Genomic DNA, 55,886 nt, shown 5'->3' with positions numbered 1-55,886 from the left:
GACGCATCTAACCTGCAACATGTTTTCCCCATGAGGTTTGCGACCAAAACGCTGTGGTCTTTCGCGTTCCGGACAAAAGATACGATCAGGGTTCAGGCACAACTATCATTGCTTATCCAGGCGAAAGTAGCCAAACCCCGCCAAGACCTTGGTAAAAGAGGCGTGCAGCATCCCTTGCAACAAAGCATGTAAATCACGGGATTATGATGGCGGAATTTGTATAATTCCGCTGGTAAGCAGGCAGCCAGCATGAAGCAGCCTACGGAGCAGAATTTGCCGATGGAGAACGAAAAGATGCGCATCTTTTCCATTATATTGCTTTGTTATGCGACCAGGGTAATTATACAGATTCCACCATCATAATGGCTGATGCCCACTTTCGGGGCTTACTGCCTGCTTCCTGAGCTGAAGGAGATCTGCAGTGTGCAAAAAATCCAGCTTGTGATGAGTAGCAAGCGAACACTAAGCCCCCGAAGTGGGCATCAGCCTCATAATCCCGTGATTTATACCCAAGGATACCTAAATCGCTAGAAGATCCTAATGGTCCTTTGCTACTTGACCCTCTCACTGAGGCACTCATCACCAACCACCGCCTGCGGATGCCCCTCTTTTCAAAGATGGGGAGGAAGCAGGCGTTCCTTGTTAGGGTTTGGGGCAGGGGGCTTGCCCGTAGGCATAGCCATCGGCCCGTTGCAGCACAACACAATACTTGGCATTGATGCCATCGCACTTTCCCACACGGAAGGAGCCTGAGGCTCGCACGGCGACCCGCCCCACGTGCGTGCCTTCGGTTTTGAGCGGCTTGGGCAACTGCGGCACCTCTGCCCGCACCAGATCTCCTGTCGCAAAACCTCGCATGCGCTTGGCTCGTGTAAAATAACCCACAGGAAAGCCAGAGCCATCTACATTGGTGCGCTGGTAACTGCCCCTCCCCTGCGCCTGGATAAGCAGCATCTGGCTGCGCCCTCGCGTGATTCCCACCACATCGCCAACACACAGCGCATCCAGACAGTGCTCCTTCTCAACGCCAAAGCGATCTCGGTTCCATCTCGTGCGTCCACCGCTCCAGGTCCCAACAGGCAACCCCAATGCTCGTAAGGCTTCCACCAGAGCAAAACGCGTTGCATTGACCGCCGCGGCGTCTTTCAGAGGGACCCTGGCTTGCTTCTGCACCTCCGCATGCCCAAACTCGGCGGCTGTTAGATCTCCTTTGGCTTGATTGCAGGCATGGCAACTGAGCACCAGATTGGACACGCGATGCGATCCCCCACGAGAGCGAGGCCGCACATGATCGATCTCAAAGGGCACGTTTTGCTTGCCGCAGTACACACAACGCCGGACAAACTTTTCGAGCAGATAGGCCCGGATTTCCCAGCCAACCAGCTCGCCTCGTTGATAGGCGATCCCACTGACTTCGGGATGCTGCATCAGGTGCATGTCAAACTTGACACGCTCGACCTCGATACGTGTCAGAGGCGCCCACGACTGCAAACGGGTGGCCCAAGTGAGGACATTACCAATGCGCGAGCGCAGACTGGGTGGCAACCACCCGGCTTTTCGCCTGCGGTTGGCAAAGCGTGCGGCACGATACCGCAGGTTGACCGTTCGCCGTCGTCTGCGGTAGCCTCGCCGCTGCAAGAGCGCCTGATGCACTTGCTCTCCTCGATGCGACAGGTGGGCAAGATGAAGCGCGTGATGGACCTCTCCCTCCCCTCGTTGCTCGACGCGCACCAGCGCCATCCCGCTGGTTTTAGACCCAGGGTCCAGTTTGAGCGCGACGGGCTGAACCTCGCTCTGCTCGCGCTTTCGATCAGTGAGACGAATGACAAAGGGAACGTGTCGATGCACCACGGCTCGCTTGCGGGCCAGTAAGAGCCGTGCCCGTTTCTCCGAGCATGGCATCAGCGGCTGATGGTGCCGATCCACGACAAACACCGACATACGAATGGATCCTTTCTGCCTCCGAAGAGGCCCCCGTAAGGGGCTGGTGACGCACCTGAGGCAGGCGTGCCCAGATGACCCCTCTCGCCACAGTTGCAGAAGACTTGTCTGTTGGCGCACCGCCCGACACCCCGACGGGCTTTTAACCACCAACGGCAGAGCCAGGGACTGAGGTGGCATCCCTGAGTGCCATGATCTTCCGAACGTAGATGCTTCTTCTCCCGGCCTGCGGGATCAGCATCTCAGGCTGGACAACGGGACCAACGTCAACCACGGGAGCAAGCCCCCGCGTTCTACGCGTGGGGTCGTTGACCTTGGTTTTTTTTGCATATCCCCCCGAAACGGTGTACTCGTTTCGGGGGGATATGCAAAAACCCCCAAAAACGAACCAGTTCTCAACCACCCCATTAGGGCACAAACCGTTTCCAATGGCCTTCGGAGACAACTTCGACGACGCCATCAACCACTTGTATAGCGGTTTGATCGTCAATCAAGTACGCCGGCACCGACATGCCGGCGGCCCATTTTTCAGCGTGGGCCAGGGTATTGTACGGCAGATCGGGGTTATCCAGGTGCGGGAATATCGAGAAATCAACTATGCCCAGCGTTCTATCGCCGCCGGTGGGCGGCTTCCAGTGGACGAAGTCCTCCCCGATGCTGGGGGTCATCACCATGCTCCCGGCGCTCAGTCCCACATAGACCGTCTCGCGCCCAAGCTCCGGCAAGAGGTCGGCCAGTCCGGATTGCCGCATCCAGTAGCAGAGATACAGGGGGTCACCACCGTTCACCAGCAGAACGTCAGTCTCCCGGACCATGGGGACCCAGAGCTCTTCATCGATGCTGGGCAGCGCGGTGAGCTCCAGCACTCCCAAGGACTTCCATCCCAATTCGCACATGGGGGTTTCGGGTTCTCGTCCGCTGATGAACCGCCATGCGTTGCCGACACCGCCGCGTTGGGCGTAGTTCGCAGTGGGGATGCAGAGGGCGCTGGACTCGGCAATCGGTTTGCCCAGTAGGTCAAGCAGCGCGTTGTGGATGCTTGTGTTTTTGATGCCAGCCGAGGTGAGAAGAAATTTCATGATGCCTCTCCTTGACGATTTCATGGGAGCCGAAAGGCTTCTCCAGTCCCTCTCGCGAGAGACTGAAGCAGAACGACCCCAGAACGTCACGACTGCGTTTCTCCCAACGTGAGTCGTATGCTCTCGCTGTCAGTCTTGTGCACAAAGATCTTCCGCTCCCTCATTGCATGCAAGACATTCTACCGTCTTACAAAGCAAAAAAACTTCTCCTATCTTGCTCTTTTGGCCATGCAGAATTACCGCCGCGCATTCCAAAACAGGCTCTGAGTACTACAGTACCACTTAAAACGTGAGGTGGCTCCTCAGGCTCACTGCCACATTACAAGTCTTCTACAAAGAAGGAGCCTAAGAAGTCACTTCGTAACATATATACCTCGCTAAGTGGTGCTGTAGTACTGAGATAGTGTTTGAAAGTGGTCATCTCGCCGATAGGAAGAAGAAAGGGGTTGATGTAACGAGTCGAAGAACCAGAGAGAAAGTGTAGAAGGCATATGAAGATGACACTGGGGAGGAAAGCCTATCCCTCCGATCTGACGGATGAGCAGTGGGAACTGTTGGAACCCCTGATCCCTCAACCATCCCTGCAAAGCCGCAGGCCGTTTGTCTCGCGACGCGAGGGTGTCAATGCAATGGTAGACGTCTTGCGAAGTGGGTGCCCCTGGCGCATGCTGCCCCATGAGTTTCCCCGCGTGGCAGACCGTCTCTGACAACGTTCGTCGCTGGGAGCGGGAAGGAGTCTGGGATCGTATTCTGCAAGCCCTGCGCATGCGCATGCGTACCAGGCAAGGTCGAGATCCTGAGCCAAGCGCGGCGAGTATCGACAGTCAGTCCATCAAAACAAGCGCGGTGCGTGGACCTGAGAAGGGCTATGATATGGGGAAAAATAACGTGGGGTCGCAAGCGCCACGCGCTGGTCGATACGCAAGGGAATCTGCTGGCAGTCTCAGTGACGGGAGCCCAGACCTCTGATCACCAAGGCGGCATTGCCCTGCTCGAGCCACTCACGAAAGCGCTTCCCCGTCTGCAACTCATCTGGGGCGAGAGTCATGACGGCGGAACCTTTCTGACCTGGGTGCGCAGAAACGCTGGGCTGGACGATTGAGACCATCCATGCACTCACGCTCCCCAAACGAGGCTTGCTCGTGCCCGAAAGGGAGGAGGTGGACTGGGACGCATTGTTTCCCACAGGCTTCCGACCTCAACCTAGAAGATGGGTCATTGAGCGCAGTTTCTCCTGGATCGTGCGCTGGAGGCGGCTCTGCCGCGATCACGAGGGGCTCCCACAGAGCAGTGAGGCGTTTATCAAGCTCTCAGCCAGCTACCGCATGCTCACCACGCTTGTGCCAGCTTTCCCATTGTGACCGCTTTCAAACACTATCTTAGTCTGGACCACTTATGAAATTGACCCATATCATGTCTAAGTTTTTTTTGAACCATATTGTGTCCGAGGCGGCTAAAACGTTTAGCAAATCACACATGCAGATAGCGGCGTTGCAAGAAGGTTCTGCTTCTTTGGCAAATCACACATGCAGATAGCGGCGTTGCAAGAAGGTTCTGCTTCTTTGGCAAATCACACATGCAGATAGCGGCGTTGCAAGAAGGTTCTGCTTCTGATGAATTTGCCATCTATTCCTGGCCCGAGCGACAACTTCTCCAACGTTATCCTGTTATGCCTGCATTGGATGGCTGGCCAGTTGATATGGTTCTGTCTCCTCAGGACAATCTCGCGCTTTGTATGTTCGCGAACGAGGATGATGTAAGTTTTGAGTTTATTGATATTACCTCGCAAGGGGTCTCCCAGGATTTACACCTATACAAAGGAGCAATTTGAGCGTCTGGCAGCAGCCAGCGCTTTTAGTGAATACGAAATTGTGGCGAGTGGGATTGGTATAGAAGTACGCTTGAAAAAACAATAAAATTTTTTGAGACTCAGGACACCTTCTAATATCCCAGACATTAGAAGGTGTCCTTTCAGCCACATATCTGGTGTTCACGACTCTTCTGGTCTGAACACATTTCATATTCACCTTACAGGCCTACTGCTTCTCCAACCATTGCCGAATCAGTCCACCATGCTCTTCATAATGTCCCGAAGTGTTGCCCAGGGTATAGGCTCCCGCAGGCACGTCATTGTTGTACCAGGGGAAGGGAGCATTTAGGGCCTCCCAACTGAGAGACTCTGTAGCAGCCATAACACGTTGATAGGATGTGCGAAAACTTGCGAGCACCTCTGCCAGAGGTCGGTCTTTGAATTGTTGATAGTAATATTCGTTTTGGGCATCTTCATCTTCAAGGCCAGATGTAGGATCGGGTGGCTCTACTCCATTCAGTACTCCCTGGAGTCGGGTTGTCTGGTAATCTTGCCAGACAGTGAGATGAGCTAGATTATCCTTGACAGACCAGGTTCCATTAACTCCTGGGGTTGTCATCTGTTCTTCGCTTAAAGAAGCCAGCAGAGCCTCGAAGCGATCGTACTCAGCCTGGATGTGGGTCAATAATTCAGCTTTATTGGCGGGTTGAAATGGTTCTGACATGATCAATCTCCTCTGTTGCTGGTAACTATTTTTCCTCATTATCTGACAAAAAGCGGTGAGGAACCGTCCTGATTTGTAAATTGCTCGTAAATATGCAAAATATCACCATACATCATAATTATCTGGTATACTGTACTGTAAATCACGGGATTATGATGGCGGAATCTGTATAATTACGCTGGTAAGCAGGCAGCCAGCATGAAGCAGCCTACGGAGCAGAATTTGCCGATGGAGAACGAAAAGATGCGCATCTTTTCCATTATATTGCTTTGTTATGCGACCAGAGTAATTATACAGATTCCACCATCATAATCCCGTGATTTACACTCTGGGTACAGTCTCACAAGAGCACAGTACACGGAGAAATTGGCAGATGCTTTTCAATGCCGCGCTTTTTTTGAGCGAATATTCTACAAATAATAGAATACAAAATTTTGGTAAATTCAGGTCCTCAAAGAGCTGGGGAACAAAGTATTGCCTTCGTTCATGCACACGTTCACCAGTTCAAACCTTGAAGTGTATGGTAACTGGTGCCCTTTCTTCATGGATAAGAGATATGGCAACTATCTCTCTTGAGGCTTTCTTGCCATTCTGCTTTATCTTTGCCTGAACTTATCCAGACAAACGGTACCACTATAGCGATCCAGTGGAGTCTTTTTTTCCACTGCTTGGTGCAACCATAAACCGATCGCCAACATGACGTATTTCTATTCGAAAGGCTGGTTCCAGCGGCCGCGATGAACAACCTCGCCCAGCGGTTTGCGCTTCTTCAGTCCTTTCCCAAGCGAGGTCGCAGGATAGCCGAAGGGGACAATCGCCAGGATCTCGATGTTTTCGGGGATGCCCAGGAGAGGCCGCACGTCCTGGAGGTTGTTGAAGCCAACCCAGTTCGATCCAATGCCCCGCGCCCACGCCGTCAGGATCATAGATTGAACTGCTCGGCTGGCATCGGAGACGGCAAATGGGCTTTGCTCCATCCCTACCACAATCGCGAGAGGCGCCTGAGCGATATAGGGGCCAGAACGTGCGAGGGTGGCAAGCTGACCCAATGTCTCCCGGTCCTCAATCACAATAAAGTGCCAGGGCTGCCCGTTCATACTACTGGCAGTCAGGTGTCCCGCTTCAACAATTTGCCGAACCGCGTCCTCAGGAACGAGCTTCTCCTGGTAGTGTCGCACGGCAAGCACAGTGCGAATAGCTTCAAATACGTCCATCGGTTTTTCTCTCTTTCTCGCCCCAGTAAGGCAATGATGGGGTTCATTCACTACTGTCCAATAACACATAGTGACGCCCAAATATGCCGTTTATCAGGGGAGTAACTGGGGGCTGGTTTTGGCTTCACTCTTCACTCCTGCCTGGTTCTTGGAGCAATCAAGAGGGTATTTATATGGCATCCTCCAGCAACTGAGAATCAACTTCCAGCGCATCTAAATTGAAATCGCGGCTCTCACGTTCAACCATTTTGCCCATAGCTCGCTCGACAATTTGAATGAGCTTTTCTCTGCGCCGTTCTATAAACAACATGTAATCATCAGAACGCAGAGCATCGGGGGCAATACAGTGACTTTTAAGCGTATCATCCATTTTTTCATCACTTAAGCCTACCTGCTTATGATTTTGAATATCGGCTAGATAGGTTGAAGGCGCCTTTCCACCAATCATTCTGTTTGCCGGTATTGTCAACTTAAATTTTTTTGTTGATGAGCTTTCACCACTTCGATGCCATATCAGCCAGAATTCTCGAATAAACAAGGGCAAGAAACAGGGCACAATCCCCACTTTGAGGTCTGTTTCTCTTCTATAAGCTCTACAATTGTAATTAAGTTGACAATACCCTCTACGTGCAAGGCAAACGCCACTGGGTTCATGTGGTCTCGACGCCTCAGCTCACCCATTACGCCCATCACCCCAAGCGGGGGCGAGAAGCCCTGGAGGCGATTGGCATCGCTTCGCGCTTGCAAGGGGTGAGCGTACATGATGGATGGAGCAGCTACTGGGCGTACGGCAAGGGCCATGCCCTTTGCAATGTGCATCATCTGCGAGAACTGACCTTCTTCGCCGAAGAAGAGCATCAGCTCTGGGCGAGTGAGATGAAGGTGCTGCTGCTGTTGATGCGTGAGCTGGTCTCTCAAGCCAAAACCCGAGGATGGAACGCCTTTCCTGAGCCCATGCAAGCGGTCCTGCTTGACCACTATCAGCAGATTCTTGAGCAGGGCTATCAGTCGGTTCCGGCCCCACCTCTCTCTCGATCAGGCAAACGAGGCAAACCCAAGCAACACCCAGCACGCAATCTCTTAGATCGGCTTCGCATCCATGCCGATGCCGTGCTGGCCTTCGTGCGTGATTTTCGTGTGCCTTTTGATAACAATCTGGCCGAGCGGGACCTGCGGATGCTCAAGGTCCAACAAAAAATCTCTGGCTGTTTTCGTTCCGTCCAGGGGGCTGATGCCTTTTGCCGCCTGCGCAGCTATGCCTCGACCATGCGCAAACAAGGCCACCACCTGCTCTCTGCTCTTGAAACGGTTCTCGTCGGTTCTCCTCTCTTTCCCTCCTTCTCGCTAACCTGAATAGTTACCCAAATTTACACTCAAGAGGACAAGAATCGTCCGGAAAGTGAGGATCTCTCGTATGGCCCTGTTCGCTCGCTGGCTCGCTGGCTCTGAGCCAGCATCACACCTCATTGCGCCTCTGCCGATTGTTCGCAGACTCCGTGAGGCCCACATCAGCACGCTGCTGTTTGCGGGCCTCTGGCTGCTCCTCGGCCTGATTGTGCTGCCGATCGACTGGCCGAGAGTGCCTTGGCCTTTTTTTCTCGGTGCATCTCTGCTGCTGAGTTTTTCTGCTTGCTACCTCGTGCTGGAACGCTCCTGGAAACAGTTCGAGCAGCGCCGTGGGACAGCCGCGCAAGGAGCACACCAGTGGCAAGCTGAGAGGCAACCACTGCCTGATGCTCAAGCGTTGGTCTTGCCCGTGACGATCCGTTTGCGCCCCTCAAGGTGGTGGACCGTGTGGACAGGACTTCTCATCCTCTTGCTTCCTGATGGGTTGCTCATCGTTTCTACCGGGCCCGCGAGTGCTACCTTCTGGTGGGGCGTGTTTGGGGTCACGGTCTTCACGGGTGGGGTGTTGGCACTGCTGGCTGCAATATGCTGGCGCGCCCGCCGCGTAATCGAGGTCACAGAGGAAGGAATCAGTTCGTCCTGGCCGAAAACTTTTTTGAGGAGCGAGGTATCAGCCCATTGGGTACGCTGGCAGGAAGCACGGTTTTTTGCCTGCTATCCGGCACGAGGATCACGCAAAGGGGGGCAGGTGATGATCTATGAGCTGGCGAGCGAGCGCGATGTGGTTTCTTGGGTCTGGGTCCAGAGCAAGAAGACCAGGCGTCCTCTGGAGGAACCGCTCCTGCCCTTCGAGGAGCATCGTGCATAGATGCAGGCGCTGACTCAGGTCGTGGTGGCAAAGACGGGGCTGGCGCTCTACGATCTGGGAAAGCACTTCCCCAAGAGCTGAATCCCACTTGCATCCAGAGAGTGAGTCTGCCCACCTGACGGCCAGAGCAGGTGGCAAGCCACTACTCACGTGAGCTAGTGTCGGAGGGTTCGGGAATCGTGTGGCGCGACTCCGTTGGAACTGGAAGCATCTTTCACTCGGCAGTGACTTGTCAAGAGTGAGCCCAGTGGCCCACTTTGTTAGTAACTGGTTGCCAGATTCTTACGTTAACATACAGATGCGTCAGAGGAACTTGTGGACGGGTTTTGGTGTAACAGTTAGCTGGTTATTATATTGGGGGTTTTTGCATATCCCACCGAAACGGTGTACTCGTTTCGGTGGGATATGCAAAAACCCCCAATTGTGTAAGAACCACTTTTCGGCTCTTACACAATTCAGGTGATAAGCACACATCTCGCTCCAACCCATCTTCATCGCATCCTATAGCAACATCACAGCTGCAAGTAAGGCCCATTTAACACTGATGAGTAAGATTTCGATACAGCCTATGGTGAGGTCTCATTATGACGGAGCCAGGCTCTCGTTCTCTGGAAAGAAGCTGTTACAATGATTGGAGAGTTTTTATCAGGAAAGGTAACATACGTTTTTATGGAGAAACTGGAATCTCAAGCATTCCTGCACAATGCCATTGAACATTCTCAACCCATCTTCCCTGCCACCCATTCGATCCTCTCATCTGAGGCACTCCTTGCAGAAGTCTCAACACAGTACCCATTTGAACCTTTTGTGGCCTGCTCACTTTTAAAATCAAAACTGAACGATACCTACTTGCTACGTACAGAGCACGAGCGATATATCCTGCGCGTCTATCGTGCGCACTGGCGATCTCTTTCAGAAATTCATTACGAGTTAGATTTGTTGCTGCATCTTGCAAACAAAGGGATCGGCGTCTCCTTTCCCCTGGCGAGGAAAGATGGAGCGTTGCTGGGCAGCGTATGTGCTCCTGAAGGGATCAGATACCTGGTGATCTTTACCTATGCCCCAGGCAAGCCGTTTTATGGCGAGGCCATGTTCACACATAGTCAGTTGCTTGGCCAGGTGATTGCGAATATTCATCTAGGAGCTGCCGACTTTGCCAGTTCATATGAGCGCATCTGCCTGGATCTGGATTATCTGCTAGATCATCAGTTTGAGGCTCTCTCTTCTCTTCTGGCACATCGCCCTCAGGATTGGGAATATCTGGTGTCTCTTGCGAAGACGCTTCGCGAATACCTGATGCCTCTCATTGAGCAGGGGCTGAGCAGGGGGTCTGTCATGGAGATATCATCAGCGCCAATGCACATATCACTGATAAGCATGCGATCCCGTTCTTTGATTTTGATTGCTGTAGACCCGGTTGGCTGGCCTATGATCTCTCACACATTCATGCATTAGCAACTGCCTTAAACAAGAAACCCAAGATATGGAACGCTTTTCTACAGGGATATAGAAGCAAATACACCGTGAGCCAGGCTGATCTTGCCGCTATTCCCCTCTTTGAGCCAATCTCAGACATCTGGAGTATGGGATTACATGCCGCCAACGGAGCAGATTGGGGCATTGGTTGGATGAATGACGAATACTTTGATCAACAATTCCAGGGGCTGCGCGAATGGGAAAGCACATATCGAGCAAACAGAGGAGCTTAGGCGAGTATCATGTTCGATGAACGGCATACAATCGCATTATTTTGCCTTTATTGTATAAAATCTTTCTCGTAATGATTTTTGGCAAGCGGCGGCATTGTTTCACCTAAAGTGGGGAAGAGCCACTTTTCACGTCTTTTACCAGTTTCCGTTAAAGAGTTACCCCCTTTGAGCCCTGGACCTCCAGGGCCTTTCTTTTATTCTTCGCGCTGTTGGTATTTAATTATCTCTTCTAGTTGTTGAACGTCGAAGTTTGGGTGATCTTCCATCCTCTGCAAGTTACCTTCGTAGCGCCACGATGTCACCAGGATGTCGTTGTAGGTGGTAAGCAGCTTTTGAATGTGGTTTAGCCCGTAGCCTTTCGATTGTAGAAAGGTTACGAGCGTATTCGCGTGCCTAAATCCTTGCTGCCACCCCCGTCGATAGGCTGTCTCGATTGCGCTAAAATCTTCGTTGTTCTCTTGTTCCATTGCACACCTCCTACCATTACCATGCGCTCTTGCACAAACACAACACTACCAGGGCTTTTTCAAACAGGCGATTGCACCCTTAGTTAAGGAAGAACCCATGTAGCCGCAAAGTAGATACGTGCGGCACAGTTTTCGGAAAAGGTGCGATAGGTCTAAGCGATTTTGGGAAGCGACACCAACGCTCCCTGCGGCGATAATCTTCGCCTTGTACATTCCACTGACGGGCCTAAAGGGCCATCTAGCCTCTCTGCAAAAAAATGACGGACACCCCGCTGGTCCCATCTGCCTGCGAATTACTGCCTCGTTGTGCTATACTCCTTCACAAAAGCATAGATACCCCTCTCTCTCTCTCTCATGCTCTTCTTTTCTAAAAAAATACGCGTAGGAGATCTAGGATGGATCGAATTGGGCAACACCTGGGGAATTATCGTCTCACCCGTTTGCTTGGTGAGGGTGGATTCGCGGAGGTGTATTTGGGAGAACATACCCTCCTGGGGACGACTGTTGCGATCAAAGTGTTGCACACCCAAGTGGGGCAGGAAGACGTGATGCAATTCCAGCAGGAGGCTCGCCTGCTGGCAAGCCTCAAGCACCCCCATATTATCCGTGTCCTCGATTTTGGTATCGAGGGACGGACTCCTTATCTGGTAATGGATTATGCCCACCATGGCATGCTGCGCACTCGTCATCCCCGAGGAACCCTGTTGCCCGTGAAGACGGTGGTCAGCTATGTGAAGCAGGTGACAGAGGCATTGCAGTAGTGCGCCTTTGTGCCACAAATGTCTCTCTTACCCGTCGGGGTAAGCTCACTAGAGCAAGGTGAGTAACACAGCGACTTATTCGCCCACGTAAGTGGACGGAGATACCTTCAACCGAAAGGACTGAAGGGAAAGTAGCATGTCGTGTAAAATGCTGGTGAAGCTCCAGTCCCAGGAGCCAGAGGGAAGTCAAGCGAAGCTGTATAAGGTGAAGTCTTGATTGGCTGAATCCAAGTCATGGCGGAAAAATGCCAGCCCACAGGAGAAGGGACTATCGCCTGTGTTCAACGTGCAGGGGAACGGTACTACTTCCCCTGCAAGCTCTCGTTGGAGCCAGCCTGCAAGGAGCAGGAAGTGACGAAATGGGCACCTACGTACAGACTGAGACATTTGGAGGAACTGAGGGATCGCCTAAACGCTGTAAAGCGCAAGGTGACGGAGCGACCATACGAGTCGGATTTTATCTGACAAAGGGTCGCAGGAGGCCAGACTCAAAAGTGGCGGTTGACATGGATGTGTCAAAAGACCGCTGTGGGAGTCGTGTTGAAAAGACACTGGCCTCTGGAGAGCGTAGTGCATCGAAAGGTGCATGCTGCGTTCGGAGGGGAGGGGTTGGTGCTCCTGAACATCAGGACCCGGCCTCTTACCCTACTGCTCATGATCGCAACGTCATTCACCGGGATATCAAGCCGGAAAATATGCTGCTGGATGAGCATGGTACCATTCTCCTGAGTGATTTTGGCATCGCCTTGATTGCGCAGAGTTCGCGCTACCAGAGCACGAAGGAGATGGCGGGAACGATGGCCTATTCGGCCCCGGAACAGATCCAGGGGAAGCCGCGTGCAGCCAGTGACCAGTATGCGTTAGGGATCGTCGTCTATGAGTGGCTGAGTGGAGATCGCCCCTTTCATGGATCATTTCCAGAACTGGTGGGCCAGCATTTGACGGTTCCCCCACCATCCTTACGGGAAAAGGTTCCCCTCCTCTCGCCCGATATCGACCACATGGTCTTGACCGCTCTGGCGAAACAACCAGAGGAGCGTTTTGCCTCGGTCAGCGCTTTCGCCACAGCACTGGAGCAGGCCAGTCAGGATCTGCTGCCAACCGAACGCCCGCGACCGTTCGAGTCCTCCTCACGGTTAGAGACTCCCCCACCGCCCACACGTACAACTCTGCCCCCACCTTTCACAGCGACAGGACCGGTCCCTCGATCACAACAACTGGTGGGATCTTCCTTCCGCCAGCTTTTTACCTACCGAGGACACTCTAACTATGTGGATGCAGTGGCATGGTCGCCAGATGGGAAGTGGATCGCATCTGGCTCTCGGGACAAAACAGTGCAGGTGTGGAACGCGAGCGATGGGAGCCATGTTTTCACCTACCAAGGGCACACTAACTATGTGGCGTCAGTAGCATGGTCGCCGGATGGGAAGTGGATCGCATCCGCATCTGGCTATGGTTACAATACAGTGCAGGTGTGGAATGCGAACGATGGGAGCCATGTCTTCACCTACCGAGGGCACATTAACTATGTGGCGTCAGTAGCATGGTCGCCGGATGGGAAGCGGATCGCATCCGGCTCTGCTGACAATACAGTGCAGGTGTGGAATACGAACGATGGGAGCCATGTCTTCACCTACAAGGGACACTCTGACTGGGTATATACAGTAGCGTGGTCCCCGGATGGGAAGCGGATCGCATCCGGCTCTGCTGACAAAACGGTACAAGTGTGGAACGCGAGCGATGGGAGCCATGTCTTTACCTACAAGGGACACTCTAACAAGGTGAATGCAGTAGCATGGTCGCCGGATGGGAAGCGGACCGCATCCTGCTCTACTGACAAAACAGTACAAGTGTGGAACGCGAGCAATGGGAGCCATGTCTTTACCTACAAGGGACACTCTAGCTGGGTGAATGCAGTAGCGTGGTCGCCAGATGGGAAGTGGATCGCATCTGGCTCTCGGGACAAAACAGTGCAGGTGTGGAACGCGAGCGATGGAAGCCTTGCTTTTACCTACCAAGGGCACTCTAACTGGGTGGCTGCAGTAGCGTGGTCGCCGGATAAGAAGCGGATAGCATCCGGCTCTTTTGACAAGACAGTGCAGGTGTGGCAGATGGTGTAGAGGGTGAGGAAGACCTCCATCCAGGCGAACCCAAGATCGCTGCTCTGGTAAGACGTGTGATTGGTACGCCTCTTCTTGTAGGCTCTGAGTGAGGATAGCAGCTTCGTAGCCGCAAAGTGGATACTGCAGCACAGTTTTGCAGATGAGCCTGAAAAATGGCTCTCTTCTCGGTCCAGTTGGATTATCGGCACAGTTTTTGGCGGGATAACAGTGCCAGATCTGCCGATAACTCGACATGGAAATGGAAAACTACGCCGATAAGAGAGATGATCACTCCAGTTGAGGCGAAAACTGTGCCGCACTTATCCACTTTGCGGCTCCAAGGCGTCTTCCTTAACGCAGGGCCTGGTATGACGAAAAGCAGGCATCGACACGCACTTACCTGAACAACATTGCTGGATATATCCGGGAACACGGCGTTGAGGCGCAAGTGGTGATGCTGGATGGCGACCCGGCAACAAACATTGTTTCCTACGCTTCCCGCCAGCCGAATGTGCTGCTGATTGCCATGGCAAGTCATAGACGCGAACGAGTGCAACGCTGCCCAGAAGCCAGCGTCGCAACGCAGGTGATCCACGAGATGCCGAAACCCGTGGTCCTGATGCATCCGACCTCGAATGAAAATGCGCTCTCGGGCGTTATACCAGCGTACCACAACATCATTATGGCCTCTGGCAAGGATTGCTTCCCAGGACAGCCATATGAGCTTGTAGAACACTAAATGTATTTTTATCTTGAAAGAGAGCGTATCGTTTCATTTTAAAGGTCACCAATTGACTCAAAAACGTTAGCAGAAATCGAATTTCCTAGTTTTGAGGAGCATTAGCAGAAATAAAACGGGCTGAATCAGTGATCCTAGCCCTACCTCTTATTTATCCCCTGGAAGCATCGATTCCATGCTCCAATAGAGCGAGACCAGCCATAACCATAGCTGAGAGACCAGCATGGATCTCCTCGGAAGATTCGCCTTTCAATCGTCGCCTCTGGTATTCCGCAAAGATCCTCGCGTACAGGGTCAGGATCATCTGCGCAACGAGGCGGGGTACGATATCATCTAATTGCGTACCCATATCTTCCGCAAAAGCATGGGCTAGATCCTCTTCAACAGACTCAGTCATTTGTCGGCCCCGAGCTTGCAGGGTAGGGCTTTCCCGAATCACCCGGAAGACCTGCTGCCGCGTAGAATCCTGCTCTGGAGGCGGCATCGCTTTCATAGGTTCGAGACTGCCGAGCAGCAAATGACGCAGAAAGGTGAGCAATGGTTCTCCTTTCTCGCGCTGACGAACGATTCCTGCCAGGGAAGTCTCCATAGGTTGATTGAGTCCAAAAAAGAGGTCCTCTTTAGTCGGAAAATAATTATAGACGGTATTTACCGACACATCAGCCGCTTCAGCCACTTCCGTCACTGTCACCTGCTCAAAGCCACGCTCAATAAAGAGCTCCATCGCTACTCTGGCAATCTTCTCTCGCGTTTGCTGCTTTTTTCGTTCACGTCGTCCTGGTGTCTGTGTCATAGGCGCATTGTAGCTCTTTTTGCAATGGACTGCAAGATTGGGGTTGACTTTCTTTCTGCACTCCGTTTACAATTAGTGTAACTTAAAAATTTAAGTTACCGCAAAAATATATGGAATGCAGAAAGGAAAAACAATAATGGCAGATGTCTCTGTTCCGGTTTTGATTGTTGGTGCCGGACCAACCGGCCTCTCGACCGCGCTCTTTCTGGCGCAGCAGCAGGTTCCGTATATACTCATTGAGCGACATCCAGGTACAGCGATTCATCCCCGCCCGGTTGGCCTGGGAGCGCGGACGATGGAGGTATTGCGTGCGCTGGGGCTTGAAGAGAGCGTCAGGAAGGCCGCCGAGCCGCTCAGCAGGAGCAGGGGTGAGATCTTTGTCGAGACTCTTGCCTCTGCCGACATGGCACAGGTCAAACGTCTGAACCTGGATGGGAAAGATATTGAGACGTTCGACCAGATGAAAGAAGCAGAGCAGGCTATCAGTCCAGCCACAGGCTGTCTGTGTAATCAGGCCGCTCTGGAGCCCGTGTTGTTTGAGGCGGCGTGGGAACGAGGTGGAGATCTGCGCCTTCAGACCGAATTACTGTCTTTTGAGCAAGATGAGACGGGCGTGACGGCTCTCGTTGTGGATCGCAAGACGGGAATGCAGCAGCGTATCCGTGCCGACTACCTGGTTGCCGCGGATGGGGCTAATAGCCTTGCACTGCGCACTCTTGCAATCCCCGCGAAGAGCTTTACGTTGTCAAGGATGCAAACTCTCGCAATCGATTTTCGTGCGGACCTGAGCGAACTGGTACGAAGCCACGAGTTTATACTCTGTACGATAGAGACCCCTGAAGCTCCGGGCCTGCTCATGGCGATCAATAATAGTGATCGCTGGCTTTTTCAGATGCCCGAGTATCTCGAAAATGGAGAGTTGAAGGCCCCATCTGTCGAACGCTGCCAGGAGCTGGTTCGCAAGGCTATCGGGATACCTGACCTCGCGGTAGAAATCATGGGTATTCTCCCCTGGGAGCCGCAGGAGAGGCTGGCTGAGCGCTACCAGGTTGGGCGAGTCTTCCTGGCTGGCGACGCGGCACATATTATCCTGCCCACTGGCGGTGTGGGTGCGAATCTGGGCATCCAGGATGGACAGAACCTTGCCTGGAAGCTGGCCGCCGTTCTCCAGGGTTACGCTGATTCCACCTTGCTCTCGACCTACGAGACGGAAAGGGGTCACGTGGCTGGCTTTGCCGCCGAGCAGGAAGAGATCACCGACCGAGAAAAAACGACGGACAACGAGCTACAGGCCCGCTTCGGTTTCTATGCCTCGTCAGCAGTGCTCTCAGGTGAAGAAGGAAGCACACCGGACTATACAGAGCTGAGAGGGCAGCCCGGCTCACGTGTGCCTCACGTGTGGGTGGAGTATCAGGGCCGACGCATCTCAACTCTTGATATTACTGGTCATCATTTCGTCCTGCTGACAGGCCTGGATGGAGAAGGCTGGCACAAGGCGGCGAAGGAATGCGCTGCTCACTCTGGCATTGAACTGGCTGCCTATAGTATTGGCCCTGAAGGAGAGCTCGTAGCAAGCGCGGAGAGCTGGCAACAGGCGACCGGCTTGCCCGAGCATGGGATGCTCCTGGTCCGGCCTGACGGCTTCGTGGCGGCTCGTGTGAGCGAGCCTTCCGAGGATAGGGGTCGGCAGCTTATGGGGATGCTTTCGGCTTTGCATTTGTGTTTGAGAGTGTAGCTCGGCCTCGCGACAAGGGGTTGTGTGGAGCGGATGCGGGGGCCTTGCGATTGTCGTCGTTGGGAGAGGTACCAGGGCTATCTTGCTTATAAAAGCATTATTTCAGACTCTACAGGCCCATATGGCTATCCCAGGAAGCAATCCTTGCCAGAGCACGCGCAATGGCTGCCCGCTGCTGCTGGCCCCTGAGAGCGCGGCTGGCAATTTCTGGGCCTGTTCCGCAATCCCCATCTGTTTGAGCAGCAACAGAGCACGTTCCTGTCGGTTCCTGGCATAGGTGTTGCACAGATCCATCGGCAACATAACATTTTCAAGAATGGTCAACGTCGGGAGCAGTTGGAAAAACTGGAAGACGATCCCGACGGTGCGCCCACGCCAAAGCGCAAGCTGGTTCTCGCGCAAGCGGTGAATGGGAGTCCCCGCAACAATGATCTCACCTGTTGAGGGTCGGTCGATCCCCGTGATGAGGTTGATCAGTGTCGATTTCCCACTACCGGACTTTCCGACAATGGCAACACACTCCTGCCTCTGAACGCAGAGGCTGATCTCACGCAGAGCTGTGAATGCACCAGATGGCGTCTGATAGACCTTGCTCACCTGGTGCAGTTCAATCAGCGGCCTCTTCGGGTGACTTTGGGCAGGCTCGGTGTATCGCATTTCCTGATGGTGTGGCATTGCATCTCTCCTTGCTTTGATTTATCCCTGGGGGAAAAGGGCTTCTGCATGGCTGCTCACGCTCGCGCGCCCCTCGCCTTTTCGCGCCCTGACAAAACCATAGTCCTTGTGCTCTGCTGCTACACTTCTGATGCGAAACGGGATCTTCCCGCTTGCCAGACCCTCGAACCCGGCCTCTTTCAAGAGTGAGGGAACATCTTGAAGCCCCATCTCTCCCGCGCCAAATCGTTCGGAACGGTGCTCTTTGCCTTCTGTGTGCGCAAAATCGACAATGAGCAGACGCCCTCCGGCTTTGAGGACGCGGAGCATCTCAGCGACGCCCTGACGTTTGATCTCATCAGGGAGATGGTGCAGCATAAAAGTCGAGAGCACCACGTCGAACGTCTCGTCGGGAAAGGGGATCTGCTCGATTCCCCCGAGTTGAAAGTCGATGGGAAGACGAGCACGCTCAGCTTTGCGGCGCGCACCGGCCAGTAACGACGGAGATGGATCGATGCCACAGACACGACCCACCTCCCCGACGCTCTTTTTGGCAACCAGTGCCAGCGTACCAGTCCCACAACCCACATCCAGCACTGTTTCGCCAGGCTGAAGCTGCGCTAAATCAGCGACCATCTGTCGAAACGTGTGCTCTTTCCCGTTCATGACAAACCAGCGCACTACCAGGTCATACCACCAGGCAGGGAACGCAATGACGATCCCAGGCGAGCTGTGGGAAGAGGTCCCGCCCGGTCGGTGCTTCTGTATGGACATCGCACTTGCTCCTTTCAGAAAAACAGACTATCCTGTAATGGACGTTCTCCTGTAATGGAGATCCTCTGTATGCTCTATTAAAAGGGAACATCCACCTCCTGACTAGAAGCAATCAGAGGGAAAAACTTGTTAACGCGCAGATGTGCAAAAGTGTCCGGCAAAAAGGAGGAATTCCGTGAAGCAAGAGAAACAGGACCGTCGTTCGCGGCGGACACGCCAACTGGTCACCGAAGCCATGGCAGAACTGTTGCAGGAGAAACGCTACGAAGACATCACCGTGCGAGACATTCTAGGTCGCGCGAATATTGGCAGCTCAACATTTTATGCTCATTACTTTGATAAAGAGGATGTCCAGGTATCTCTCATCCAACAACTCTTTGAGCAGTTGCTCCAGCAGCTCTTGCGCAGAAGTGGGAAGCGGGAGGTGGTGCCGAGCCTGGAACTGTTCCAGCATGTCCAGCAAAACTTCCAGCAGCTTCAAGCGTTGATACCTGGTCGATTTGGCGAAACGTTCTGGGGGGTGGCCGAGAGGACCATATGTCAAATGATTGAGCAATCTTTGAAGGGCACCAGAGGCTCGAAACAGTCCGGCTCCGTCCCCCCACCAGTCGTGGCGCACTATTTGACTGCAACCTTCCTGACGCTGCTCAAATGGTGGCTGATCGCCGATATGCCCTATTCCCCGGAACAGATGGACGAGTTTTTTCAGCAACTTGCTCTGCCCGGCAGGTGGGCAATCGGCGAGAACCAGAGCGAATAGACCGACCCCTGCTTCTTTTGTGACACTCCACTTGGACTGAAGTCCAGTGGCTTCTGTCTCTCCTCTGTGAGCGTTGGCCGGAGACATAGGGCGTAGCCCCTACTCGATGCACCAACGTAGGATGGTAGGAAAAACGTGAAGAAGACTGACCAATCTTTTTCGTCTTCTGGGCGGTGCCATGCCCGTTGTCTCGGCCATGCCTGTACCTCTGCTGGATTGGCTTCTGCAGAGTTTTACGCGAACGAGTGGCCGTTGAGCACACCCTTGCCCATGTGGGCCGATGGCAAGGCCGCCGTGCTCGCTATCGGGGGGTACACAAGAACCTCTTCGATTTGCGCCGCTGTGCGGTTGTCCATAATTTGCACGTCTTGGCTGGCTCCCAGCAGTTTTCTATTGAGTATCAGGGCGTGGCTTGATTCTTGACATGGACGGGCTTTAGCCCGCCGCAAGCTGCGCCGTTTCAACGGCGGCAGTGAGGCGTGTCCCGGCTTTCGCCCTTGCATAGCATGATATAGAACATACGTTTGACAACTCCAACGGATTGTCGTATACTCTACAAGAGACGCAATATATTTGTTTGAGAGAAAAAGCACTAAAAATGGCAAAAGCCACGAAAACCATCAGACAAGCGTTGCAGTATCCGCCACAGTCAGCCCACTCCTTCGCGGAGAATCAGGCGCTCTACAATCGTGTCGTGGCCTTCTACTTTGAGGTCATCCAGGCCCATGAGGGCATCCTCTCTCTCAAGAACAAGGAGGCCCTCACCGCCCTGGAGAAACTCACCCATGCGACGGAGAAGTGTATTGTTTTCCGACTTTGGCTCTCGCAAAAGTACTTGAGATCGAAAAAGCAAACAAGCTATGAATATCGCACTTGCTCGCTTGTTTTAGCAAGCAAACAGTAAATTTGCGCTTCCTTGATTGCTTGAAATAAGCAAGCAAGTAGTAAAAAGAGAGCCTGCTCGCTTCTCAAAATCAAGCGAGCAGGCTCTCTTTTTACTCCTTGCTTCTCACTGTGAAATAGCCCTTGTCCGCTTGCTCGACTCCCTTCCCTTTCATCAGGTAAACTCCATGACAGGTGATCGTTTTCTCTGCTCTCCGCTTCTCAGAAAGGGAGTGTTATGGAAGTTGAATATGTTGGAAAGCGTGCTCACCTCTTCCACCTGCTTCAGCAGCATCCTGAGTGGACACTTCAGCAGTATGCTGATGCGGTCGGCTGCTCTGTGAGCATGGTTTGTACCTGGCGTCAGCGGTTTCGAGAAGCCCAAGCCCAGGGAGCGCTCGATGCTTCCATCTTCTTTTCTCGCTCTCGCGCCCCTCACCATCACCCTCCTCGCATTGACACTGAGGTCAAAGAGCGGGTGCTCTCGATCCGTCAGGCTCCCCCAGAGCCGTTGCAGCGCACGCCTGGACCACTGGCGATCCTGTATTATCTGCAGCGAGATGCGCGCCTTGCAGGCAAAAAAGGCCCGCTTGCCTCGTTCGACACGCACCATCTGGCGCATCCTGGATGCTGCAGGAGCCATTGAGCGCGATCCCCCTCGTCAACGCTCTCCGCGCCTGCCAAGAGCCCCTTTGGAAGAAGTCCAACTCGACTTCAAAGACATTTCCACCGTTCCTGCTGATCTGCATGATCCTGATGCCCGCGCGGCAGCATGTGATCGAAGCGTGCAACTTTGTCGACGCGGGCACCTCCCTCTTGCTCGATGCCCAGGTTCATGAAGATTTTCACGCGGAAACGGCCTTCCAGGCGGTGGTCGCCTTCTTGCGTCGCTCTGGCTGTCCTAGCATCTTGACTTTTGATCGCGATCCCCGCTGGGTGGGAAGTGCAACAGCACGCGATTTTCCCTCGGCCCTGTGCCAATTTCTCTTGTGTGTCGGCGTGCAACCCAATATCTTGCCACCACGCCACCCGGAACTTAACTGCTATGTGGAGCGCTATCATCGGACCTACAAAGAAGAATGTCTGTTCGTACATCGTCCTGGGACCCTCGAAGAGGTGCGCAACGTTACCGAGGCCTTTGAGCACTTCTACAACACACAACGTCCTCATCAGGGGCGCAGTTGTCGCAATCGTCCTCCCAGCCAGGCGCATCCTGTTCTGCCCACCTTACCCGCGCTTCCAGCTGTGGTCGACCCGGATGCCTGGTTACAAGCGGTTCACGGGCGGACCTATGCACGACGCGTCAAGTCAGACGGTCGCGTGAGCGTTGATGGGGCTGACTATTACATCAAGCAAGCACTGGCTGGACAGCTCATCACCTTGTGTGTCAATGCAGTTGAGCGCTGCTTCGAGGTTCTGCAGCATGAGAGCATCATCAAGCAGCTTCCCATCAAAGGGCTGCAAGGCCAACGGATGCCGCTCGATGACTACATTGCCTTGATGCAAGAGCGCGCTCGTTCAGAGGAACGACAGCGCATGATGAACCTGCGACGGCGACACCTCCAGGCGCGATAATCTTTGTGCTTGCTTGCGGGAGTAGATTCGTCGAGGAGACTGCTGTCCACTTTTCTGCTTGCTCGTTTGCTCTTCATCACTTGCGCGCCTACTTTTCTCCCTTCCTGGACGACTCTTTCCTCATTTTTCTCGCTCATGTTCTCATGCTTACTCGTTTGCTTTTTGCTTGAGCGCTTGTTTTTTGTAATCTCAAGTACTCTTGCAAGAGCTGAAGTCGGAAAACAATACAGAGAAGAGCCCCCATCCCATTCTGCCACTTTCCGACATCGCCCCGGATATCCCCGCGATGTTCCGGCGCGCCGCCATCAATGCGGCCCTTGGCTCTGCTCGCGCATTTTTCTCCTCGCTCAAAACGTGGCGAGCACGCAAAGAGAAGCACGAGGCCAAACCAGGCAAAAAGGGCAAGCAGAAGCAGCCGTTCAGGGAGCGGCCACCAGTCCCACCGCGTACCTGGAACAAATCGGCCTCCTTCTACGCGGGCTTGTGGAAAGAACGCGCTGAGCACTCCATCATGCTCAGAGTGTGGACCGGCTCGTGCTGGTCCTGGCTCAAAATTGGTGCGCTTTCTCGCGATATTCCCGAGGGGTACGCACTAGGGAGCCCGCAACTGGTTCGCAAGGGCAACCGCTGGTGGTTGCATACTCCCATCGAGAAAACGTTGGAGGCCCCCGCCAACGTTGTTGAACAGATAGCATCCAAAGAGACACGTGTCTGCGCGGTGGATCTCAATCTCGACAAGCATCTCGCGGTGTGCAGCGTCCAGACGGTTGACGGCACCATCCTGGCTACTTCCTTCATTGGAAATGGCACAGCGGTATCGGGCTGTAGGAAGCAACTGCTTGGACGTATTGCACGCAACCGATCTCAGACTGGCATCATTGCCGAGAACGAACAGGACAATGCCGACCTCTGGGCCAAAATCAGGCACGTGGACGAACAGATCGCGCACCTGGTGAGCGCTCGCATTGTCCAGTTCGCCATCGAGCACGAGGCGAGTATTCTCGTCTTCGAGCATCTAGGCAACCTGCGCCCGGAAAAAGGCACGTATTCGCGCCGCAGCAACAGGAAACGCGCCTACTGGATGAAAGGGCGCATCTTCAAGTACGCGAAGTACAAGGCGTGGAATGCAGGTGGTCTCATCACGTGCCGTGTCAATCCACGCAATACGAGCCGGCAATGCCATCGCTGTCACGCGCCCGTCATTCGCTACAATGAGGGCGAGCCGGTTGAGGGATACACGCCCGGCGCGGCGCTTTGTCTGTGCCCACAATGCCAGATGCGCGACCATGCCGACCGCAATGCCAGTCTGAGAATCGGGCAGCGCTTGATCGAGCGCTCCCAAGAACCGTTGAAGGAAAAGCCTCATGCTCGTTCGCGATGTGCGATGAGGGGGTCGAAAGACCCAGGTGTTGGGATCTCCCAGGATGCCGAACGCGAAGGGCAACCATCTCTTGCTCAAGCAAGGCAAGGGGATCACGCCAACGGGCCTGGCACCGCCCAGGGGGGATTGCGCCGGATGGGTGCGCGCCTCTCAGATATGGCTACCACACTACGCCTCCATTTTGAGTAGTCCCTACGGGACATGTCTCACGGAGGCGCTTACGGAGCCGTGTCAGAAGCTGCTGGGCTTTAGCCCATGCGGAGTGTCACCGATACTCTAGACCCCTTCCAGTCAGCCTTCTTGAGAGAATTGGAGAAGACGACCTTGGGAATCTGGTTTATCGGGGCGGCGAAAACCTCGGCTGAGGAGGGCCAGTACTCCGCCATGGCGAGATAGGTAGCCCGCCCCAGGAGTGCCCCTCATGTCTTGCCCCAGTTGTGATGCGAGGGACCATGCCGATCGCAATGCGTCCCGCGTCATTGGCAAGCGACTCCTGGCCCACCATCGTACATAGGAACATCAGAAGGAAAAGCCTCACGCTCCTCTGCACGAGAGAGAGGTTCGTCAAAGCGGGAGGTGGGCACGGCTCCCAGGGCGCCCAATGTGCAGAAGAGCCATCCATTCTTCGCGCAGGGAATGGAGCCGTGGTCGCGCAGGGCACCGCGCCGAAGAAGACGTGAGGGATGGCAAGCGTCTCGCGAGAGGATTGCTCACCCACGACGATCCTCGCCGAGTCGCCCCCACGGGACATCCACTTTGAGGGTCACGTACGTAGCAGTGCCACAAGAAGCCGCGCGGTATGAAAACCGCCGGCGGTGTGTTACAATGCGCTGCCTAGAGAGCCAGCGTGATCTGGTATGTGTCGAGCCATTCGTTGATCTGAATGAGGCGTTCAGGCAGGGATACGAGTCCTATCCCTGGTACCCCGGCGTCCGTACTTTCCACCAGCGCCCGCACAACCTGTGCATCAAGGAAGGGATGAATTGGCGCGTTCGGATCGTGCAGAATATTCAGGGCCCATTCGCGAGTCGCTTTCTCGTAGAGAGGATTTTGCGCATTTGGATAGGCGCTCTTTTTGCGCCTGATCACATCTTCAGGCAACACAGATGCAAAGGCGCGACGCAGGATACCCTTTTCGATGTCATCGGCCATTTTCATCTCCCAGGGAATATTCCAGGCATATTCAACCAACCGATAATCACAGAAAGGGACACGTGCTTCAAAGCCTGTCGCCATACTCATGCGGTCCTTGCGCTCCAGCAGAAAAGGTAGGAAGCGGGTCTGATTCAGGTAAAACATTTCGCGTCTGCGGGCCGCCAGTGGGTCTTCTCCCTCCAGCCTGGGAACCTCGGCTATGGCTGCGCGATATTGTTGATCGATATGCTCAGTCAGTTGCACTTTCTGCAAGAGGTCAGCTGACAACCACGCCAGAGGATTCTTTCCAGGCCCCAGGAAGGCAGGTGTCCAGGGGAAGGTTTGTCCGCTGAGAGCGGCTTCGCTGTGAAACCAGGGGTAGCCCCCGAAGACCTCATCGGCCGCTTCGCCAGAAAGCGCTACAGTCGCATCTTGCTTCATCGCTTGAAACAGCAAATAGAGCGAACTCGTCATCTGCCCTGCTGTTGGAAAATCATGGGCGTGCAGGGGCACCAGCAGGCTCTCAACCAGCGCTGAATTCTCGAGTGTAATGGTATGATGATGCGTCCCGAGATACTCGGACACTCTTTTCACCCAGGGCGCGTCTAGCGAGGGATGCAAGGGTGTGCTCTGGAAATGTTGCGCGCTATTCACAAAGTCAATCGAATACGTGTGTAACTCTCTGCCCTCGTGCTGCAATTCTTTGGCGGCCATGGCCGTCAGCCCGCTAGAATCCAACCCACCAGAGAGCAACGTTACAATCGGAACATCCGCAATCAGTTGGTGCTTGACCGTATCTTCCAGCAGTCCCCGGATATGCGCAGCTGTTGTGTACAGATCATCTGTATGCGGGGCGCTCCGTAGTGACCAGTAGCGGCTCATGCGTGTCCCCTGCTCGCTACAGATCAACATATGGCCCGGGCGCAATTCATGCACATTGCGATAGATTCCCGAGCCAGGAATACGCACAAAAGTCAGGATCTCAGCCAGACCAGTAGCATCGACCTCAGGCTTGACCAGAGGGTGGGCTAACAATGCCTTGAGTTCTGAGCCGAAGAGTATGGCGCTTCCGCGATGCGCGTAGTAGAGCGACTTGACTCCCACATGATCGCGCGCAAGCAAGAGCTGCTGTTTTTGCTCATCCCACAGGCCGAAGGCGAAGATACCGTTCAAATGCTGTACACACGCTTCCCCCCACTCAACATAGGCGTGCAGGAGAACTTCGGTATCTGAGCGCGTGCGGAATGTATGACCATAGCCCTCTAGTTCGTGCCGCAGTTCGCGAAAGTTGTACATTTCTCCATTATAGGTGATAGCATAGGTACGATCTCCATCCTGATACACCATCGGTTGCCCGCCAGTCAGTGGATCGATCACAATCAGGCGCTGATGGGCCAGCGCGGCATGGCGAGAGACCCAGTGGCCATGAGAATCCGGCCCTCTTTGCTGCAACGTCTCCGCCATCTGCGCGATTATCGCCCCTTGGTCGCTCAAATCACCCTGCCAGTCAATCCAACCAGCAATACCACACATCTGTTTGCCTCTTTTCTGCTCTTCTTTCCTTATACACACCGTAGTTTGTCTAACGCCAACATCGCGTTACGTCGTAACCATTCTCGAAATTCAAATTTTAAAGATTTTGCCGACTACGTTGAGTGGCGTCGCCTCTACTATCAGTATACGATCGAAAAGCTTATATATAGTGGTTCTCTTTTTTTGCATGAAAATTCCGATATCGTTTGAGGATGACTGTTTGGCTTGATTGTGGAGTACCTGATTGCTCGCGATCTCAAACTGGGCGAAGCGATCCTGGCGATGCCTCTTTTCAGGACTTACCTCTTCCTTCTGTTCTCCGCCCTGTGATGGAGCAGGAGGAGATGGAGGAACACGTCCAGGAGCATTCAGCGGTGGCCAAACGCTTGCTTTACAGATCATTTTGTCCTGTCCACCTTTCGTCATGATGAAGTCGTGCGGTTCTCGCATACTGAATGGTCGTTGGAGAAGCGTGGAGGAGCAAGGGAGGGGATCACCATAAAGGCTAACTGAGTCGTATCTGGTAACCAGAAAAAATGGGTGCAGTCCAGGTCTCTGTGGTGCTTGCGATGCACCTCGCAGGAGAACGTGATCTCAGCCAGGACTACCTCTGCTTGCTGCCTGCGTGCGTCAAGAGCAGGAATGCTTGCCATCTGACAACGTCTCCACCTTCTCCCTCTCCTGACTCACTGCATCAGAAGATCCTCAGCCGTCCGATCTTGTTCAAGTTCAACTCCGTAAACCAGATGGCAGTATCAAATCCCGAGGCAATCCCATGGGGTGCCGAGGCAAACGTGGGAACAGTGAACTCAGCAACAAAACCACAGGTCGTGATACGCCTGATCTTGTCACCCTTTATTTTCGACTCCGTGAACCAGAGCGCACCGTCAGCCCCTGTGATGATGAGAAATGGCCCCGGGGCTGCCGCGAGGGCAGGGAACTCGGTGATGACGCCAGCAGGGGTGATGCGTCCGATCTTGTTCCCACCAAACTCCGTGAACCAGAGCGCACCATCGGGTCCCGTGGTGATTCCGATTGGTACTGAACCTGCTGTGGGAAGGGGAAACTCGGTGATGACGCCAGCAGGAGTGATACGTCCGATCTTGTTCCCGTCCTCCTCCGTGAACCAGAGGTTCCCATCGGGTCCCATGGTGATCACTTCGGTGCCTGAGTCTACCGTGGGAATGGAGAACTCGGTGATGACACCAGTGGGGGTGATGCGTCCAATCTTGTTCGCGTCGGTCTCCGTGAACCAGAGCGCACCATCGGGTCCCATGGTGATAAAGGTGGGACCTGAGCCTGCACGAGGAAGGGGAAACTCAGTCATGGGGCCACGATGAAAGAGCGGTAAACGCCCAATCTTGTTTGCATCGCGCTCCGTAAACCAGAGGGCAAGGTCCGGTCCCATGGTGATCCCAACTGGTCCTGAGTTCGCCGTAGGAAGGGGAAACTCAGTAATTGTGCCATTCAGGTCGATGCGACCAATCTTGTTCCCCAGGCTCTCCGTGAACCAGAGCGCACCATCCAGCGCGGTGGTAATCACTTGTGGCCCTGAGCCCGCTGTAGGAATAGGGGACTCCATAAAAGGGTTACAGGCGGATGGCACGACCAGAGAAGCAACCTGTTGTTGCGCTGGTTGTTTTAAAGGAAGAGGTGAGCTGGAAGCCTGCTGGTCGACTGTCTGCGCCAAAGGCATGGGTCGTCTGAAAAAAGACATCGTTCACCCTTTCTCAAAGCTCATTTCATGAGCGTTCCAAGCGAAGAAGGACGAGACTCCATTTCCTGGAGGATGCCCTTCTTGGCTCTCTTCCTCGCGGCTATGCTTGCTGGTGTGGTCTTCAGTTCCTCCTGGCAAGGAACACCTGTCAGGTGGCAAGAGGAGATTGAGGGAAAAGTCTCTGTGCGGCTTGCAATGCGCCTCTCAGGAGAACGTGATCTCAGCCAGGACTACCTCTGTCAAGAACGCTTGTCACCTGACAACGTCTCCACCTTCTCCTGACTCACTGCATCAGAAGATCCTCAGCCGTCCAATCTTGTTCACCTTCAACTCCGTAAACCAGATGGCAGTATCAAATCCCGAGGCAATCCCATGGGGTGCCGAGGCAGATGTGGGAACAGTGAACTCAGCAACAAAACCACAGGTCGTGATACGCCCGATCTTGTTCCCGCTCTTTGCTTTTATCTCTGTGAACCAGAGCGCACCGTCAGCCCCTGTGATGATGAGAAATGGTTCCGCGACTTCCGTGAGGGCAGGGAACTCGGTGATGACGCCAGCAGGGGTGATGCGTCCGATCTTGTTCCCACCAAACTCCGTGAACCAGAGCGCACCATCGGGTCCCGTGGTGATTCCGATTGGTACTGAACCTGCTGTGGGAAGGGGAAACTCGGTGATGACGCCAGCAGGAGTGATACGTCCGATCTTGTTCCCGTCCTCCTCCGTGAACCAGAGGTTCCCATCGGGTCCCATGGTGATCACTTCGGTGCCTGAGTCTGCCGTGGGAATGGAGAACTCGGTGATGACACCAGTGGGGGTGATGCGTCCAATCTTGTTCGCGTCGGTCTCCGTGAACCAGAGCGCACCATCGGGTCCCATGGTGATAAAGGTGGGACCTGAGCCTGCACGAGGAAGGGGAAACTCAGTCATGGGGCCACGATGAAAGAGCGGTAAACGCCCAATCTTGTTTGCATCGCGCTCCGTAAACCAGAGGGCAAGGTCCGGTCCCATGGTGATCCCAACTGGTCCTGAGTTCGCCGTAGGAAGGGGAAACTCAGTAATTGTGCCATTCAGGTCGATGCGACCAATCTTGTTCCCCAGGCTCTCCGTGAACCAGAGCGCACCATCCAGCGCGGTGGTAATCACTTGTGGCCCTGAGCCCGCTGTAGGAATAGGGGACTCCATAAAAGGGTTACAGGCGGATGGCACGACCAGAGAAGCAACCTGTTGTTGCGCTGGTTGTTTTAAAGGAAGAGGTGAGCTGGAAGCCTGCTGGTCGACTGTCTGCGTCAAAGGCATGGGTCGTCTAAAAAAAGACATCATTCACCCTTTCTCAAAGCTCATGAAACGAACGTTCCAAGCAAAGAAGGACGGGGCTCCATATTCCATCAGATGACCTTTGTACGGTGTCTCTTACTCCTCCCTTTCACTAAACTTTTTTTATGCCTTCTATACTAGAAACATACACTATTTTGACAAAAAACACAATCTATATCGATTATCTTTTAAATATCTACATAAAATAGGAATGCCCTCTTTCATATCTCATGTCTAAAATTCGCTCGGTTTTCTGTAAAGCAGCCAGCCACGATATCCCTAAGTGCTCCCCCACAGCAATAGGAGGACGAAAACCACCCAATAGTGGGCGAAGTACTTCGCAATTTTCGGCGAAGTTGGACGGTTGCAGCGAGGCACCATCAGCGTTTCCCTTCGCTTCTCTCACGTGCATTTCTCCTCGGACCGCTCCACAAGCCAACGAAATATCTTGAGTGGTAACGCTGCTGGCAAAGTGCTAGTTACGGCTCTCTTCACCGCCAATTTTGACGGCTCTCTCCCTGGAAATACGCCATTGACCCAAGATACATTTTTGGGTACAAAAAGAGTGGAAGTTACTATTCATCCCTTTTGGATGAATAGTCCTGGCAATGTCCAGGGGAGCCTTTCACCTCGCTACTGAGGGGAAGGAAGTGGTGCAGCCTGCGCCAGGGCTCAGCGGTTCTCTCTTCTCTCGTCCATAAGAGAGAGTCGCCTGATCCTGGTGGCGCCACGAGCGCGAAGCAATGTCGAGTCTCTCCGTTGCTTCGCGTTTGCAGGCAACCCGCATGCAGACATCGAGCCTCTCTGCCAGCATGCTTTCCGCGTCTCTCGCCCAACGGTTTCCCTCGTCTCCACAGCGACTATTTTGTGCAGAAAGGAGGTCTTTCCCACACACAAGAGGATCAATGTGACTCTTGTCCTCTTTCCCCCGAGGAAAGAGGTGTGGCCCCTTTTTGTGCATTTTTCCCCACCCGGAAAGGAGTCACCACTATGAGTCAAGGATCACTCTGTCCCTGCGGGACCCACTGCCGCGTTACCAAGGCCCTTCGCGACCTCATCGACACCCAGAATCAACTCTGCCTTCTGGCACGCGAAGAGTCGGTCATTGTAAGCATTCTGGAGAATCTTCACAATGTGGTGAGCGCTTCACAACACCGCTTTACCGCGTGGTTGAGTGCTGTTGCCACCTGCGAGACCGCTCAGGCCAATCTCGCGATTGCCCAGAGTTTCTCCCGCGCGCGTACCACCACCCCTCGCTGGGCCGTGGAAGCCGAGCAGCGCCTGTTTCACCAATGGGTGAAGCAGCAGCAACACCACTGGGACCAACGGCTCACGCAACTTCAGCGGGGCATGGTCAATTATCGTGCCTATCTCCAGAAGTGCACGCAGCAGTTCGTACTGACTCAGGAATGCCTGGCGTTGTGTCTTTCACTTCTCGATGAGCTTCTGCGCCATCAGGAGGAATGGATTGAGCACCATCACCTGGCATCCATTTCCGCACATGAGCTGTTCCTGCAATTTGAGCAGCGCTGGACCTATGAGCGAGATCGTCTCGACTATGAGATTGCTCAGGTTCCCCAGGCTTATCAAGCAGGCCGCACACAGGCACAACAGCGCTGGGGGTTGTACGTCGTCACTGGTATTGGTCGTCCTGTGAGCCTTACCCAGACGAACATGAACTACCAGTCGATGGTGCGTACCCGACAGTTGGAATTGTACGCAGAGCAATGCAAGCTGTTTCTTACCACCAAAGTCGAACAGTTTCGCCTCTACGTCCAACAAGTGGAGGGGGAGTACAAGGCGACGGTGCTTGCCGCCCAACAAGAGCGCTGGCAGATGTTGCACGCACAATTGTCTATTGAGGTAGCTGATCCCGACCAACTTCCATCGCTTCAATCGCTGGTGCTTTCGTATTTTCTCTAATTTCCTCTATCAAACGCAGTCCCAATGCCTTCTCCTGCGCGGAGAAAGATGGGCTGCGTTTTTTTGTTGTTCTTCACTCATCAAAAAAGGAGTCTCACCTCATGACACAGTATGCTGGCACTTCCTGGTCCTTTCCTGGTATCCCCCACACCGGGTATTCTCCCGAGTACGCAGCGGATACCAGGCACCTCAATCACGTGCTCCAGGAACAAGGCCCCCTCGTGCTGCCTCGGATCAGTCCGTTTCCCGTTCACCGGGTCTGGTGGACGATGTTCGGTCCCCTGGCAAGTCTCCAGGTTCCCCCCGGACACCCTGCCGCCAGGCAAAAGCTGCTCTCCCCTCGCGAATGGCAGAGTCTGCTCCTGGTCACCGGCGTCGTATCACACGCGTCGAGCCATACATTCCACGCTGCCCTATAGGGCTTTATTGGACAAGACCAGGCATCAGCCTTGTGTCTGTTTCATCACGTGAAGAAGAGAGAACAATGAACACACCACACAAAAAACGCCCAGCGTATTGGCTGTACGCTGGGCGTTCCATCCTCTCTTCTCACACAGAAAAGAAAGGCTATTACACATGTTTAGAATATCATCCCTGGACGATGTTTTCAATGCTGTTCCGCCCCACTATGACGATGGTCGTGTGCAGCAACAGGTGCTTCTCTCCAGGGAGTTCTCCCAGCTCTTCCCCGAGACCATCTATGGCGGGCGGCAAGTCCTCTGGTGGTGTCCCCGCTGCGCTACTCCCTGGTGGCAAGCTGATCACCGCCTCTTTGTGCTTCGGCTTTCTTCTCAGCAGGCGGCCTACATTGGACACCAGTTACACGCGCCAATGCGCCAGGATGGCACCTTTCATGAGTTACCCATGCGCATCTGCCCGGACTGCCTGGGAGCGGTGTGTGTCATTGATACCTATCCCGGTCGATTAGGGACACAGATCCTCTGGCATGCCCTACCCGATGCGGCCAGCACCTCTTCGGAGCCTCTGACCACCGACCCAGGTATCGTCACTACGACCGACAGGCGCTCTTCTGCGCGAGACACGTTCCCTCCAGCCTTTCTCTTTGCTATGGCAGAGCAAACACCACATGAGGGCATATGGTCGCTCGCACAGATGGGGAACGCCATGCTCACCATGCAAACTGACCTGCCCGGGGAACTCGATGCGGTCGCCTGGCAACTGCGCTGGGTAGAACGGACCCTTCCTCCTCCAAGGGCCGATGAATGTGAGCCGCTCGGCGCTTCTCACCTGGCGCGTCTTGCCTACCTGGTCGAGCCTATGCCAGGTATGGGCTGGCAGGGGTTTCTCTGGCAACCACCCGAGACGCTGAGCAGCGCGCTTTTTACGCGCCATCCCCTGATCTTGCTCCACGCGGCACTCCTGCCACAGCAAGAGCCAACCACCATCTTTCATCTCTATACCCTCTGGCAACGCCTCTTGCCCAGGGTCTTTGAGGCGGCCCAATGGGAAGAGCCTCACGCATGACCGAGACCTCTTCTTGCCAGGGCTCTTCGCCCACCCCTACTGCCCGTTCGCCTCCCCCTTCTCCATCAGCCTTTCCCACTCTCGTTCTTCCTATTCGTCCTTCACTCCCACAAGGAGCGCGCTCATATGCGTCACACAGCATTGGACGCATATTGCTCCCGGTGGGAGCGTGTTTTTTTGGAAAGGAATCCGTATGACGGATTTGCTTCTTCCTGCCTGGTATCGTGCGGTTCAGGTCCCTGGTCGAAGCGCGCAACAAGCGCTCTTCGCCACGCTTGAGAAGATTGTCGAGAGCATCCACCTGACATTAACCGTCAACACCTATATGGCGGGTGGCAACTACTACCTCATCGTCTTTTGCTTAGGCACCATCGCCCCTCCCGAGCAGGAACAAAAGCGCCTCGAAGCCCCGCTCGCGCCTTATAGACCCTTTCTTACCCTTGAAGAGCCACATCTCGACGCACTTGTCCGCGCACGTCTGAGCAAAGAGCATGAAATTGCCAGAGACACACAGTTTGGCAGAACCCACGTTTCCCATCAGTATCGCCCTGTCGCCTTTCATGATACGCCCGACGTCACCCTCTCTCAGGAGGAGAGAGACCGGCGCAATCAGGCCTGGATCGCCACCATTGAGACCATCCTCGCGGAGGGAAAACCTTTCGTAGAGGTCTTCAAAATGATGTTCGCCGGGGAGCGGATCACGTCAGGCGTTCCCCCGCTACAGGCCGATCCCTTTTATGTCAGCATCTTCTGCCAGATGCTGGACCACGCACACCTCTGGCTCTGGACAGCCTCTGCCAGGCAGATGTACCAGGACCTTCTCCAGACCCTTGAGGAGTTCTGGGTGCGTAAGGGGTGGACCACACCTGATGATCAGTTGGCCCACTATAACACACTGGTTACCGACCTCTTCAAGACGGATCAACGGTACTGGATCGAGTTTGATGAGCCGCAACCCGATCCCCTTGGTCGCGTGCGAGCCGTGTTTCTCTACCCGCGCTACCCGGCACGAGAGCTCAACAGGCTCATTGACCCGAGCACGCATCTGGACGCCTGGCTTCAGGCGCACCAGATCCTTGGGCAGGAAGCTGCGCGCTGGAACATTGATATCATCGGCGAGAATGCGTCGGTGCTCTTGCGCCTGTCCTACGACACGCAGTACGCGTGTTGGGTCCTGCCACACGACCAGCACATGAGCCAGGTGTTTCCCTGGACACGCTGGCTTGCCATCGCGACCGGGATGCTCCACAAACGCTATGCACGCGCCCCTCAGGCGCCGTCATTTCCTGAACACGTTGTCTCCTACCAGACCAAAGCAACCGTCCCTCGTAAACGTGGAAAAGGGAAGCCCAAAGAGAAGTGGGTCACGCATTCGCGCACGTACACCACCGTTACCTACGACCTCTCAGAGACGGCTTCTCGCCCTACGATGAGCGAAGCTCCAGAACACGCAAACACCGCCAAACGCAAGAACTGGCTGGCCCAGGCTCAACCCGAAGATCTGCTCTATGAGCAGCGGATCATCGACACCTTTACCCGTAGCTACCCGACGCGGAAAGACGGCACCCGGCGGGAGGGAGAGGTCACCGTCAGACACCCTGACCCCAAGTGGGTTCCACTGCTTCGCCCCGCGTTGCGCAAACGGCAGGTGATCAAAAAAGCGGTCGCCAGCACCTATGAGGAGAACATGGTACCTCCAGAGCAGGAAACGCTACCTACGGACCCGTCAATGCTATTAGGCCCCTTCACAAAGGAAAGGAACGATCCATCATGCTAGTTCTACGGCGCAAGGAAGGGGAGAAAATTCTCCTCGCTGGCACTATTCTCGTTGAAGTGCTTGAGGTACATGAGGGGAAGGTAAAACTCGGGATCACGGCCCCTCCCGAGGTCGATATCGTACGCGAGGAAATCGTGCGACGACAACCACCCTCGCAAAAGCCTCTTACCACCAAACCTCAGTAGGGAGCGTATGCTCTTTTTCCAGGAGAAAGGCCGCTTTTTGAGAAAGCGAGGAAAACATGTAACCACAACCTCTACTCACCCGTATTACAGTAGAACAAGTATTCTCATTCATGAGAGCCGCAGTGCATAAGAAGGCAGAGCAGGGTGGATGTTGAGTCGCTCCATCCTTCCTGCTCTGCTGGCACTGCACGTGCAACAGATAGAGCCTGGCTCTCTGTCTGCACCTCACGAGAAGACAACACGTATCCTGTGTAGACTGGTGCATGGTTCCCATCTTCTATGGGAGGCAAGCGCCAGTACAAAACAGGACACAAAAGAGATCACGGAGCACCTCTTCACCGTCTTCTCCCTGCTCTGCAGAGGATTGCCTCTGTAGGCAGACGGCTTCGCAATTACTGAACGCAACGACAGACCATGTAGGCCAACCACATCATTTTACACAAAGAAGAATGTGCCCGCGATGGGAAAACGACCAGGGCTCCTCTATGAAGCGCAACAGAGATTGGACAGCTTGATGGCGCTGGGGCAGAGCCGCGCGCACGCCAAAGCCCGTGCCCGTCTCCTGGGAACTTATCACTGGCCATTTTCCGATGGGAAGATTCACGCCTATACTACACGGACAACGTATCAGAACATCGTGATGCGCTTTTTGTGCTGGTGCCGCGCAACCTATGGGACGAAACGTCTGCACGAGATCGATCAGCGTGCGGATGCGCTCGTCTCTGCCTACTTGCAACTGCATGTACAGGAGGGCTACAGCCCCTGGACGCTCTCCACCACGCGTAGCGCCTTGCGCCTCTTCTTTGGTTCCCCGACTCTTGCCAGCGAGGTGGAATTACCGGCACGTCACCGAGAAGCCATTCGTCGCTCCCGTACCCCTTTTTTGCACCAGAAACAGCCTCGCTACATGGCCGCTGAAGCCTGGCAGGATCTCCTTGCCTTTCTTGGTGCAACTGGATTACGGCGGCATGAAGCGCGAGCGCTACGGGTTGGCCAGATCGAGAGGCTGCCAGATGGACAGGTAGTGCTCGCCCACATTCATGGCAAAGGGGGCAAAATACGCCAGGTTCCTGTCCTTCCAGGGCAAGAAACCACTGTGCTCCGCTTGGTAGAGGGTCGACGAAGCGAGGAGAAGGTCTTTCCTCGCCTCCCGAAGCACCTCGATATCCATGCCTATCGTCGGCAGTATGCTCAGGCACTCTATCAATCCCTTTCTGGTCGTCCTCTGCCCCCGCCACAGGGACGACTACCCCTTGGCATCCTTGATGAGGAAGCCGTCCTGGTCGTGTCACGCGCGCTCGGACATAACCGTCGAGACGTGGTCCTGACCTCCTACCTACGCTAAGCAGACACCATCACCCAGGAACAGTGCTGTTCCTGTTCATATAGATTCCATCGCGTTTTCTTCGTACTTACTGGCTCATCTGCCTGCACGGACAGGCGGGTGAGCCAGTTTTTCATGTCTTTTTTTAACAGACAAGAAGGAGTATTGTTGTCTGTCGAATATCACTTCGCTTTCCTGACGAATAAATTTTTCGCTCGCTTGTCAGAGAGGAGCCAGTGGAGCCAGATAAAGCCGCATAGCAGCGAAATGGCCCTGACACAAAACTTTTCCAGGCAAAATCGTGCCATTTTTCTCAACCGGAGGCAGACCCGGTAACGGAGAAATGCATCGGCTTCTGACGCAATTCTTTTCGCAAGGCTCTCTGAGAGAGCTTCTGGAGCGGCGTCATTTCTGCCACAAAACTTTTCGTGATTCTGGCAAAAAAGGTCTTTTGCGTGGGCCTCGCCTGCGAAAAATGGTTGCACTGCTGTTTGGAATAGAATTGCGTCAGATTGCACCGGAAATGCGCCTTTCCTGCTTCTCGACTATCGAGATACACGAACGGTTATGGGTCAAACGGCGAAAAGAATTACGACAAACAACAAGTATCCCTATGAGTCGAGAAGATACACGCTACCGCTTTCTGCTTAAGGAAATAGAGGCCTTCACCGGCATCTACAAAACGACGGCCCAGACCTGGTTTGCTGACTTTACCAGTGACCCATCCCATGTGACAGACCAGGAGCACGGCTACCGACACGCCTTTCCCGAGCACGTCCTCGCCTGTATCGAGGGCTTTGACACGCCCAAACGGCTCTTTCAACCCTTTGGTCCTCTCCCTCAACCTACGCGCATCTTTCTGCCCTATCACGATAAGGTCCTGACGCCGTTCAATGATGGGATGGAACAGCGCCTTGCCGAATGGTGGCAGTAGGAGTGGCGACGCCAGCATCTCGACTTTGTCCACATTCCACCAGCGTCACCGACACGTCCCAGGTCACTCACCCCCGCTGGATTTCGTACCTGGCGATATACCGATCAGTTCCTGATCAGGATAGAAGGCGGGATGAGAACACGCCAATGCCAGGTGAGCACATATTATACAAGCTACGTTATCTGGCGCTTTCCACTTCCTCCCACACCCTTACACCTGCTCCCTCAACTCTTGCTTCCACGACTCCATCGGCTAGCCGCCCTTACTAACTGGCGAGAGGTCGAACACCTTCCCCCGCCAGTCAGTCGCGCACTCACCAGACGCACGGCACAACTCATCGCCTTCTATACCGCGCGCCCCCTTCAGGGGGTCCCGCTTCCATTGCCTGCACGCCCCATCGCATCCAATTCGGGCAAATCCTCGCAATCACACAAGTAGAGGACGACTGCCCATGAAGAACTGTAGCTCCAGCCTTCCCCAATGCCGCGGTCCCCCCCTCTGTGACGCTTCACACCCCATTAGATATTACAGCATCTTCTCTCTACGAAAGGAGTACATCTTCTCATGTCTGAGACACCTGCGCCTCAGCACGCGCATTTCCCCGTTGACACTGGGCACGCACCGCACACGAACTCATCCTACAGATACCTGTCGCTTGGCGGTCGTATTCTTGATCGCGAACACATCGTCACACTCATCGATCACCGCTCACGCCAGCTTGCACCAGGGATCGAGGTCGTGTTCACCCATGAGCGCCTGCCCTCATTTCTGGTCCAGGGCAACGACGAGCAGGAAACGCTGCTCACCTGGTATCTCCAGGCCCTTCCCCAGCCGCCCCGGCCGTTTCTGCGGCTCGGCGCCCATCTGCTCGCGCGAGCATACATCTGCGAAGTGGTAGAGAGTAGCATCGAGGGAGATACTACCCTCCTTCTACGCTACCTCTCGCTGCCAGATCCGCTGATGGGCGACGCAGAATCCTCGATCCAAACCCTGGAACTCCATGGGCAAAGCACCAATGCGGTACGCCAGTGGCTCTCGACCCAAACAGAGGTTATCGTACCGCAACACCCTGTCGCCTGCGCACCTTCCATCGCACAGGACGCAGCCCAGAACACCCCCACGTGCCCGCACTGCGAAAGCTGGTTGACCCCGCTTTGGAACACCACAACGCGCACGCTTACCCTGGTCTGCCTGCTCTGCCACTACACGGACGGCCCCTTTCTTCGAATGAAGCAGAGGAGCATCACATCAGACAACAACAATTGAAAGGAAAGAGACAACCTATGAGCACCCATCTCTCCCTCCTCATGCAACCCGTCGCCGAGACGACAGCCTCAGACTCAGGTGAGGACAAGGGCAGGCGAGCAACAGGATTGGAAGAGGATGCAGGCCTCGTGCTGCTGCTTCAGGCCCTCGCGAGCCCAGTCCGGTTTCGCCTGCTCCGTTTGCTGACACGAGAAGAGGGCACACTCTGCGTCCGTGAACTGGTCGAACGAATCCCACGCAGCCAGCCCGTCGTCTCGCACCATTTACGCATCTTACTGTTCGCCGGTTTCCTGGGCGTGAAGCGCCTGGGGAATCACGCATATTACTACATTTTGCCCGACAAACTGAAGGAGGTCCGCGAGGGACTGGCCTCCGTTGAACACCTGCTTCAGCAGAGGCGCGAGGATCAGCTCTAAAAAAGAATCCGCTTCAAGGGCCGAGATCTACCATATCCTCCCTGAAGAGGGACAAAGGGAGGAGAGGACAGGAGTACGCCAATGCGCTCTCCTCAGAGCGTATCCTTCACGACCTCTCAGCGTACAACACATTTTCCAGCGTAACGACAGCCTCCCGGCGCGCCGGGAGGCTGTCGTCCATTTTGAAAGGAGACGAATCACATCATGCCCACATCATCACGACATGCTCTGGCACAGGAGATTGCATACACCTTGCACCAGGTGCTCACCCTGTATCCATCACATCCGCTCGCAGCGGTCTTCACCTGCGTAAGTGAGGACGGAGCGATTGAGCGCACATGCCTCTCTGAGTCCATCGCCACCTGGTCATCACAATTAAGACACCATCAGTCTCATTCGCACGCGCTCTTCTTTCAGAAAAGAGAGCACACGCAACGCCTGCTTCTGCAACGCGGGGTCGCCTCTGCCCTGCTTGGAACGCCTGAGCAGGCACGGCAAGACCTTCACGCGCTTCTACAACACGCACAGGGCGGGGGTAAAACACACAGGCGACTGGAAGGGCTGGCCTACCTGGTGCTCGCGGTCCTCGCCACACAACAGGAACGCTACCCCGATGCCCTCCCGCTCTGGAAGCAGGCACAGGCCTGGCTTCAGCCACATGAATACGACCACGTAGCATTGACCTGGCACTATGCGAAGGTCCTCATTGAGCTCAAGCACGTGCGCAAGGCCCACAGCGTTCTCACACAGATCCTCACACCTGCCACTCCTGATTCACACCTACCACAGCAGGAGGAACGCGCCAACGCCTACGCCGAACTCTATGCACAGCGCAGTGGGGTCCGTTCCCTCCTGGGCTACCACCAGGAGGCTATTGATAACCTCAACAGAGCCTTAGAGCTCACTCCCACGTGCGCTCGTTTCTTCTCCATTCGCGGTCTCCTTCATGCCAGACAGCAGCACTGGCAGGCGGCGTATCAGGATCTGTGGCGCGCGCTCCACGACATGCCAGGTGACCAGGAACTGGCCGCTTGCTTCTTAGTCGTGCTGCAATGCCTGGGAGCACAACTTGTGACACCTGCCACACACACGAAAGGAAACGTCACTGCTCTGTCTAGCTAAAACTGTCACAGGGGTTGGACAAACGGCTCTTATATGACAAGAGATGTCATATTTGCCTCGTATACTCCAGATATCACACTTTGATCGCTTATGAAGAAAAGGAGCTTGCATACCTTGAAATATGGTTTTATTCTTATGGGCACTCCCAGAGACGTCGTTGAGTTGGCTCAGGAGGCAGAAGCAGCTGGCTGGGATGGCGTCTTCCTCTCCGATGACTGGATGACCGCCTGGATTCTGCTAACGGCGATTGCTTGCCGGACCCAACGTATCCGCCTGGGAACGATGCTGACACCGTTGCCAGAACAACTTCCCTGGTATGTAGCGACACAAACGGCCACGCTCGATCAACTCTGTGAAGGCCGAGTGGTCCTCACCGCTGGGCTGGGCGTTCTGGAATCACACAAGGAGAGTTCGCTGAACAAGAAGGTACGTGCCGAGCGGCTCGATGAGGCTCTCTCGATCCTTGAAAGCCGGTGGCGCGGCGAGCCTTTGCATGCAGTCTCTGGGGGACACTACGCTCCTCTGCAGGAGATGCACAGTAGTGTCGAGGTGTACCCACACACGCCACAGCAGCAACCGCGTATTCCCATCTGGATTATTGCTGGACCAAAGCAGAGTCAACTACGGCGCGCTGCATGCTGGGATGGGGCAGTCATAGGTGGCACGCCCGAAGAAATACGCGTGCGCAAAGCTGAGATTGAGGCTCTGCGCCTCAGCTCCATCCCTCTCGATATCATTACAGAAGGCGAGACACCTCACGACGACCCGGAGCGCGCCGCTGCCATCGTCCGTCCTTATGCTGAGGCTGGTGCGACGTGGTGGCTAGAAAGCATGTGGGAGTGGGAGGGTGTCACCCGCAATTACGATATGCGGATGCGTATCCGCTCAGGTCCACCTCGCATATCGTAGGAGGACCCCAGTTCATACCTTGAATCCACGTATGAGAAACTTCTAAGTACAATCTAGCAAGTTTTTTGGGATTGTCTGTGTCTGCCGAGCAGGTTTTATCCCACGTTTGTTGCTTGAATGTACTTAGAGATTTCCAGAAAGGGAACACATCAGCGTGTATTACTTTGAAGATTTCCAGGCAGGGGCATCCTTTGAGCTTGGAAGCAAAAGAGTGACCGAGGAAGAGATGATCGCCTTTGCCAGGTTGTATGATCCACAGCCGTTTCATATCTCTCCAGAAGAGGCGAAAGCATCCCCTTTTGGTGGACTTATTGCTAGTGGCTGGCAGACCGTCGTCATTTTGAATCGTTTGTTTGTTGAGAGCATCTTCAATCACACCATTGGCCTTGGCTCGCCGGGTGTTGATGAGGTGCGTTGGCTCAAACCCGTTCGCCCAGGAGATACACTCAAGGCACGGTGTACGGTCATAGAGAGTACGCCTTCCAGAAGTCGGCCAGAAATGGGGATCGTCCGTTTCAAATGTGAGATGCTCAATCAGGCAGATGAGGTGGTCCTGACACTCATCGGGATAGACTTCCTGGGCCGGAGATCTCAAGAATGAAACGAAAGAGAAATGATGAGACGATCGAGGAGGAACAGTATGAGAACCCATCATTATAGGTATCCTGTAAAGTTGACGTCAGAGCAGCGAGACTTTTTGGAAACAATGATGCACACGGGCAGAATACCAGTCAAGCACTACCTCGTAGCGCGTGTTCTGTTGATGAGTGATCAAAGTCAAAGCGAATCCCTTTGTACCGATGGACAGATTGCCAAGATGCTCTCCATCAGTCGCCGCACCGTCATCCGCATCAAACAACGGTTTGTGGAGGGGAACCTGGAGGTGGCTCTCACAGGAAGCTTTCCGCGAGAACGGCCCGAACGGCGTTGTCTGGATGGCAAGGGCGAGGCGCAGTTGATCGCATTAGCATGTAGCAAGGCTCCTGATGGACACCAGCGCTGGACGGTGAGACTGCTGGCTGATCAGATGGTGCAACTGGAGTATGTCGAGCATATTAGCCCGGAAACCGTGAGAACGACGCTAAAAAAAACGAACTCAAGCCGTGGCTGGTAGTTAACCAGAAGGTTCGGAAAGTTTAAACAGGAAAGTTCGGAAAGTTACGCTAAGGTTCGGAAATTGCTCTCGATACACTCTTCATTCATATAAGATGATGATCCCTTCCTATGGCTCCCTACCTCATTTGTAGATATAATTTGGCAAGACTTTACCTATTCGGATTGTTGAATGTTCAAGATGAAGAAAGCTTCAGGTTGTTGTAGGGAGTGAGCACTTTTATGGATACATCACCCCTCTCTGAGAGGGTCGCAAGTAATTCATTTCTAGAAAAGCGCCCGTTTTTGGCCTTCCCAGGTCGCGTAGAACTGTCGCAAGTAATTCATTCCTCAAACCCTCACTCCAGTTATACACGATGTCTTCCTCTCCTTGACACAAGAAAGACTCCTTTTGCAGAGTATCAGTAACCACACATCCTCTCTCAAAAGGAGTTTCGTGCTATGATACCCTCCACAGCCATTTTTGACCAGTCTCAGATGACCCATTTGCTCAGTATCGACCCACTCGTGCAAGCCTATCGTGCCTTGTTCTCACTGCTCGATTGGTCCCTCGTTGAGCAGTGGCAATCCCAACGTTCCCATCGTGGTCGTCCTGCCCATCCCATGAGTACCTATCTCAAAGCCTTCCTGGTGCGCATCTGTGAAGGCTTGCCAACCACCAGTGCCCTGCGGAGTTTTCTGCTCAAGCATCCTTTGCTGGTCATCGAACTTGGCTTTGGCCTGGTTCTTGACCCCCAAGCCCCCTACGGCTTCGATGAGCAAGAGAGCATTCCGTGCGACTACTGGCTCCGTCAGCAACTGCGATCCTTTGATCGCTGCCTCTTGCAAGACCTCTTGTTTGCGACGGTGCGCTCTTTACAAGAAGAGATTCCCGGGCTCGGTGAGGTCGTCGCCTTCGATGTGAAGCACATTTATGCCTGGGTGAAAGAAAACAACCCTCGCGCTTACGTGGCCGAGCGCTACGACAAAACCAGGGTCCTTGCAGGCGACCCTGACTGCAAGTTGGGTGTCAAACGCAGCAGTAACCAGGAACAAGCCGATGGGTCAACCAAAGAAAAGAAAGAATATGTTTGGGGCTACGGCTCGGGTGTCGCGGCGGCCACTACTGCTGCGTACGGTGACGTCGTCCTGGCTGAATACACGCAGCCTTTCAATGAAGGCGATGTGATGTACTTTCACCCCCTCTACCAGCAGGCTGCAGTCGCCCTGCAAGCTTTCCCAACCCATGTGACCGCCGATGCGGCCTTCGATGCCTGGTATGTCTACGAAGCTGCCGCTCGTCATGGAGGCATTGGAGCTATTCCCAAGAATGGACATGGTCATCCTGAGATGCAACGTGATACTGACGGCGTTCCCAGGTGTGCCAAAGGGCTGCGCATGACGCCTCGCTTTGCATTTCAGCATACCAATGGCTATCGTGCCCAGCGGTTTGGCTGCCCTCTGCTCTTCCCCACCCCAACGAGTGAGGCCTGTGAACGACTCTCATCCAATCATGGACAGGGCTGCCACAAAGACCCCAACTGGGAGGCTGGAGGTCTCATGCGCGTTCTGCTGGATCGGAGCAGCCCGCTCTACAAGGCTGTTTACACACAACGCACCAGTTGCGAACGCATCAACAGCCAGGCCAAAGATCTGGGCATTGAACGGCCCCGACTCCGCAACCGGCGTTCGATTGCCAATCTCAATACCTTGATCTATGTAGTTATCAATGTACGAGCATTGCAACGAGCCCAATCAATCAATCGGGGACTCCTACAAAGATGTTCGTTACCGCTTTCAGATTCACCCACTTCGTATGCTTGCTTACCATCGGTTCCAATGCACAACTTTGTCAAGTGAGTGACGAGAGGCAGGGCGAAATCTCGTTCCTCGTGTATAGGCAATCGGGATAAGAGCCGTTTGCATCACGTGATCATAGGGAATATCAAGCACCATTGCGGCCTCCCGCTCATAGTAGAGATGGAGCGTTGTCCAACAGGTTCCTAAACCATGCAGTCGTGCTGCCAGCATAAAACTCCAGGCGGCTGGCAAGATAGATCCCCAGGCATTGGCTTGTTCGACAACCGATTCGCCCTCCACACGATCCTCAATACAGGGGATCAGCATTACCGGGACCTCATGGATATGTTGGAGTAAATACTGTGATGATGTTTGCAACTTCTCGATGGCCTCACGAGTAGGTTGGGCTGACCTTCTCATGGCAACGACCTGGCCTGTACGTGCACGTTCACAGTATGTAGCAAACCCCCTCCTATAGAGATCGCCGAGCGCTTTGCGCTGCTGAGAATCAGTAATCACCAGAAAATGCCAATGCTGATTATTCGAACCAGTTGGGGCTTGCAAGGCAATTTCCAAACATTCCTGAAGAACTTCTGTCTCCACGGGACGATGAAAATCAAGCCGTTTACGGACTGCCCGTGTAGTTTGGAGCAGTTCTTGAGGAGAGAGATCGAGCAGCATTTTTTGCTTCCTTCTGAAGGTTTTCTCTATTTCCTGTTCTTGTGCACTTCACATATGTAAGTATAGGCCCCAAAGAAGGCCTTTTCAAGCTATTTCTCAGCGTGGACAGACAAGAACCTTCTTTCCCTTTGCTTCTCGTCGAGCTCTCTCTGAATACGCTCATGTATTCGGTTATCAATATGCGTGTGCTCCAAAATGCAAATCCATCAATGCAGACTGCTTTTCACTCCGAGAGGATTTCGACAAATGAATTACTTGCACCCCTCCAATCGGTGTATGCCCACACCCATCGCTACAGCGTCTAAGAGCGGTGTCGCCTCATGGAGTGAACTCAGATGCCGACACTCCACCTTTCGTGAGGCGAGATGATGGACAGCGAGTCTCTTGAAGGGGATGAGTGGAACACCTACGTTGCGCTCGTACGTACTCAAGTGACGGAATGCAGGATGACCTAAAAGGGGAGACCCTCATGGTTACGGAGCTTGGATAGTACTCGTCGGAGTCACGCCCGATCAGGGAAGCCAGGAGAGCTGGCCACAGGGGGAAGCCAAGCAGGTGCTTGGAGTCTTCCTCTCAGGGAGGTGCGCGAGATGCGCTTCTGCCATAACTGAAGGAAGACTCACTGGAAACAGAGAAGCACTGGAGAGCGCCGTGCCTGGAAACTCGCATGCGGCGTTCGGAGGAGGGCCGGGGGAAAAGGGCTGTTTATGCAGTACCTCGCCCGCGGCCTATCCGACTGTCCTGGCAGCAAAGTAAGCGCGGGCAAGCGCCTGGGCGGACGGACAACGCAAGGAAATACGCATCTGCAAGCGCTCTTAGGGGAAGTGGCTTGGGCAGCCTCTCACACCAAAGACACCTATCTCGCCGCTTTCTATCAGCGCATTGCCCGTCGCCGAGGAAAGAAAAAGGCCGTTGTCGCGCTGGAACGGAAATTGTTGGTCATTATCTACCATATGTTGCTCACGAAAAGCCCTATAACGAGCTGGGACGTGAGTACTTTGATCAGATCCAGAAATCTCACCTCGAACGGCACCATATCCATCGTCTTGAACAGCTTGGCTACGTGCGCCGTTTCACGCGGGAGAATATCGCTTGCTGCGCAAGCTAGAACACGAGGAGAAGTTCTAGGGTCAATGGCTAACCTAACGTCGAAAGATCGAGGGAACAGTAGCATGCCATGAGGTCCATCAAAGGACGAACGTGTTGTAGACCGAGGATGGAAAGACCCGCACGAATGGATGAAAACTGGATTGTTTGAATGCAAGTCCTCAAGTGGGCACAGCTGACCTGGTCGGAAGAACACGTGATGACGACTATCCAACTCTACGGAGCACCGTGTAGTCGTGCTCCGTACTCCTCGGAGGAAGAACGCTCTGTAATAAGCAGAGAAAAGAGGACGAAATGCACATCCCCATCGTGCTAGAACGTATTCTCTCGACGGAAGGCGGGATGACCTGTGGGCGGAGACGCCTATGGTCACGGAACTCCAATAGTAGTCGCAGGAGTAACGACCTGCCAGGAAGGTTGGGAAAGCCAACCGTAGGGCGAAGTGGAGTAAGGGGAAGAGTGGGGGAGGCAGAGGGTCTCGAATGAGACAGGTTCAAAGCCACCAAAGCCTATGACATCACTCGGAACTGGAAAGCTGGATGCCTGGGAACAGGCACGTCCGGTTTGGCGGAGGGGCCGACAGAAAAGGGCGATTGCACCTCGCTGGCGGCCTACTCTACACCGTCACCTTAACGCCAAAGGAGGTGGCTTAGCTCTTAGGATGCTCTTCCACAATCCAACAGTTCCTTCACAAGGAGCATTAGCGCCCTGCTTCTGCTTCCTCTGGTTCCCTATGCGTTTCTGGCCCTCTAAAGGGGGGAGGATTTTCGGAGGAACATGAGCAGTTGCCCCCAATGGTGAGCAGCCCAACCATTGATCGAATTGAAAGCCTCTCTAGAAGCGAAACGCCACGTACTGTTTTTGTAAATTCAGTGCTCACTATTTGGGATCCTAATATAAAAACCCCTCTAAATTCCGTTAAGGATACGCCGGTTGTTCCAGCTTACAAAAAACCTCTCCTGTGAGTGTCAGATACTCATCTCACCTCTCAGGAAATGATACTTTGATTATGATACGTTTTTTGATACTCTTCCAATCACGATGCTCCTGCTCGCGGAGGCGATGCGCTTCCCCACTAGAAAAGCTGAACAGTGCGTGCCATTAAACGGTCGATTCTGCAACTCATCAATCAGCTTCACTTACCTGTTTTATTTCAATATGGTATAAGGCAGAAGTCTGGTAGCCTAGTAAACACCTCCTTTTCCCCTTGCTGATGATCCCTTGGAACCAACGAAATTCTTGTACTGCCTCCCTATGCGCCCGGGGTGAGCGTCATGTTTTTGCAATTGGGCTAGACAAAAGCCCCCTCTTCTGCGAAGATGTGTTCATTCTCAAGAGGGGAAGGGAAAAACATGAGCGAAGAGACTGATCAAGGCTGGCAACAACTCAGCGCACAGATTCTCACTGATATCAAAGCCTGGCGGCGAGACCATCCCAAGGTGACCTTACGTGAGATTGAACAGGAAGTGCATCAGCGCCTGAGTCGACTGGAAGCCCAAGTGATTCAAGATGCAGCTCAAGCAAGTGCGCAACGTGACTGGAGTGGTACCTCAGCCCAAGAGCGCCCCACCTGTCCCGTGTGTGGCACCCCACTGCAAGCCCGTGGGAAACGACCCCGCCGTCTGCAAGGAGCAGGAGGACAAGAGATCACGCTCAGCAGAACGTACGGAACTTGCCCCACGTGTGGGACAGGGCTTTTTCCCCCTCGATGAGGAGTTAGCTCTCCCAAGAGGGAGGAACTTGACATCGTTGCAACACGAGCATCTGGTCCATCTTTCGAGCTGGATGCCTTTTGCGCGAGCTGCTGAGATGATGCAACGTCTGCTCGGGGTTCAGGTCAGTGAAGCGAGCGCGCGTCGACAGAGTGAGCAGGCAGGTGCCTTGGCCCTGGCGGTGCAAACGGTTCTGGCCTCGGAACCTTTCGCCTCGTCACCATCTGTGAGCAAGCCTACCAAGCGCCTGGCCATCAGCGCCGATGGGGCCTATGTGCCTTTGCTCAAAGGGCAGTGGGCAGAGGTTCGAACGGTGGCTTTTGGAGAAGTCGAACCCTCCACCAGTCCGGCTGGAGCACAAGAGGTCACGGTCAGTCATCTCTCCTATTTTTCTCGCATGTGTGATGCTCAGACCTTTGCGACCTTGGCTGATGTGGAGATGCGAGAGCGAGGGGTCCGGCAGGCTCAAGAAATCGGAGCAGTCACTGATGGTGCCGAGTGGTTGCAGGGCTTCCTCGATCTCCACTGTCCCCAAGCGTTGCGCATCTTGGATTTTCCTCATGCAGCAGAGCATCTCCATCTGCTCATCCAAGCGCTCCAACAAGCCGGCCTCGTTCTGCCTGACGACCTGCTGGAGCGTGCCTGCCATCGACTCAAACATCGAGGTCCCCGTTTGCTCATCTGGCTGCTTGCTCGTTTACCAGCTCAGATCGCCCAACAGGAAGGGGTGCGTGAACAGGTCGGCTATTTTCTCAAACGCGAAGCCTTGATGCAGTATCCCCAGTTTCAAGCCGCAGGCTGGCCGATTGGGTCAGGGATGGTGGAAAGCGCCAATAAAGTGGTGGTGCAAGCCCGCCTCCAAGGAGCAGGTATGCATTGGGAGCCCAGTCATGTCAATCCCATGCTCACCTTACGCAACGCCGTCTGTAATGAGCGATGGGATCTCTGCTGGCAAGAGATTGAGCGGGAGCAACTCCGTCAACGGGAGCAGCGTCGCAACGAGCGAGCGACACCTCGTCTTGAGCAGATGGTCTCTTCCTTGATGCTCTCGCTCCTTCGCTTTCGTTCCCCTACTCCCAAGCCACTTCCCCCTCCCCCTCGTCCAATGGCACCTGCTGCCACCTTACCTGGTTCCTCACGCCCTTCAACCCATCATCCATGGAAACGAGTGTTGGCTTGTCGTCCCAAATCCATTGCAAAAAGATGACGCTCACCCATGCGCCCGAGGCCCCTTGACAGCCTCCCTTTTCGTCTGCTATGCTGTGACCGACTAGTCAGTCATGGCCAATGAATAGCAGCTTCCCTCTGCTGTCTTTGGGCCGGGAGCAGCAGCGCGCAGGCTCCTGGTCTTTCGAAGGAGATACTCATGCTTACGATTGAAACACGTGTTGGACGCGTCGCGTATGAGGAGCAAGGGGCAGGTCTTCCGCTCGTGCTCCTGCCCGCGAATCCGGGCGACCATCATCATTTTGACAGCATCGTGCCCCAGCTTTCGCGTTCTTTCCGCACGATTGCCCTGGACTGGCCCGGCTACGGTGACTCGCCTGCGCCAGAGCCGCCTCAGTCGGCCTCGGCCATGTTCCTGGCCGACGTGCTGGAGGAGGTGGTAGATGGTCTGCACCTGGAGTCGGCCATTTTTTTAGGCAACTCGGTTGGTGGCTACGCGGCAGCACGGCTTGCCATCCGGCATCCCGAGCGCGTACGCGCGCTCATCCTGGTGGATTCGGGCGGGTTTAGTCCGCCAACGCTCTTTATACGGCTGGGTTGCTGGCTCAAAGGGCGCGAGTTCGTGACCCGCCTGATGGCGACGAGCTTTGCCAGGTTCTATCTCAAACGGCGCACGCCTCTGGTGAACCGGCTGATTGCCGAGATCGACGCGGGGCGGGCCATCCCCTCACGCGTCGCCGTCGATGCTGCCATCTGGCGTAGTTTTCCCCACCCCGACCATGATTTGCGCGCGGCGGCGGCTCAGATCCTCGCCCCCACCCTGCTGATCTACGGACGCTTTGACCCGGTGATCCAAGATGGGGACAACGCGCGCGCGAGTATTCCGCATGCCCAGTATGTGGTGCTGGAAACCGGCCACGAACCCTTTGCAGAGGATCCTGACGCCTTCCTCAAAGCGCTTGAAGCCTTTTTCCTTTCCATTCCCGACGATCGGAGGTCCCATGTCTCATCCCACTCGTCAGGCGCTCGTTGACGCAGGACTTGACCTGGCCACCAGCGGTGGCCTGAGGCGCCTCACGGTCGATGCCGTTGTCAACAAGGCGGGCGTTGCAAAAGGCACGTTTTATGTGCATTTTCCTGACCGCACCGCCTTCCTGGTGGCGCTGCACGTACAGTTTTATGAGCGGCTGCGCGACGCTCTTCTCCAGGTCATCGCCCCACTCTCCCCTGGCGCTGAGCGGCTACGCAAGAGCATGGAAACCTACCTGGATGGCTGCCTGCACGAGCGAGCCGTCAAAGCCCTCTTGTTAGAAGCACGCTCTGAGCCGCTCATCGCTGCAGAGGTGCAACGGCGCAGAGGAGAATTCGCCGCTATAGCACAGGCAGACTTTCAGGCTATGGGCTGGCCTGATGCCGAATTCAGCGCCCGTTTCTTTGCCGCTCTGGGTGCCGAGACGGCCCTGGTGGAACTGGAAACTGGACGCAACGAAGCTGCACGGCGCGCCCTCTGGCGTTTCGCGCGCATTGAAGAAGCCCCGCAAGAGTAACCTCACAGCTATGAAAGGATAGACAGGATGAAAATTGTTCGCTTTTACGAATGTGGTGAACCGGATGTGCTGCGGCTGGAGGAAACCGCGATCCCTCACCCCAAAGCCGGGCAGGTGTTACTCCAAGTTGAAGCGAGCGGCGTCAACTATACTGATGTTGACCACCGCCGCAGTTCCTCTGCCTCAAGAGAACCGCTCACTTTCCCCTCTACCCCAGGAGTAGAGGTCGTCGGTGTCATCGTCGAAGCGGGCGAAGGCGCAACGGCTCTTCCTGTGGGAACACGGGTGATCGGGTTGCTCTCGCACGGTGGTTATGCTGAATATGTGGCGGTGCCAGCAGCCTCGATCATTCCGGTACCCCCTGGTCTGGATGCCGCTCAAGCGGTGGCCCTTCCTCTCCAAGGATTGACCGCCTATCACATTCTCGCTACTTTTGGGCACATCCAGCCAGGGGAGCGCATTCTCATTCAGGCGGCGGCGGGCGGCGTTGGCACGCTGGCCGTTCAACTCGCCCGGCTCCTGGAAGCCGGGCAGATCATCGCTACTGCCAGCACCCCAGCGAAACTGGACCTCGCATTGTCGCTGGGCGCGGATGTAGGCATCAACTATACCCAGCCAGACTGGACCACGCAGGTCTTGCAGGCCACCGATGGCAAAGGGGTTGACCTCATGCTGGATATGATTGGCGGGGTGCAATTTTCTGAGAACTTCACGTGCCTCGCCCCACTGGGACGCATCGTCACGTTCGGCAAAGCCAGCGGGCAGCGCGCGGTCATCGACTCCGAAAAGCTGACGGCGCGTTGCTCCACCGTGACCGGCTTCTACGCGGGGTATGCCGGAACGCGCCCCGATCTCGTGGTGCCCGCGTTGAAAAAGCTGTTCCAGTATGTGCTAGCGGGGCAGTTGCACGTGCAGGTCCATCACCGCTTTCCATTGGAGGAAGCCGCAGCGGCGCATCGCTTGATGGAAACGCGCCAGAGCACTGGCAAAATCGTGCTGCTCCCTGGGTGACACAAAAACTAAAGGCGGCTGCGTGAAATGAGCCTTCCTCTCATCGACGCCTGTACGCGGGTTCCGGGACACGTCTGTTTCCTCCTCGCATCGGTGTTGAGGGGGGAAGGAAACCACACGCAGTTATTATTCAGGAAGGAAATTGGAGCGTATGAGGACCGTGTGGGCGATTGCTCATATCTACTGGCTAACGCTCTACGCCTTTCTCGCACGTAAATGAAGAGCGTTGGCTGCCCCTCGATGCATGGATACATCTCAAGAAACCCAAGGTTTTTGCTACTCAGCTTTTCCACCGTAACAGAAAAATGAAGGACCTCTTTCCTCCTTCCTCATTTACAAAAACGACTTGCAACCATTCGCTTGTGGAGCGGCTTGATCCGTTACCAATGGTTGTGCTGCTCAAGATTGAGGGCAACTGCTCATGTTCCTCCGAAAATAGGCTTCTAATGCTGAGATAACGTCTCAGGTGCAGCCCATTTTCATTCGCTTTCATGTTGCGCCGCGACATCACGCTTTGAGGGCAAAAGCTGCTCACATGGTAGGTCATTTACCAAATACTTTTCGCCGTTCTCAGGATAAAATTCTGCCGTATTGTGGCTGTTTAGAGGCAGAAACGGCGAACTTTCTCACATAATGTGATTTGACAATCGATTTGTCCTTGTCAGTGACGCATAAGCTGTCCAGTAGTTGGCTTGTCAAGCCAGTCGAGAACCGTGCCAAAAATCGGTATAGTTCAGCTTTTGACGCATATTCGTGACCGTGGCACCGTTTTTGACAGAGTTCGTGTCCATTAGTCCATTCATACAGAGATGAGCTATTTTGTTCGTCTCTGCATGGACTACGAGGACAGTAATTGGTTCAAACCGGACGGGATATGGTTCAAAGTGGCAAAAAGACGGTTTGTAGTCGAGTAAGAGCACGCGATTGAATGATTCCCTCTCGAATCAGCGGCTGTAGCTCTGCTGTCTCAAGTGGCTTATCAGGCCAATGAACTACTTTGCTATTTTGACCCATAAGCTGTCCAGCTAGTCATTGACCTATAAACGTTCCGATTAGGACAAAGAGATTGTCAAACCACACATAATTTTTCGCTGCTGGCCCTGACCGCGTTTTCGCGCTCCTAGAGTTGGCGCAAATGGCGTTTCCGACATGAGCGAGAAATTTTATATGAGAAAAATGACGCCGACTCTCTGGCCACTTCAGTGTGAATCCCAACATTATTCTGGCAAAAATCAGTTTCATTCTGGGATTTACACCAGATAGTGTCAATGACTATTCTGACCCTTTTTGGCGATTACTGTTCCTTGTATTATCCTCTTGGACCTGGCGGTGGACATGTTCCCGTTTCAATCCAAGACGTTAAATCTTTAAGATGAGCATCCCACCCTTTGCCCATATTGGTATAAGCCTCCCATCCTTCTCCCTCACCAATACCGCTATGGGTAAATGTTAACAGCGTACCATCTTTTTCTGCCCTTAATTCAAAGGTAAGGGTTGTCGGGGTAGGAGAAAATGCTCCTTCCCAAGTAAAACTGAACAACTGAGACGGCTTCACTTCTTTTACTTTTCCATGCTCTCCCATACCAGGCGCCCAATTTGTACGAATTGTTCCGCCAGGTTTCAATTCGATGTCAGCTTCTTGCACAAACCAGCGTTCTAATTCTTGCTTTTCGGTAAGCGCTTTAAAGACTCGTTCTGGTGTCTCTTTAATGAATTGTTCTTTTGTAATTGTTTTTGTATCCATTTGTGCTCTTTCCTTCTTTCTGGTATTTCCATTTGCGTGGCATTTAAACGCTTCCTTCTTGATGAAGCGTTTCAGCAATTTGTTTGATCTTTTGTAGCCGTTCATCCCAGAGCGTTGCAGCCTGTGACAGTTCCTGGGCTGCAGCACTGAGTCCTTCTGGCGAGAGGCTAAAACGTACCTCTTTGCCCGTTTTGCGCTCTTTGACGAGACCTGCCCTTTTCAGAACCGCTATGTGTTTACTCACCGCCTGGCGGCTAAACGGCACGTCATCCGCCAGCCTGCTTGCCGTTGCTTCACCTTTGAGCAGCAACACCTCGATGAGCTTGCGCCGGCTCGGTTCAGCAATGGCAAACCAGAGCTCTTCATTAAAAGGTGCAGGTGATGACATACCTACGCCTCTGTTGGGATGTTCTGGGCAACACGCTGCAACGTGGACAGAAAGTCAGCCCAGCCAGGGGTATGGTTGGCAATCAGCGTGGCCTTCTGTTCTGCGGTAATCGCGAGTTCCTCGAATCCGCTTTCTGTGAAGGAGAGCTTTGTCTGCGCACCATCCTCTGTCAGCCTGAACGCAACCAGGGTTTGCTGTTGGGTCGGTTTGGTTTCCTTATCGGGTGCGACCCAGAGAAAGGAGAACAGATGCGGCTTCTCTACCGCTACAATGTCCAGGGGGGCTTCAAAGTCCTCGCCCCAGATCAGTCTGCCTTTTCCTCCTGGTCGCACGTCTATTTCTACCTGACTGCCAAACCACTGGCTGATGTATTCAGGCTTGGTGATGACGTCCCATACGGTTGCTATTGGTGCCTGAATGCTGATTTCTTGCTCAATTGTATCGGTCATAGAAACACTCCTGACATTCTGTAACGTAACTCCCTCTTCCAGAGGAGAGTATGATGTGCAACCTTTGGTTGCACATCATACTCTTATTGTACTGAGAAAGAAGAACGTTGTCAAGAGGAGAGCAGGCTGTTTTCAAAAAGTGGACAACGTCGGCTACCGCTGGGTGTAAATCCCGGAATGAAACTGGTGGCTTTCACAACAATTCTTCTGGTGGGCAAGCTCTCTGGAAGAGCTTGCCCACCAGAAGAATTGTTGTATTTTTGCCAGAATAATGGCTCATGACCCAATTTGGTGAAAAGGGGAATTGATGCGTTATTTTGATCCACTGATCAAGCTCAAAATGTGAGACACATCCGCCAGATAATCTCATCATTCACCAAAATTGGACATGAGCCGAAACCCGCACACTTACCCCGAATCATGAGCAGAACAATCATCGACCGCTAACAATCCGCTTCTGGAGCGGATCGTCGTCCACCGTTTTTGTGTAAATTTGGGGAGAAATGAACGAAGCTGCCATAGACCGTAAAGTAGCTCATATCCCATTCACCTGGTTCTTTTCCGGCGAAAGCCAGGCTTCCTCATGGAGTTGTCCAATTTTTTCACCATCCGTCCACTTCATTACCACATTTACAGGTAGGCTGAAAGAAATGATGTACAGGTGAGGCAGATGAGGCACGAACCTTCGCTCTCGCCAGTTGAAGCTTGTTCACGCTTCTGCAATCAGAGCCTTTGTGCTCTCATGGGAGGCGCTCTCTGCCGCCAACACGAGCCGGGACGGCGCGTGTACCAAACCACTGCCCATCAACGGGCATCGGAGGGTGAAATGTTTCTCTTTGAAGAGGACAGAGGATCGGACTCGCCTTTTGTCGAAACGATCTGGCGTACTCAAAGTGAAAGTGCTGGCACGTTTCTCTCTCGTGCCGTAAGCCATTGGGAGATAGTGGTCATGCAACAACATGGCAGGACAGGTATCACTGTGCGGGGACCAGAGACGAAAGCGACGACTGCACACTGTCCTCCTAACGCTAAGTTTGTTGGCATCACATTTAAACTTGGCGCATGTATGCCACTTCTGCCTACGGGAGATCGTTTGGATGGAGAGGTGATCCTACCTCTCGCTACGAGTAAGTCCTTCTGGTTGAATGGCTCTGCGTGGCAATTTCCTGACTATGACAATGCTGACACGTTTGTCGAGAGGCTGGTGCGTGACGGTCTGCTCATTCGCGAGCCAATTGTCGATGCTGTCTTACAGAAAACGAGCCAGAAAGCCCCCGTGATTTATCCGGGGGATGAATGGCTCTTCCTTGTTTGGGGTGGATTGGGTGGAGTTGGACAGTAGGACGGATCATACCACAACAGGAATGCATCCACGGCACGTCGTACCAATTCTGCGACAGGGACACCCTCTTTCTCAGCTTGCTCATGCAATTTTTGGTGTTGCGTTTCATTCAGGTAAATGTTTGTACGTCTCACTCTTTCACCTCTTGCATACATCAGAACTCTGATGTATAATTATCGCATCACACAGAGGAAAGGTGCAAGGGCGCAATGCTCATCTACGAATACAAACTCGATGGAACCAAGGCACAATACGCTGCCATTGATGAAGCTATTCGCAGTGTGCAATTCATTCGCAATACGTGCCTCCGCTTGTGGATGGATGACCACGCCACCAGGAATGACTTGCAACTGTATTGCGCCGTCCTTGCCAAAGAACACCCCTTTGTCTTTTCGCTCAATTCTCAGGCTCGTCAAGCCAGTGCGGATCGGGCGTGGTCTGCCATTGTACGCTTCTATGACAACTGCAAAGCAAAAAAACCAGGGAAGAAGAGCTATCCCCGTTTTCAGCACGATAACCGTTCTGTGGAGTACAAGACAACCGGGTGGAAACTCGACCCTGATGGCAAGCATATCACCCTCACCGATGGGTGTGGTATCGGTCGCTTGCGTTTAATCGGGAGTCGTGATCTTGCGACCCGCCCCATACCCGCCATCACGCGTGTTCGTCTCATCCGGCGTGCAGACGGCTACTACTGCCAATTTGCTATTGTTGCCGAGCGGCATATTGAACATGTTCCCACTGGCAAACAGGTTGGAATCGACGTTGGTTTGAAGGCGTTTTTCACGGATTCTGAAGGGAACACTGTCGAGAATCCCCGCCACTATCGCAAGGCTGAAACGCGCCTCACACGCTTGCAACATCGCCTCTCACGCAAACAAAAGAAGAGTAAAAACCGCAAAAAAGCCCGTCAAGCCGTGGCGTATGCCCATCTCAAGGTTCAAAGGCAGCGCGAAGATTTTGCCAGAAAGCAGGCAAACGCGCTCGTCACATCTCACGATTTGATTGCCTTTGAAGAGTTGCAGATTCGCAACATGGTCAAAAACAGGCACCTTGCCAAGAGCATCCACGATGCTGGATGGGGGCAATTTCTGCTTTGGGTCAAGTATTATGCAGCAATACATACAATCCCTGTCATAGCAGTATTCCCCCACTACACCAGTCAAGAGTGTAGTGCGTGTGGAACGCTCGTGAAGAAGACATTGAGTGTGCGCACGCATGTGTGTACGGGGTGTGGTGTGGTCTTAGACAGGGATCATAACGCCGCATTAAACATTTTGCAAAAAGCTCTCAGTACCGTAGGGCATACGGGAACTGATGCGCCTGTGAGTGCATGAAACGCTTCTGGACAGGAAGGCCGCTACTGCCTCTCAGCAATGGGAGTCAGCAAGTCACCTGGATGAAGGAAGAATCCCCCTGGATTTATCCGGGGGAGTGTCAAAAGTGCATGGGAGTGGTAATCTCATTCAGACGTTACTCGCGCATGATTTGG

The 55,886-nt window shown here is 54.0% G+C and carries 57 protein-coding genes and 3 pseudogenes; 42 read left to right on the top strand and 18 right to left on the bottom strand.

Annotated elements, in window-relative coordinates:
* Window positions 1-642: 642 nt before the first annotated feature.
* On the bottom strand, window positions 643-1,941 hold the full coding sequence (gene iscB / locus KRAC_RS39295) for an RNA-guided endonuclease IscB (RefSeq protein ID WP_007917011.1): 1,299 nt from the start codon (window positions 1,939-1,941) through the stop codon (window positions 643-645).
* 407 nt (window positions 1,942-2,348) lie between these two features.
* Window positions 2,349-3,020, bottom strand: coding sequence for a Type 1 glutamine amidotransferase-like domain-containing protein (locus KRAC_RS39290; RefSeq protein ID WP_007917009.1), 672 nt, complete (start codon window positions 3,018-3,020; stop codon window positions 2,349-2,351).
* Between the two features lie 497 nt (window positions 3,021-3,517).
* Here KRAC_RS39290 and KRAC_RS69555 point away from each other — a divergent pair, with 497 nt between their 5' ends.
* The 4 genes from KRAC_RS69555 to KRAC_RS73995 all read left to right on the top strand — a co-directional run bounded on the left by KRAC_RS69555 (window position 3,518) and on the right by KRAC_RS73995 (window position 4,851).
* Complete coding sequence (locus KRAC_RS69555) at window positions 3,518-3,727, top strand: transposase (RefSeq protein ID WP_169460993.1); 210 nt, start codon at window positions 3,518-3,520, stop codon at window positions 3,725-3,727.
* A gap of 161 nt (window positions 3,728-3,888) precedes the next feature.
* A complete protein-coding gene (locus tag KRAC_RS72215) occupies window positions 3,889-4,122 on the top strand; it encodes a transposase (RefSeq protein WP_157507583.1) in 234 nt (77 codons plus the stop codon).
* 40 nt (window positions 4,123-4,162) lie between these two features.
* Window positions 4,163-4,381, top strand: a complete 219-nt coding sequence (locus tag KRAC_RS74860) for a transposase (RefSeq protein WP_211221393.1) — start codon at window positions 4,163-4,165, stop codon at window positions 4,379-4,381.
* Between the two features lie 215 nt (window positions 4,382-4,596).
* Window positions 4,597-4,851, top strand: a complete 255-nt coding sequence (locus KRAC_RS73995) for a hypothetical protein (protein ID WP_007917007.1) — start codon at window positions 4,597-4,599, stop codon at window positions 4,849-4,851.
* Window positions 4,852-5,056: 205 nt separating this feature from the next.
* Here KRAC_RS73995 and KRAC_RS39270 read toward each other — a convergent pair whose 3' ends face one another.
* The 3 genes from KRAC_RS39270 to KRAC_RS39260 all read right to left on the bottom strand — a co-directional run bounded on the left by KRAC_RS39270 (window position 5,057) and on the right by KRAC_RS39260 (window position 7,333).
* Entirely contained in the window at window positions 5,057-5,554 is a 498-nt protein-coding gene (locus KRAC_RS39270) for a DinB family protein (RefSeq protein WP_007917004.1), read from the bottom strand.
* A 707-nt stretch (window positions 5,555-6,261) separates the two neighbouring features.
* A complete protein-coding gene (locus KRAC_RS39265; protein ID WP_007917001.1) occupies window positions 6,262-6,768 on the bottom strand; it encodes a nitroreductase family protein in 507 nt (168 codons plus the stop codon).
* Between the two features lie 169 nt (window positions 6,769-6,937).
* A complete protein-coding gene (locus tag KRAC_RS39260; RefSeq protein WP_157507577.1) occupies window positions 6,938-7,333 on the bottom strand; it encodes a hypothetical protein in 396 nt (131 codons plus the stop codon).
* A 62-nt stretch (window positions 7,334-7,395) separates the two neighbouring features.
* Between KRAC_RS39260 and KRAC_RS39255 the strand changes: the two genes are divergently transcribed.
* The 4 genes from KRAC_RS39255 to KRAC_RS80015 all read left to right on the top strand — a co-directional run bounded on the left by KRAC_RS39255 (window position 7,396) and on the right by KRAC_RS80015 (window position 10,692).
* The gene (locus KRAC_RS39255; protein ID WP_052568938.1) at window positions 7,396-8,121 is read left to right on the top strand and encodes an IS66 family transposase; all 726 of its coding nucleotides are present in this window, start codon (window positions 7,396-7,398) and stop codon (window positions 8,119-8,121) included.
* A gap of 61 nt (window positions 8,122-8,182) precedes the next feature.
* Window positions 8,183-8,983, top strand: a complete 801-nt coding sequence (locus KRAC_RS39250; RefSeq protein WP_007916999.1) for a hypothetical protein — start codon at window positions 8,183-8,185, stop codon at window positions 8,981-8,983.
* A 669-nt stretch (window positions 8,984-9,652) separates the two neighbouring features.
* On the top strand, window positions 9,653-10,438 hold the full coding sequence (locus KRAC_RS39245; protein WP_169460992.1) for a phosphotransferase enzyme family protein: 786 nt from the start codon (window positions 9,653-9,655) through the stop codon (window positions 10,436-10,438).
* Entirely contained in the window at window positions 10,327-10,692 is a 366-nt protein-coding gene (locus KRAC_RS80015; RefSeq protein WP_083815062.1) for an aminoglycoside phosphotransferase/kinase family protein, read from the top strand. Before KRAC_RS39245 ends, KRAC_RS80015 begins: the two co-directional genes overlap by 112 nt.
* A gap of 194 nt (window positions 10,693-10,886) precedes the next feature.
* Here the strand turns inward: KRAC_RS80015 and KRAC_RS39235 are convergent, their stop codons facing one another.
* Window positions 10,887-11,159, bottom strand: a complete 273-nt coding sequence (locus KRAC_RS39235) for a hypothetical protein (protein ID WP_007916995.1) — start codon at window positions 11,157-11,159, stop codon at window positions 10,887-10,889.
* Window positions 11,160-11,554: 395 nt separating this feature from the next.
* Here KRAC_RS39235 and KRAC_RS39230 point away from each other — a divergent pair, with 395 nt between their 5' ends.
* From KRAC_RS39230 to KRAC_RS39220, 3 genes are all read left to right on the top strand, one after another.
* Complete coding sequence (locus KRAC_RS39230) at window positions 11,555-11,920, top strand: protein kinase domain-containing protein (RefSeq protein WP_007916993.1); 366 nt, start codon at window positions 11,555-11,557, stop codon at window positions 11,918-11,920.
* 359 nt (window positions 11,921-12,279) lie between these two features.
* Window positions 12,280-14,040, top strand: a complete 1,761-nt coding sequence (locus KRAC_RS76840) for a serine/threonine-protein kinase (RefSeq protein WP_007916990.1) — start codon at window positions 12,280-12,282, stop codon at window positions 14,038-14,040.
* A gap of 382 nt (window positions 14,041-14,422) precedes the next feature.
* Complete coding sequence (locus KRAC_RS39220) at window positions 14,423-14,761, top strand: universal stress protein (RefSeq protein WP_338010144.1); 339 nt, start codon at window positions 14,423-14,425, stop codon at window positions 14,759-14,761.
* Between the two features lie 151 nt (window positions 14,762-14,912).
* Here KRAC_RS39220 and KRAC_RS39215 read toward each other — a convergent pair whose 3' ends face one another.
* A complete protein-coding gene (locus KRAC_RS39215) occupies window positions 14,913-15,554 on the bottom strand; it encodes a TetR family transcriptional regulator (protein ID WP_007916985.1) in 642 nt (213 codons plus the stop codon).
* A 136-nt stretch (window positions 15,555-15,690) separates the two neighbouring features.
* On the opposite strand from KRAC_RS39215, the gene KRAC_RS39210 reads away from it, so the two are divergent.
* A complete protein-coding gene (locus tag KRAC_RS39210; RefSeq protein ID WP_007916983.1) occupies window positions 15,691-17,289 on the top strand; it encodes an FAD-dependent oxidoreductase in 1,599 nt (532 codons plus the stop codon).
* 102 nt (window positions 17,290-17,391) lie between these two features.
* Here the strand turns inward: KRAC_RS39210 and KRAC_RS39205 are convergent, their stop codons facing one another.
* Together KRAC_RS39205 and KRAC_RS63380 are read right to left on the bottom strand one after the other, a co-directional pair.
* Window positions 17,392-17,964, bottom strand: a complete 573-nt coding sequence (locus tag KRAC_RS39205; RefSeq protein ID WP_007916976.1) for an ABC transporter ATP-binding protein — start codon at window positions 17,962-17,964, stop codon at window positions 17,392-17,394.
* Between the two features lie 21 nt (window positions 17,965-17,985).
* The gene (locus KRAC_RS63380) at window positions 17,986-18,717 is read right to left on the bottom strand and encodes a class I SAM-dependent methyltransferase (RefSeq protein ID WP_007916975.1); all 732 of its coding nucleotides are present in this window, start codon (window positions 18,715-18,717) and stop codon (window positions 17,986-17,988) included.
* Window positions 18,718-18,892: 175 nt separating this feature from the next.
* Here KRAC_RS63380 and KRAC_RS63375 point away from each other — a divergent pair, with 175 nt between their 5' ends.
* From KRAC_RS63375 to KRAC_RS39175, 6 genes and pseudogenes are all read left to right on the top strand, one after another.
* Window positions 18,893-19,477 carry a TetR/AcrR family transcriptional regulator gene (locus KRAC_RS63375; RefSeq protein WP_007916973.1) on the top strand — a complete coding sequence of 195 codons (585 nt, stop codon included), beginning with the start codon at window positions 18,893-18,895 and terminating at the stop codon, window positions 19,475-19,477.
* Window positions 19,478-19,710: 233 nt separating this feature from the next.
* Window positions 19,711-19,893, top strand: a pseudogene (locus tag KRAC_RS67180) (hypothetical protein); the annotation flags it as partial.
* Window positions 19,894-20,075: 182 nt separating this feature from the next.
* Window positions 20,076-20,273, top strand: a pseudogene (locus KRAC_RS79070) (RNA-guided endonuclease TnpB family protein); the annotation flags it as partial.
* A 324-nt stretch (window positions 20,274-20,597) separates the two neighbouring features.
* The gene (locus tag KRAC_RS69535) at window positions 20,598-21,005 is read left to right on the top strand and encodes a helix-turn-helix domain-containing protein (RefSeq protein WP_040442046.1); all 408 of its coding nucleotides are present in this window, start codon (window positions 20,598-20,600) and stop codon (window positions 21,003-21,005) included.
* Window positions 20,987-21,934, top strand: coding sequence for an integrase core domain-containing protein (locus KRAC_RS63370; RefSeq protein WP_007916970.1), 948 nt, complete (start codon window positions 20,987-20,989; stop codon window positions 21,932-21,934). The genes KRAC_RS69535 and KRAC_RS63370 overlap by 19 nt, the downstream gene beginning before the upstream one ends.
* A gap of 199 nt (window positions 21,935-22,133) precedes the next feature.
* Entirely contained in the window at window positions 22,134-23,504 is a 1,371-nt protein-coding gene (locus tag KRAC_RS39175) for a zinc ribbon domain-containing protein (RefSeq protein WP_040445707.1), read from the top strand.
* Between the two features lie 645 nt (window positions 23,505-24,149).
* Here the strand turns inward: KRAC_RS39175 and asnB are convergent.
* The 3 genes from asnB to KRAC_RS39150 form a co-directional block, all read right to left on the bottom strand.
* The gene (gene asnB / locus KRAC_RS39165; protein ID WP_007916966.1) at window positions 24,150-25,982 is read right to left on the bottom strand and encodes an asparagine synthase (glutamine-hydrolyzing); all 1,833 of its coding nucleotides are present in this window, start codon (window positions 25,980-25,982) and stop codon (window positions 24,150-24,152) included.
* A gap of 422 nt (window positions 25,983-26,404) precedes the next feature.
* Window positions 26,405-26,635, bottom strand: coding sequence for a hypothetical protein (locus tag KRAC_RS39155; RefSeq protein ID WP_007916962.1), 231 nt, complete (start codon window positions 26,633-26,635; stop codon window positions 26,405-26,407).
* A gap of 41 nt (window positions 26,636-26,676) precedes the next feature.
* Window positions 26,677-27,699 (bottom strand): Vgb family protein, encoded by a 1,023-nt coding sequence (locus KRAC_RS39150; RefSeq protein WP_007916960.1) that lies wholly within the window; start codon window positions 27,697-27,699, stop codon window positions 26,677-26,679.
* 81 nt (window positions 27,700-27,780) lie between these two features.
* Here KRAC_RS39150 and KRAC_RS39145 point away from each other — a divergent pair, with 81 nt between their 5' ends.
* Window positions 27,781-27,981, top strand: coding sequence for a hypothetical protein (locus KRAC_RS39145; protein WP_007916958.1), 201 nt, complete (start codon window positions 27,781-27,783; stop codon window positions 27,979-27,981).
* Window positions 27,982-27,990: 9 nt separating this feature from the next.
* Here the strand turns inward: KRAC_RS39145 and KRAC_RS39140 are convergent, their stop codons facing one another.
* Window positions 27,991-29,019 carry a Vgb family protein gene (locus KRAC_RS39140; protein ID WP_007916956.1) on the bottom strand — a complete coding sequence of 343 codons (1,029 nt, stop codon included), beginning with the start codon at window positions 29,017-29,019 and terminating at the stop codon, window positions 27,991-27,993.
* Between the two features lie 984 nt (window positions 29,020-30,003).
* Between KRAC_RS39140 and KRAC_RS39125 the strand changes: the two genes are divergently transcribed.
* From KRAC_RS39125 to KRAC_RS39045, 15 genes are all read left to right on the top strand, one after another.
* Window positions 30,004-30,936, top strand: coding sequence for a hypothetical protein (locus KRAC_RS39125; RefSeq protein WP_007916951.1), 933 nt, complete (start codon window positions 30,004-30,006; stop codon window positions 30,934-30,936).
* A gap of 101 nt (window positions 30,937-31,037) precedes the next feature.
* Window positions 31,038-31,355 carry a hypothetical protein gene (locus tag KRAC_RS39120; RefSeq protein WP_007916949.1) on the top strand — a complete coding sequence of 106 codons (318 nt, stop codon included), beginning with the start codon at window positions 31,038-31,040 and terminating at the stop codon, window positions 31,353-31,355.
* Between the two features lie 157 nt (window positions 31,356-31,512).
* Window positions 31,513-32,421, top strand: a complete 909-nt coding sequence (locus KRAC_RS39115; RefSeq protein WP_007916946.1) for a hypothetical protein — start codon at window positions 31,513-31,515, stop codon at window positions 32,419-32,421.
* A 193-nt stretch (window positions 32,422-32,614) separates the two neighbouring features.
* Window positions 32,615-34,198: a hypothetical protein gene (locus tag KRAC_RS39110; RefSeq protein WP_007916944.1), complete on the top strand. Its 1,584-nt coding sequence runs from the start codon at window positions 32,615-32,617 to the stop codon at window positions 34,196-34,198.
* A complete protein-coding gene (locus KRAC_RS39105) occupies window positions 34,192-34,383 on the top strand; it encodes a carbon storage regulator (RefSeq protein ID WP_007916942.1) in 192 nt (63 codons plus the stop codon). The genes KRAC_RS39110 and KRAC_RS39105 overlap by 7 nt, the downstream gene beginning before the upstream one ends.
* Window positions 34,384-34,843: 460 nt before the next feature.
* Window positions 34,844-35,728, top strand: coding sequence for a site-specific integrase (locus tag KRAC_RS39095; RefSeq protein ID WP_007916934.1), 885 nt, complete (start codon window positions 34,844-34,846; stop codon window positions 35,726-35,728).
* Between the two features lie 592 nt (window positions 35,729-36,320).
* The gene (locus KRAC_RS76830) at window positions 36,321-36,641 is read left to right on the top strand and encodes a hypothetical protein (RefSeq protein ID WP_040445701.1); all 321 of its coding nucleotides are present in this window, start codon (window positions 36,321-36,323) and stop codon (window positions 36,639-36,641) included.
* A 132-nt stretch (window positions 36,642-36,773) separates the two neighbouring features.
* Window positions 36,774-37,079, top strand: a complete 306-nt coding sequence (locus tag KRAC_RS76825) for a hypothetical protein (RefSeq protein WP_007916927.1) — start codon at window positions 36,774-36,776, stop codon at window positions 37,077-37,079.
* Between the two features lie 126 nt (window positions 37,080-37,205).
* Window positions 37,206-37,907 (top strand): hypothetical protein, encoded by a 702-nt coding sequence (locus KRAC_RS39075; RefSeq protein WP_007916925.1) that lies wholly within the window; start codon window positions 37,206-37,208, stop codon window positions 37,905-37,907.
* Window positions 37,908-37,924: 17 nt separating this feature from the next.
* The gene (locus KRAC_RS63365; protein WP_007916924.1) at window positions 37,925-38,323 is read left to right on the top strand and encodes an ArsR/SmtB family transcription factor; all 399 of its coding nucleotides are present in this window, start codon (window positions 37,925-37,927) and stop codon (window positions 38,321-38,323) included.
* 204 nt (window positions 38,324-38,527) lie between these two features.
* Complete coding sequence (locus KRAC_RS39065; RefSeq protein WP_007916923.1) at window positions 38,528-39,445, top strand: tetratricopeptide repeat protein; 918 nt, start codon at window positions 38,528-38,530, stop codon at window positions 39,443-39,445.
* A gap of 114 nt (window positions 39,446-39,559) precedes the next feature.
* Entirely contained in the window at window positions 39,560-40,354 is a 795-nt protein-coding gene (locus tag KRAC_RS39060; protein ID WP_007916922.1) for an LLM class flavin-dependent oxidoreductase, read from the top strand.
* A gap of 154 nt (window positions 40,355-40,508) precedes the next feature.
* Window positions 40,509-40,955 (top strand): MaoC family dehydratase, encoded by a 447-nt coding sequence (locus tag KRAC_RS39055; protein ID WP_007916920.1) that lies wholly within the window; start codon window positions 40,509-40,511, stop codon window positions 40,953-40,955.
* Window positions 40,956-40,994: 39 nt separating this feature from the next.
* Window positions 40,995-41,468 (top strand): helix-turn-helix domain-containing protein, encoded by a 474-nt coding sequence (locus KRAC_RS39050; RefSeq protein WP_007916919.1) that lies wholly within the window; start codon window positions 40,995-40,997, stop codon window positions 41,466-41,468.
* Between the two features lie 440 nt (window positions 41,469-41,908).
* Complete coding sequence (locus KRAC_RS39045; protein ID WP_007916918.1) at window positions 41,909-43,306, top strand: transposase; 1,398 nt, start codon at window positions 41,909-41,911, stop codon at window positions 43,304-43,306.
* Here the strand turns inward: KRAC_RS39045 and KRAC_RS39040 are convergent.
* Complete coding sequence (locus tag KRAC_RS39040; protein ID WP_007916912.1) at window positions 43,271-43,927, bottom strand: nitroreductase family protein; 657 nt, start codon at window positions 43,925-43,927, stop codon at window positions 43,271-43,273. The two genes, KRAC_RS39045 and KRAC_RS39040, sit on opposite strands and share 36 nt — an antisense overlap.
* Before the next feature lie 707 nt (window positions 43,928-44,634).
* Between KRAC_RS39040 and KRAC_RS39035 the strand changes: the two genes are divergently transcribed.
* The 5 genes from KRAC_RS39035 (at window position 44,635) to KRAC_RS39010 (ending at window position 50,471) form a co-directional block, all read left to right on the top strand.
* Entirely contained in the window at window positions 44,635-45,108 is a 474-nt protein-coding gene (locus KRAC_RS39035) for a transposase (RefSeq protein ID WP_040445700.1), read from the top strand.
* A gap of 1,435 nt (window positions 45,109-46,543) precedes the next feature.
* The gene (locus KRAC_RS39025; protein ID WP_007916910.1) at window positions 46,544-47,953 is read left to right on the top strand and encodes an ISKra4-like element ISKra2 family transposase; all 1,410 of its coding nucleotides are present in this window, start codon (window positions 46,544-46,546) and stop codon (window positions 47,951-47,953) included.
* Window positions 47,954-48,112: 159 nt separating this feature from the next.
* Window positions 48,113-48,946: an alpha/beta fold hydrolase gene (locus KRAC_RS39020; protein ID WP_007916908.1), complete on the top strand. Its 834-nt coding sequence runs from the start codon at window positions 48,113-48,115 to the stop codon at window positions 48,944-48,946.
* Complete coding sequence (locus KRAC_RS39015; protein ID WP_007916906.1) at window positions 48,915-49,460, top strand: TetR/AcrR family transcriptional regulator; 546 nt, start codon at window positions 48,915-48,917, stop codon at window positions 49,458-49,460. Before KRAC_RS39020 ends, KRAC_RS39015 begins: the two co-directional genes overlap by 32 nt.
* A 27-nt stretch (window positions 49,461-49,487) precedes the next feature.
* Window positions 49,488-50,471 (top strand): quinone oxidoreductase family protein, encoded by a 984-nt coding sequence (locus tag KRAC_RS39010; protein WP_007916904.1) that lies wholly within the window; start codon window positions 49,488-49,490, stop codon window positions 50,469-50,471.
* A gap of 1,309 nt (window positions 50,472-51,780) precedes the next feature.
* Here the strand turns inward: KRAC_RS39010 and KRAC_RS63360 are convergent.
* The 3 genes from KRAC_RS63360 to KRAC_RS38990 are packed head-to-tail and all read right to left on the bottom strand — an operon-like array spanning window position 51,781 to window position 53,052.
* Window positions 51,781-52,215, bottom strand: coding sequence for an SRPBCC family protein (locus tag KRAC_RS63360; RefSeq protein ID WP_007916900.1), 435 nt, complete (start codon window positions 52,213-52,215; stop codon window positions 51,781-51,783).
* A gap of 43 nt (window positions 52,216-52,258) precedes the next feature.
* A complete protein-coding gene (locus KRAC_RS38995; RefSeq protein WP_007916898.1) occupies window positions 52,259-52,603 on the bottom strand; it encodes an ArsR/SmtB family transcription factor in 345 nt (114 codons plus the stop codon).
* Between the two features lie 2 nt (window positions 52,604-52,605).
* Window positions 52,606-53,052 carry an SRPBCC domain-containing protein gene (locus KRAC_RS38990; RefSeq protein WP_007916897.1) on the bottom strand — a complete coding sequence of 149 codons (447 nt, stop codon included), beginning with the start codon at window positions 53,050-53,052 and terminating at the stop codon, window positions 52,606-52,608.
* Window positions 53,053-53,722: 670 nt separating this feature from the next.
* On the opposite strand from KRAC_RS38990, the gene KRAC_RS72200 reads away from it, so the two are divergent.
* Complete coding sequence (locus tag KRAC_RS72200) at window positions 53,723-54,394, top strand: hypothetical protein (RefSeq protein ID WP_052568934.1); 672 nt, start codon at window positions 53,723-53,725, stop codon at window positions 54,392-54,394.
* Here KRAC_RS72200 and KRAC_RS67175 read toward each other — a convergent pair.
* Entirely contained in the window at window positions 54,334-54,549 is a 216-nt protein-coding gene (locus KRAC_RS67175) for a ribbon-helix-helix domain-containing protein (RefSeq protein ID WP_244422443.1), read from the bottom strand. The two genes, KRAC_RS72200 and KRAC_RS67175, sit on opposite strands and share 61 nt — an antisense overlap.
* A gap of 54 nt (window positions 54,550-54,603) precedes the next feature.
* On the opposite strand from KRAC_RS67175, the gene KRAC_RS38980 reads away from it, so the two are divergent.
* Window positions 54,604-55,731 carry an RNA-guided endonuclease InsQ/TnpB family protein gene (locus KRAC_RS38980; protein ID WP_007916895.1) on the top strand — a complete coding sequence of 376 codons (1,128 nt, stop codon included), beginning with the start codon at window positions 54,604-54,606 and terminating at the stop codon, window positions 55,729-55,731.
* Window positions 55,724-55,886 (top strand): annotated as a pseudogene (locus KRAC_RS80740) (hypothetical protein); the annotation flags it as partial. The gene KRAC_RS38980 and the pseudogene KRAC_RS80740, both read left to right, overlap by 8 nt.

Source organism: Ktedonobacter racemifer DSM 44963, assembly GCF_000178855.1.
Taxonomy (GTDB): Bacteria; Chloroflexota; Ktedonobacteria; order Ktedonobacterales; family Ktedonobacteraceae; genus Ktedonobacter; species Ktedonobacter racemifer.
The sequence above is the reverse complement of the archived record's forward strand: the minus strand, read 5'-3'. Positions and strand labels throughout refer to the sequence as shown.

What these genes read in the sequence shown, in the direction of transcription:
- KRAC_RS38995 (WP_007916898.1), bottom strand. Translation starts at nt 52,603, where the DNA reads ATGTCATCACCTGCACCTTTTAATGAAGAGCTCTGGTTTGCCATTGCT.
- KRAC_RS39050 (WP_007916919.1), top strand. Translation starts at nt 40,995, where the DNA reads ATGAGAACCCATCATTATAGGTATCCTGTAAAGTTGACGTCAGAGCAG.
- KRAC_RS39235 (WP_007916995.1), bottom strand. Translation starts at nt 11,159, where the DNA reads ATGGAACAAGAGAACAACGAAGATTTTAGCGCAATCGAGACAGCCTAT.
- KRAC_RS63365 (WP_007916924.1), top strand. Translation starts at nt 37,925, where the DNA reads ATGAGCACCCATCTCTCCCTCCTCATGCAACCCGTCGCCGAGACGACA.
- KRAC_RS69555 (WP_169460993.1), top strand. Translation starts at nt 3,518, where the DNA reads ATGACACTGGGGAGGAAAGCCTATCCCTCCGATCTGACGGATGAGCAG.
- KRAC_RS76840 (WP_007916990.1), top strand. Translation starts at nt 12,280, where the DNA reads ATGGGCACCTACGTACAGACTGAGACATTTGGAGGAACTGAGGGATCG.
- KRAC_RS39245 (WP_169460992.1), top strand. Translation starts at nt 9,653, where the DNA reads ATGGAGAAACTGGAATCTCAAGCATTCCTGCACAATGCCATTGAACAT.
- KRAC_RS38990 (WP_007916897.1), bottom strand. Translation starts at nt 53,052, where the DNA reads ATGACCGATACAATTGAGCAAGAAATCAGCATTCAGGCACCAATAGCA.
- KRAC_RS39210 (WP_007916983.1), top strand. Translation starts at nt 15,691, where the DNA reads ATGGCAGATGTCTCTGTTCCGGTTTTGATTGTTGGTGCCGGACCAACC.
- KRAC_RS39265 (WP_007917001.1), bottom strand. Translation starts at nt 6,768, where the DNA reads ATGGACGTATTTGAAGCTATTCGCACTGTGCTTGCCGTGCGACACTAC.
- KRAC_RS39120 (WP_007916949.1), top strand. Translation starts at nt 31,038, where the DNA reads ATGACACAGTATGCTGGCACTTCCTGGTCCTTTCCTGGTATCCCCCAC.
- KRAC_RS39095 (WP_007916934.1), top strand. Translation starts at nt 34,844, where the DNA reads ATGGGAAAACGACCAGGGCTCCTCTATGAAGCGCAACAGAGATTGGAC.
- KRAC_RS76825 (WP_007916927.1), top strand. Translation starts at nt 36,774, where the DNA reads ATGAGAACACGCCAATGCCAGGTGAGCACATATTATACAAGCTACGTT.
- KRAC_RS39010 (WP_007916904.1), top strand. Translation starts at nt 49,488, where the DNA reads ATGAAAATTGTTCGCTTTTACGAATGTGGTGAACCGGATGTGCTGCGG.
- iscB (WP_007917011.1), bottom strand. Translation starts at nt 1,941, where the DNA reads ATGTCGGTGTTTGTCGTGGATCGGCACCATCAGCCGCTGATGCCATGC.
- KRAC_RS76830 (WP_040445701.1), top strand. Translation starts at nt 36,321, where the DNA reads ATGAGTCGAGAAGATACACGCTACCGCTTTCTGCTTAAGGAAATAGAG.
- KRAC_RS39155 (WP_007916962.1), bottom strand. Translation starts at nt 26,635, where the DNA reads ATGGCAAGCATTCCTGCTCTTGACGCACGCAGGCAGCAAGCAGAGGTA.
- KRAC_RS39115 (WP_007916946.1), top strand. Translation starts at nt 31,513, where the DNA reads ATGTTTAGAATATCATCCCTGGACGATGTTTTCAATGCTGTTCCGCCC.
- KRAC_RS63360 (WP_007916900.1), bottom strand. Translation starts at nt 52,215, where the DNA reads ATGGATACAAAAACAATTACAAAAGAACAATTCATTAAAGAGACACCA.
- KRAC_RS39125 (WP_007916951.1), top strand. Translation starts at nt 30,004, where the DNA reads ATGAGTCAAGGATCACTCTGTCCCTGCGGGACCCACTGCCGCGTTACC.
- KRAC_RS39075 (WP_007916925.1), top strand. Translation starts at nt 37,206, where the DNA reads ATGTCTGAGACACCTGCGCCTCAGCACGCGCATTTCCCCGTTGACACT.
- KRAC_RS39290 (WP_007917009.1), bottom strand. Translation starts at nt 3,020, where the DNA reads ATGAAATTTCTTCTCACCTCGGCTGGCATCAAAAACACAAGCATCCAC.
- KRAC_RS38980 (WP_007916895.1), top strand. Translation starts at nt 54,604, where the DNA reads ATGCTCATCTACGAATACAAACTCGATGGAACCAAGGCACAATACGCT.
- KRAC_RS39015 (WP_007916906.1), top strand. Translation starts at nt 48,915, where the DNA reads ATGTCTCATCCCACTCGTCAGGCGCTCGTTGACGCAGGACTTGACCTG.
- KRAC_RS67175 (WP_244422443.1), bottom strand. Translation starts at nt 54,549, where the DNA reads ATGTATGCAAGAGGTGAAAGAGTGAGACGTACAAACATTTACCTGAAT.
- KRAC_RS72215 (WP_157507583.1), top strand. Translation starts at nt 3,889, where the DNA reads ATGATATGGGGAAAAATAACGTGGGGTCGCAAGCGCCACGCGCTGGTC.
- KRAC_RS39045 (WP_007916918.1), top strand. Translation starts at nt 41,909, where the DNA reads ATGATACCCTCCACAGCCATTTTTGACCAGTCTCAGATGACCCATTTG.
- KRAC_RS39215 (WP_007916985.1), bottom strand. Translation starts at nt 15,554, where the DNA reads ATGACACAGACACCAGGACGACGTGAACGAAAAAAGCAGCAAACGCGA.
- KRAC_RS39020 (WP_007916908.1), top strand. Translation starts at nt 48,113, where the DNA reads ATGCTTACGATTGAAACACGTGTTGGACGCGTCGCGTATGAGGAGCAA.
- KRAC_RS63380 (WP_007916975.1), bottom strand. Translation starts at nt 18,717, where the DNA reads ATGTCCATACAGAAGCACCGACCGGGCGGGACCTCTTCCCACAGCTCG.
- KRAC_RS39250 (WP_007916999.1), top strand. Translation starts at nt 8,183, where the DNA reads ATGGCCCTGTTCGCTCGCTGGCTCGCTGGCTCTGAGCCAGCATCACAC.
- KRAC_RS72200 (WP_052568934.1), top strand. Translation starts at nt 53,723, where the DNA reads ATGAGGCACGAACCTTCGCTCTCGCCAGTTGAAGCTTGTTCACGCTTC.
- asnB (WP_007916966.1), bottom strand. Translation starts at nt 25,982, where the DNA reads ATGTGTGGTATTGCTGGTTGGATTGACTGGCAGGGTGATTTGAGCGAC.
- KRAC_RS39110 (WP_007916944.1), top strand. Translation starts at nt 32,615, where the DNA reads ATGACGGATTTGCTTCTTCCTGCCTGGTATCGTGCGGTTCAGGTCCCT.
- KRAC_RS39105 (WP_007916942.1), top strand. Translation starts at nt 34,192, where the DNA reads ATGCTAGTTCTACGGCGCAAGGAAGGGGAGAAAATTCTCCTCGCTGGC.
- KRAC_RS73995 (WP_007917007.1), top strand. Translation starts at nt 4,597, where the DNA reads ATGCAGATAGCGGCGTTGCAAGAAGGTTCTGCTTCTGATGAATTTGCC.
- KRAC_RS39150 (WP_007916960.1), bottom strand. Translation starts at nt 27,699, where the DNA reads ATGTCTTTTTTCAGACGACCCATGCCTTTGGCGCAGACAGTCGACCAG.
- KRAC_RS39025 (WP_007916910.1), top strand. Translation starts at nt 46,544, where the DNA reads ATGCAGCTCAAGCAAGTGCGCAACGTGACTGGAGTGGTACCTCAGCCC.
- KRAC_RS39140 (WP_007916956.1), bottom strand. Translation starts at nt 29,019, where the DNA reads ATGATGTCTTTTTTTAGACGACCCATGCCTTTGACGCAGACAGTCGAC.
- KRAC_RS63370 (WP_007916970.1), top strand. Translation starts at nt 20,987, where the DNA reads ATGCTGCAGGAGCCATTGAGCGCGATCCCCCTCGTCAACGCTCTCCGC.
- KRAC_RS69535 (WP_040442046.1), top strand. Translation starts at nt 20,598, where the DNA reads ATGGAAGTTGAATATGTTGGAAAGCGTGCTCACCTCTTCCACCTGCTT.
- KRAC_RS39270 (WP_007917004.1), bottom strand. Translation starts at nt 5,554, where the DNA reads ATGTCAGAACCATTTCAACCCGCCAATAAAGCTGAATTATTGACCCAC.
- KRAC_RS39035 (WP_040445700.1), top strand. Translation starts at nt 44,635, where the DNA reads ATGCAGTACCTCGCCCGCGGCCTATCCGACTGTCCTGGCAGCAAAGTA.
- KRAC_RS39065 (WP_007916923.1), top strand. Translation starts at nt 38,528, where the DNA reads ATGCCCACATCATCACGACATGCTCTGGCACAGGAGATTGCATACACC.
- KRAC_RS39205 (WP_007916976.1), bottom strand. Translation starts at nt 17,964, where the DNA reads ATGCCACACCATCAGGAAATGCGATACACCGAGCCTGCCCAAAGTCAC.
- KRAC_RS39040 (WP_007916912.1), bottom strand. Translation starts at nt 43,927, where the DNA reads ATGCTGCTCGATCTCTCTCCTCAAGAACTGCTCCAAACTACACGGGCA.
- KRAC_RS39230 (WP_007916993.1), top strand. Translation starts at nt 11,555, where the DNA reads ATGGATCGAATTGGGCAACACCTGGGGAATTATCGTCTCACCCGTTTG.